Below are 57,671 nucleotides of genomic sequence, written 5' to 3' on the forward strand. Positions count from 1 at the left end.
AATAACACCGATATTAGAGAAATTATGCTTCCTAATATCGGTGCTTACATCCTTTATTTATTCAACTTTGATATTACCATCAATCGTATAAAATTCTAAAACATTGTCGCTTTTCCCAACTTTACCATTAGTAAATGTTTTATTTTTAACTACGCTATCACCCGTTCCCGGATTTAGCTTTAGTATAGTGTCTTCAGGTTTACTATCATACTTAAAACGAATATCTCCTTGTTTAGTAGAAGCTTTTGCATCTACTTTTGATGGCATGTTTTTAAATTCAATGTCACCATGATCGTTTAAAAATATGGATTGTTTAATTTGACTCTTGTCGATTTGTAGCGTACCAATAACAACTTTAATATTGCTATTTTTAATGTTACTTTTACTAATATAAGTAGAACTATTATTTGTCTTTGAATCTAGTGCGTCAAGATTTGAGTTTTTAATAACTACTTCACCGTTAATGCTTTGAATACTTGTGTTCTCTAAATCAACATCACTGATTCTAACACTTCCTGCTCCAGATGATAGATTTAAACGTTTAATCATTTTATCAGGCATTTCAATCGTTAACGTTTTCTTATTCTCATGAAAAGGATTCATATCAATTGCATATCCTCTTGTCTTAGACCTTTTATCACTAATCTTCAACGTCTTATCTACTATATTAATTAATATATCATTGTCACCATCATATTTAACTCTAAATTGATTCCCCCGTTTTATACGAAGTTCTGTACTATCCAAATTTATAGATACATTGTCAAAAGCATCGTCTTTGAATGTTTTATCATATTGTTTAGTACCATATTTGTTTTTATCATAGCTGAACCAAATAATGGTTGCTGCTGTAAAAAAGACAACAAACACTAAAAGCCCAATAAAAAAGAATTTCTTCATTTTCTAACGCTTCCTTTGACAGTTTTAATATACCAAAGTAAATATTTTAAGATTAAACGATAAATGTATTCTAAAATCTTAAATATGACAATGATAAATACTAATCCTAATCCTGAATATGATATGGCAAAAAATACATTACTAATTGAGTCCACAATTCCTCTGGATATTGCTGATGCTAATAAAATAATTGGACAAAACAGCAGCAAAAGTGATATTAAAAATAATGCTAATACAAATAATCCAACTATAGATACTGGTATAAGGATGACAAAAATAGATAGAATGCCTAAACTTAATGAAGCAGCAACAGCTCTTGAAATATTTTCAAATGTTGGTTTAGATTCAGCATAATCAATAACACTTCTAGCTTTTGTTTCAGCTGCAACATCTTGTGGGTCTTTTAACTTCTTTAAAATTTCCCCTTCATCAACGCCATTAAGTTCTTGCTCATAAAAATAACGTTCATATTCATACATTTTTTGATCTCTTAAATGCCTAGGTAGCGCATCAAGTGCTGTTTCTAATTCATTTAAATAAGTAATCTTGTTCATATAGGTCACTCATCCCAATAAAATTATTCATTCGTTTTTTATAACTTTAAGACCTAAAGCTATTTACTAAAAAATTCAATACGTTTAATTTCTAAATCTTGATAAAGTAAGTTTAATTTTAAATGGTTATCTCTATCAATATACTTTACCGATGAGAAATCATTGCCAACTTTTGTTCTTTTATATCCGAATCCAAGATTTTCAATCGCGTTATTTATCGGCGAACCAATTCCCCCATCAAAATTAGTATGTATCTTTTCATCTCTTACTAATATTATCCCCTTAACGATGTTATCCTTTTCTCTCACTTTAACGGTAAGATCAGGGTGAGCTTTACTGTTATAAAATTTAAAACGATCAAACTTAATTTTTTTATTTACTTCATAGCCTTTTTTATCAAACTTCTCATTTAATTTAATATCGTTTATTTCAAGATTAGACAAATCCACAGTTTTCGTATGACGATATTGATATAAACCAATTAATACACCAAAAGAACAGATTAAAAATAATATAAACACAACCCAGCGATTTTGAATACGCACTGATGTCACCCTTTCTTTGTACTTATTTAAATATAGCATAAGGTGCTTCCCGTTTCATCCTTAACAAAAATTAACAAAGAATTTGCAATTAATTTATTTCATTACCTTTTATTACTATAAATTGGTATAATGTTGTAAATGCTAAAGGAGGTTTTTACAATGACAAATTTAGAAACTTATTTCAAAAATAGCCAACCCTTAAATGAATACATTGATGGAATGAAGACAAATCAAGATACCGTTCTCAGTATCTATCAATCATTTGAGTTACCAGAAGATGATTCACGCATCAAAAAAATAAAAGAGATGAATTATTCTAAAGTATTAGTAATTACTGAAGACTGGTGTGGAGATGCAATGATGAATCTCCCAATTCTAAAACACATCAGTGAAGCATTAAATTTAGAAGTACGCGTGTTCCATAGAGATGATGATACAAAACTGATCGATCAATATTTAACAAATGGTAAATCACGTGCAATTCCTATCTTCGTATTCTTGAATGATCAATTCGAACAAGAAACAGTTTGGGGACCAAGAGCAAATGAAGTCCAAAAATTTGTAACTGATGTTCGTGCTGATAAATTACCGAGCAAAGATCATCCAGACTATGCAGATTTAGAAAAAGAAACACACTTAGTTATATCAAACCGCTATAAAACTGACGCTTCATTTTGGAAAGCAGTTTATAATTCCATCCTAAATAAATTAGAAAATAAATAAATTTACAATAAGACAAACTTTGAGGTTGGGAAAATTTAAAATTCCCAACCTCAAAATTATTTTTATTAAATGTCTTTTTTAGCGACATATAAGATATTCAAAATGAAGAATATCACTATAGAACCTAATGAAATTACCCATTGCCAATTGCTAAAATCAAAGTTAGAGCTAATCATTTTATCAGTTAAGTAAGCAAAAGGGATATAATCAAAAGCATCTAAAACTTTTTCACCGTATCTTGGGATAAATGTAATAAAAGGTTTAATAAACGGTACAATGAGTACTAAAAATACACCTAATGAAAATATCATTGCTGTTTTTTGTGATGCAAGTGTGATTAAGAATAAAAACAAGCCAAAGAATAGTAAAAAGATTAGGAAGAACCATAAATTATCTACATATTTAGAAAACGCCAAATTTTTTCCATTACTAGATGCCTGCACAACAATCAAAATCACATAATGAATTAATGCAAATAATATTGAAATTAAAATAATTGAAATTGTTTTCGAAATAATGTATCCAACGCGTGTTTTAACTTTACTCATATATAGTTGAATTGTACCTTGTGAAAAATCACGCGTAATTGTCTTAACAACAAACATTAATCCAATTATTAACAATAACCATTTTGCTGCAGCAAATACAGATCCATAGACAATAATATGTTTCGGGTTATCCATCGAATTTGCCATAAGTATACTTTGAGTTGCAATCAAACTAGATACGACTAGTATCGCTAAATATGTTAAAGGACTTTTAAATATACTATAAAAATCATACTTAACTAAATTTAAAATTCTCATTATTTATCACCTCTTTGATTTATATTGAAGTACGTATCACGCAATGAACTTTTACGTGTTTCAATATATTTCGGATAAATATCTAATTCAGATAATGCTTTTAGTATAACTTGATAATTTTTTTGTGCATTGATCATTAAATGTCCGTCTGCTTTGTCGACATTTTGTAATTGGAAATGCTCTGCAAGATATTTTTCAGTTCTATCAAAGTCTTTATGATCAACAGTAACTATCGTTGTGTCAGATGCAACACCTTCCTCCATGTTTACATCTTGAACAAAATGTCCGTCTCTTAAAAATACAGCTCTATCACAAATTAATTCAATATCTTCTAACTTATGACTTGATATTAGAATTCTCATATCAAGTTCATTTACTAAAGACTTAATTGTAGTCAGCACATCAATTGAGCCATCTGGATCCATACCATTTGTAGGCTCATCCAAGATTAAAAATTTAGGTTTATTCATTAAAGATACTGCAATTGCTAACTTTTGCTTCATCCCCATTGAATATTTCTTAACTTTCTTTTTAATATAAGGTCTCATACCAAATGCATCTATAATTTTGTCTGTGTATGCTTTATCAAAACCCTTACCTAATACTTGTGCAAATAATTTCAAGTTATACAATCCTGATTTATTATCATATAATTTAGGATGCTCAATTAAAAAACCGATATTATCTGCATTATCAATATCTACTTTTCCATCAAATTTAATAATATTACCATTCATTACTTTCATAACGGTTGTTTTACCAACACCGTTTTTTCCTATTAATCCGACAATTCTACTATCGCCAAAGTCAAAATCAATATCATTTAAAACGACATTTGAGCCGTATTTTTTTGTAATATGTTCTAATTTCATCGACTGCCTCCTTTAAATTTTCTAGTATTTATTTTATTGAGCTGTTTAAAATAATTAACAATAAGTATAACAATGCTTATAATTAGAAAACCAATATTTAAAATATATGAATATAAATCTGGGAATGATGATTGACTTAGAACAAAATAATTCACCAATACTATTGCAATTGAAAATAAAAATGGAACTAAAATGATAATAGTAAACACGTATATACCATATGGCACTTTGACTCTACGCAATTCTGTAAATTGACTAAATGCAATTGGTATAGACAAGAAGTTAGATATGACAAATGCATATGCAGTTGAAAAATAGATTGAATTTGGTTCAATCACATCTGCTTCATAAGCATATAAACTAATAACAAGCGTTCCAATTAATGTTAAAACAATGCATGTAATATAGTTGGCATTAAGCAATTGTTTTTTTGACACTGGTAAACTCATATAAAAATAATATGAATCATTACCACCTAATCTACGATTGAGTCTAAATAAGTGACCAGCATCTAAAATCCAAATAATCAATATTGTTGGACTTATAAAAGATTGCAATAAGTAAAAGAACTTTGTTGAGTCAAGCATTATATAAAAAGGATATAAGGTTAATAATAGAACATAGATGATAAGTGTATATCGTCGTAATTTAAAATTCCTAATTAACAATGCCTTCATTTAAAAACCTTCTTCCATCAATTTGATGTTTTCATGATATTTAGGTTTTCTCTTTTCAAGATAAACCATTAAGTTCTCAATAGAAGGTGTAGTGATATTCACTTTATGACCTAAAATTTCTTTAAATACTTGCGCATGTTCTGTTAATCCTATAAATCCCGTACGCTTATGTTCTTCATAAATAAGTAGAGATGCTAATTCATCATCAAGGTCCTCAATAGCACCACTCACAACTTGATATCTTTGTAACAGTTGTTCTTTTGAACCATTTAAGATAACTTCACCGTCACTTAAGTGAATGATATAATCAGCTATTTTTTCTAAATCTGAGATAATGTGTGTCGACATGAATATTGTTTTATTTTCATCAATTAATTCTTGCTGAATTATCTCCAATAGCTCATTTCTAGCTAAGGGATCGAGACCTGAAGTAGGCTCATCAAAAATATACAATTCAGCATGATGTGAAAATGCAACTGCTAGTGATAATTTCATTTTCATCCCAGTCGAAAATGTTTTTATTGATTTATTGATTGGTAAATCGAACTTTTCAAGATAAAATTCAAATACTTGATGGTCCCATTTACGATAAAAAGGGGCAATCATTTTTTCAAGTTGCTTCGTAGTCCATCTCTCATTAAAATAATTTTCAGAGTAAACAAACCCAATTCTATTCTTTAACTCTATCGGATTGAGAGCCATATCCTCTTCTAATACTCTAATAACACCAGTTTGTGGTTGATACAAATCCATAATTAACCTTATTATTGTGGTTTTACCAGCGCCATTTCTACCAATAAAACCAGTGACGAATCCTTGAGGAACTTTGAAAGAGATATTCTTTAAATTAAACTGATCACTTGAATAATTAACATTACTTAATTCTATGGCATTCATGATGATTCCTCCTCATAAATGAACGTTAAAATATCCTGCAGTTCCTCAAGTGACATTTCGATGGCTTGCGCTTCATTAACCAATTCTTTAACCAAATTTTCAATGGTAAAAAATTGTTTCTCTTTTAAAATAGAACTATCTTGCTCCTTAACAAAGGTCCCTTTTCCTCTAATTGTTGTAACAAAACCGTCTTTCTCTAAATCTTCATAAGCACGTTTGGTAGTAATCAAACTTACTTGAAGATCTTTGGCAAGTTCTCTCATTGACGGCAAATGCTCTCCAGGAGCAACATGTCCCTTTAAAATATTTTGTTTTACTTGTTGCTTAATCTGTTCATAAATCGGAAAATCACTATTGTTTTTTAAAATTATTTTCATCAACGTCCCCCTATCAACTTCTGTATATATACAATATACACAATATACACAGTTTTGTAAATATGCATGTCTCATTATCAACCAGTCTTCAGAAATAACACTGAGTATTGTATTACTAGCAGTTGAATAAAATGAAATGACACTACCATTTAATCTTGCATTGTCTACTTCAATAAAAAAGACTGCTAAAACGAATGTCTTTAATCTCTACGTGACAACCGTAGCGTCAACATAAACAATCGTTTTAAACAGTCAATTCTATTTACTATTTTTACGTCGATCATTACTTCTACTTATAAAAGCACAAATCATAAACATAATCGCTGCTAATAATAATTTTATACCTTGGCTTTCATGATTAGTTGCTTGTAAATAATAACCAATAATAAATAAAATAATTGCAAGTACTACAAATATTTTTGTTAGATGTTTCAATTTATTTCACCTCAACATCGACATTATAACAAATATAAATTTTTTTAATAAGTTATTGAATTTCAAAAGTTCAAGGTACTAATCACTTTCAACTAAAATAGCGCAACAAAACCATTCAATCAAAATGATTATTGATTGCGATATATTGTGTTCAATGATATTATTTAAGTGTATCCACAGAATTATACTACACAACCCCAAGTCTGGTACCAGCAGACTTGGGGTTATTTATGTGTGTAGGATCATTTTTTATTTTTCCATTTCAGTTCTAACCAAAGTCGAAAAATAATTAGTAAGCCACCTGTAATAAGTGTCATCATCCCTTCTTGCCACCACATCATTACACTACACCTCCGTTCGACTAAAGTATCATACTGAAGGATGACCTACACCTATTCTAACATAAAAACAGAACATATGTTCGTATTTTGGCAGCAGATTTTACATATTATTCGTTAATTCACCAACAACACTTTATCTTTGGTATAATTGAAGATAATATATAGGCATACAATTTTTTTAAAGAGAGGTTAAGCAATAATGAATCCTTTAGCCCAAAGCTTAAATGAACAACTTCAACAGTCAAATGCAACTGCCTTTACAATGTTATCTGACTTAGGTCAAAATATGTTTTATCCAAAAGGCATTTTATCTCAATCTGCTGAAGCAAAGAGTACAACATATAATGCAACTATAGGTATGGCGACAAACAAAGACGGAAAAATGTTTGCATCATCTTTAGATGCAATGTTTAATGATTTAACTCCAGATGAAATATTCCCTTATGCGCCACCACAAGGCATCGAAGAATTACGTGATTTATGGCAACAAAAAATGTTGCGTGACAATCCAGAGCTATCAATCGACAACATGTCACTACCAATTGTTACGAATGCATTAACACATGGTTTATCTTTAGTTGGCGATTTATTTGTAAATCAAGGTGACACTATCTTGTTACCAGAGCATAATTGGGGTAATTACAAACTTGTTTTCAATACGAGAAATGGTGCAAACCTTCAAACATATCCTATCTTTGATAAAGACGGGCATTATACTACTGATTCACTTGTAGAAGCTTTACAATCATACAATAAAGATAAAGTCATTATGATTTTAAATTATCCTAATAATCCGACAGGTTACACACCTACGCATAAAGAAGTGACTACCATCGTCGATGCAATTAAAGCATTAGCTGATAAAGGTACAAAAGTTATAGCTGTTGTGGATGACGCATACTATGGTTTATTCTATGAAGATGTGTATACTCAATCATTATTTACTGCATTATCTAATTTAAATTCAAATGCAATATTACCTGTTCGTTTAGATGGTGCAACAAAAGAATTTTTCGCATGGGGATTCCGTGTTGGGTTTATGACATTTGGAACGTCTGATCAAACAACTAAAGAAGTATTAGAAGCCAAAGTAAAAGGTCTTATACGAAGTAACATTTCTAGTGGACCTCTTCCAACACAAAGCGCTGTTAAGCATGTATTAAAAAATAATAAACAATTCGATAAAGAAATCGAACAAAATATTCAAACATTAAAAGAACGCTATGAAGTCACTAAGGAAGTTGTCTATGCTGATCAATATCATTCACATTGGCAAGCCTATGACTTTAACTCTGGATACTTTATGGCAATAAAAGTTCATGATGTTGACCCTGAAGAACTTCGTAAACATTTAATTGAAAAATATTCAATTGGTGTTATTGCACTTAATGCAACAGATATTCGTATTGCGTTTAGCTGTGTAGAAAAAGAAGATATCCCACATGTATTTGATTCAATTGCTAAAGCGATTGATGACTTAAGATAATTAATTTCAACCAATAATCTGATGAGTATGACTCGGATTATTGGTTTTTTATTTTTAAAATTATTCCTTCTTTCAAAGTATCATAAGATATATTTTATTCAGCAACTTGTCAAACACTATACCTAATTAGTTTTATACATCTCTCCTAACAAAATCAAAAAATCGGACAGATGAAAAGTAAAAAACTTTTTCTATCAGTCCGATTTATTATAGAACCAATTTATATAACTTTTGGCAAATCACTTCAAACATTCAAGCATCACATCTCTACAAATGTAAAAGGCACCCCACGATTGTGAGATGCCTTATTATAAAATTAAAGATTAGAATTTAAGTTCAATATCTACCTTTTTAATGTCAGTTGCTTTAAATACTCTTTCATCTTTATACTCAGTTTTTAAGTCTACATATTTTGACGAACCATTTTTAAAATACACTTTATACACTGCGCGTTCAGCAAGTCCTATGTCATGTTTAGTTATCCCTTGATCATTTGCCATTGCTGATTTAAGTTTTATACTTAAATCATTAATTGTAATTTTGCTTGCATTATAGAACACAAATTCATTTGAAACTATGTTTTCAAATTTATTTATTGTTACTGGGAATTTCACATTATTAGATTTATTTATTTTTTTTTGATTTAGTGTATTGTTTTACATCAATATCAATCTTTTTAATATCTTTGGCACTAAATAAATTAGGTGTAAAGATGTCTGATTTTAAATTCACTACTTGTTTCTTTCCATTTTTGAAATATACTGTATATTTTGCTTGTTTCGCAAATTTTAAGTCAAGATCACTGATGCCTCTTTCACTTTTTAATACAGATTTCACTTTGTCATTTAAATATTTGTAACTAATTAATTGTTTATTCGAAATTTTAAGTTTTGATAAAATTGGTGTTGATGTGCCATTTACTGCAATTGTATATGGTACATAGCTATCCGCTTTCGCTTTAGTTCCTGTTTTAACATCAATATCTATCTTTTTAATATCTTGAACATAAAGCAGATTCAGTTGGCTAATATTTGAATTTATGTTAATCACTTTTTTCGTTCCATTTTTAAAATGTACTGTGTAAGTTGCTTTTTTTGCATATTTTAATTCACGTTCCCCGATACCTCTATCATGCTTCAATACTGATTTAACTTTTTTAGAGATATCTTTGTAGCCTACACGTGGGTCACCTGTAAATTTTAAATCTGATAAAATTGGTGTTGATGTGCCATTTACTGCAATTGTGTATGGTACATATCTGTCTGCTTTCGCTTTAGTTCCTGTTTTAACAGTAATTTCAATTCTCTTAACATCTTTCGCATGAACTAAGTTTGCTGTGTAATTTTTTGAATTCAACTGTAAGATTCTTTTACCACCATTTTTAAAATAAACAGTATAATAAGCTTTCTTAGCATATTTTAAATCTTGTTCACTAATACCTCTATCATGCTTCAGTACTGATTTTATTTGACTAGTTAAATTTTTGTAATTTGTCCAAGGTTTATTTGAAAATGAAAGATTCGATAAAATGTTTGTAGATGTACCATTTAAATTAATTGAATATGGAACTTGATAGTTTCTTTTAGCTTTATTTTCGATATGTTTTTTTGTATCTACGTTAATATTGATACTTTTAATATCACTTGAATTTATTAAATTCGCTGTGTAAATACCTGATTTCAAATCGATAACTTTCTTCGTTCCATTTTTAAAATTAACTGTATATTTCGCTTGCTTCGATAATCTTAAATCAACATCGGTAATACCTCTATTTGATTCTAAAACTGATTTAACTTTATCCTCTAAATCTTTGTAACTAATATTTTGATTCTTATTAAATGTTAAGTTTGATAAAATATTTTGGCTTGTACCGTTCACAGTGATTGTGTATGGAACTTGGTAATTTGCTTTATCTTTCTTTTTATCTTCAACTTGCTTTTTAGTATCTACGTTAATATTAATAGCTTTAATTTCACTTGTATTAATTAAATCAGCTGTGTAAATACCTGCTTTCAAATCGATAACTTTCTTTGTTCCATTTTTAAAGTAAACAGTATATTTCGCTTGCTTCGATAGTCTTAAATCTATATCACTAATACCTCTGTCTGATTTTAAAACTGATTTAACTCTATCCTCTAAATCTTTATAACTAATATTTTGATTCTTATTAAATGTTAAGCTTGATAAAATATTTTGGCTTGTACCGTTCACAGTGATTGCATATGGAACATGGACTTTAGAATATCCATGGTGTAACGAACTTGATGATTTATCTAATGGCTTAGCTGCGGCAGACGCTTCATTATTATTAAAGTTTGCACCTGTTGATGCTAAAACACCTAATGCTAAAGTTGTTGTAATCAATGACTTAAATTTCATAAATTATCTCTCCTTTTTTGTGTAATTCGTATTTGCAACTTAATTATAGCCAGACTTTCTCTATTTTTTGAATTAACTGAATATTAATAATAAATTATCTTTAACAATAATTTTTTAACACTGTTAAAAGTTCTTTTAATTTTGATTAACTAATTAATTTACAATACCTAAAATGTTGTTTGGTTTTGTTTATACCAAGCTTCAAACTTAAATGTCATAACAACATTCATTTCTTAATTCCTATTAGATTTGTCGATTATATTTACAGCATCTTTATACTCAAAAAACATTTACTTAAAAATATAAATTCGATTTAATAATTAATTTAAATTTAGTTAATCAATTTTGCATCTATTTTGTTGTAAGCTATATAAAAGGAGTGATAATGATGGTGAAAAAAACAAAATCCAATTCACTAAAAAAAGTTGCAACACTTGCATTAGCAAATTTATTATTAGTTGGTGCACTTACTGACAATAGTGCCAAAGCCGAATCTAAGAAAGATGATACTGATTTGAAGTTAGTTAGTCATAACGTTTATATGTTATCGACCGTTTTGTATCCAAACTGGGGGCAATATAAACGCGCTGATTTAATCGGACAATCTTCTTATATTAAAAATAATGATGTCGTAATATTCAATGAAGCATTTGATAATGGTGCATCAGACAAATTATTAAGTAATGTGAAAAAAGAATATCCTTATCAAACACCTGTACTCGGCCGTTCTCAATCAGGGTGGGACAAAACTGAAGGTAGCTACTCATCAACTGTTGCAGAAGATGGTGGCGTAGCGATTGTAAGTAAATATCCTATTAAAGAAAAAATCCAGCATGTTTTCAAAAGCGGTTGTGGATTCGATAATGATAGCAACAAAGGCTTTGTTTATACAAAAATAGAGAAAAATGGTAAGAACGTTCACGTTATCGGTACACATACACAATCTGAAGATTCACGTTGTGGTGCTGGACATGATCGAAAAATTAGAGCTGAACAAATGAAAGAAATCAGTGATTTTGTTAAAAAGAAAAATATCCCTAAAGATGAAACGGTATATATAGGTGGCGACCTTAATGTCAATAAAGGCACTCCAGAGTTCAAAGATATGCTTAAAAACTTGAATGTAAATGATGTTCTATATGCAGGTCATAATAGCACATGGGACCCTCAATCAAATTCAATTGCGAAATATAATTACCCTAATGGTAAACCAGAACATTTAGACTATATATTTACAGATAAAGATCATAAACAACCAAAACAATTAGTCAATGAAGTTGTGACTGAAAAACCTAAGCCATGGGATGTATATGCGTTCCCATATTACTACGTTTACAATGATTTTTCAGATCATTACCCAATCAAAGCCTATAGTAAATAGTGCTCAACTAACTAATAACTTGCTTCGTTCTAAAAGGACGAAGCGAGTTATATTGTTAAAATTTGAATTGACTTACATTTTAATAAAATCATCTTAACAACTTTAATTTTTCATTAATACAAGTCTTTACTCTACACTCAAACAAGATTCATACACTGCACGTCATAATAAATCTATCTATTCAAATATAAATAAAAGTTACCTACTACATTCTATGTAGCAGGCAACTTTTATTACTTATTTCTTTTCATTATCATTAAGTACTTTTACAAACTTCACATTATGTGTCTTCCAATCAACTTCATATAATGCTGATAATTTTTCTTCTTTTTTATCTACATGGTTTTCACCAGACCAATAGCCCCAGAAACCATGGCGATTCCAATCTATTTTAAACTCATCCATTGATCTTTTATAATGAACAACAAATTGTGATTTACCTTTGTCTTTTTTATCATGTGACATAACAGCTAAAAATTCTGGATTAAACCCTTCAGACACAGTTACAGGCATTTTGTCTTTAGGTGTGAAATTATCTTTCGCCCATAAATTTCCATTTCGTGTTAAAGAAAAAATTTCACTTTTAGTTCTATTATCACTATCATTAGTTAATTGTCTCGTATGGTCATGTCCCATATTATTTATCAAATGTGCTTCTACTTTCCAACCTACACCTTTATGTGACGTAGATTGATCAAGTAATGTACGATATGATGGTTGTTGATAACTAATCGTCTCTGAATAATTACTCTCTTTTGTAATATTTCCAGTTAAGCCTCCACGATTAATCGAAAAATCTCCACCTGTTTTATAACCATACGTATATTTAACTTCTCTTGATTCATCCTGATTTTTTGGTGCAAAGTCAGTCACATTTGTATTGTTGTTGTCATCAACATTTTGAATTGAAACTGAATAAGATCCAGGCCATCTTAATGTACTATTCCAATAACCATTTGGGTCTAAAATTCTCAAACCACTACCAATTGTACCTTTTGCTTTAATAAATACTGTTTCTTTATCATAATTAGGTTCAGTTAAGAAATTAAATTGTAAGCTTTGAGTAATATTTTTTTGACTATCACTTGTTGTAGCTGTACGTGTATACATTTTAGTATCACCATCAAGATTCTTCTCAGAAACTTGTTTGATTTCAGAATTAATCTTTGCAAATGAAGTAGCTGGTAATACAGTGAAAGTAGTCGATAGTGCTAACGTACAAATTGTGATATTTTTACATAGTTGTTTAATCATTAGTAATCCGCCCTTTCAATATTATCCTTCTTTATAAGGTTTATTGTCATCAGAATATTTATCAACGACTTTAACTGTTTTATTTTTCCAATCAACTTCATAAGTGACAATTAATCTTTGACCATCTTTATTTTTTTCTAAAATTGGAGGTGCATAATGTATTCCAGGTCTGTTTTTCAAAATATCTTGATTTCGTGTGTATGTTACTTCAAATTGCGTTTTCTCATTTGACTTTTCATTAGATAAATAAGTTAAAAATTCTGGATTAAAGCCACTTCTTACTAATGCTGGGTATCTATATTTTGAAGCAAAGCTTAGTTCAGGGTTTTCTACAGTAGCAATTCTCGTATTTCTATAGAATAATAATTCATCATTTCTATTTTTCACTTCTCCACCATACTTCAAGTCATTCGCAATAACTGACCAGTGTACATGCCAGTTATTATTTTTACCGCTGGCAATTGTGTCATAATTTTGCTGATTATAACTAATCGTTTTGGAGTAGCTATTTGATGAAGTTCGTCCAATACCTTTTGTTGAATCGAATTTACCACCTGAGCTATATGAAAATGTACTGTCTACTTTTGCAGTTGAAATTTTATTTTTCGGCAATTGGTCTAATATTTCAGTTTTACGATTTCTTTTTACTTGAAAATCTACATGGTACTCACTTGGATACTTTAACCAATTTGAATTTTTTTCTTCTTTATGAGATTCAAACTTTAAATTTGAATGAATTGAGCCTTGTTTTTTAACAAGTAATACATTCTTGTCATAAGTTGGATCATCGATAAAGTCGAATTGTAAATTTTGGAGTATATTTGTTTTCTCATCATATACTGTTTCAGTTCGTTTTGTGATTTTACCGTTTTTCCCAATATCATCCGGTGCTGTTGAATTTTTATCTTTATTAGTAACATTACGTTTGTCTTTTTGTTGAGACTTATCAACATGTTCTTTCTTATTTTGGTCTTGAGAGTCTTTATGAGCTGAATTTGCTTGAGTCGTTGCTGCTGATAACAATAAAATTGCACATGATAATGATGACGCTATTAAAACACGTTTTTTATTTTTCATTGTTATAACCTTCTTTCGTATGATTGATATTTGTTGATATGTATCGACATGTGAATAATATCACAAAAACAGAGAATATATATTTAACTATTTATTAAATGATTTTGTTAATATTATTAAATACTTTATCCTCTTTAAAAATAATGTGTGTACAAAGTCATTAATTTAGCAAATATTTTTATTTAGTAGTTAATAACCATCGATTTGAAATTTATATATAATTATTAGCTAAATAATATCCTGCATCTTTCTCATACAATTTACTATAAAATTAAGCATATCCGATATCAGCGTTAATAAGATCGTTGATACTAGACAGTTAATTTCATAGAACGAAATCAAATAACACACTACTTTCTGCATTTTAAATTATGTTTAAGAATAAAAATTATGTTTATATAAATATATATACTACTTTGAAAGGTGTGAGCTTAATGACAACTTTTAGTGAAAAAGAAAAAATTCAATTACTAGCAGATATTGTTGAACTACAAACTGAAAATAATAATGAAATAGACGTTTGTAATTATTTAACAGATTTATTCGACAAGTACGATATTAAATCTGAAATTTTGAAAGTTAATGAACACCGCGCCAATATCGTTGCAGAAATCGGTAACGGCTCACCTATACTCGCATTGAGTGGTCATATGGATGTTGTTGATGCAGGAAATCAAGATAATTGGTCATATCCCCCTTTTCAACTGACAGAAAAAGATGGCAAATTATATGGCCGAGGCACTACAGATATGAAAGGCGGTTTAATGGCTTTGGTCGTATCTCTAATCGAATTAAAAGAACAAAATGAATTGCCTCATGGAACGATTAGATTACTGGCTACTGCTGGCGAAGAGAAAGAACAAGAAGGTGCCAAATTATTAGCTGATAAAGGCTATTTAGACGATGTCGATGGCTTAATTATTGCTGAACCAACTGGATCTGGAATTTATTATGCACATAAGGGGTCTATGTCATGTAAAGTAACTGCAACTGGTAAAGCTGTCCATAGCTCAGTTCCATTTATTGGTGACAATGCAATTGATACACTGCTTGAATTTTATAATCTATTTAAAGAAAAATATTCAGAGCTTAAACAACAAGATACTAAACATGAATTAGATGTTGCGCCTATGTTCAAATCATTGATTGGAAAAGAAATTTCTGAAGAGGATGCAAATTATGCATCTGGTCTTACAGCTGTATGTTCGATTATAAATGGCGGCAAACAATTTAACTCTGTACCAGATGAAGCTTCACTTGAATTTAACGTAAGACCAGTTCCTGAGTATGATAACGACTTTATAGAATCGTTTTTCCAAAATATCATTAATGATGTGGATAGCAATAAGCTTTCACTCGATATTCCAAGCAATCACCGACCTGTAACAAGCGATAAAAATAGCAAATTAATTACTACGATTAAAGATGTAGCTTCTAGTTATGTAGAACAAGACGAAATATTTGTTTCAGCGCTTGTAGGCGCAACAGATGCCTCTAGTTTCTTAGGAGATAATAAGGACAATGTTGATTTAGCCATTTTTGGACCAGGTAATCCATTAATGGCACATCAAATCGATGAATATATTGAAAAAGATATGTATCTGAAATATATTGATATTTTTAAAGAGGCTTCCATTCAATATTTAAAAGAAAAATAAGAACGATGCTGTCAGCTGCCCTATTCGCGTGCTGGCAGTTTTTTATTGCGAATTTTAAGTTGATAGAAATAGCGATGAATATTGTTTGAATGTAAATATTCAAATATCAACAAGCACATTTTCATTGATTAAGTGATGTAAAACTGAAATTATTGTGCTGATTTGTCATACATATATTGACTAATGGTCATATAAAAAGATAGCTTCTAATAGTTACATAAAACTCGTAAAAACCTTCTCGTAAAAGGAATGGGACATAAATCCCTAGAAAACAGCAGCTCAACGAGCTGTAAATTATCAAATACATTTGAAAAAAGCTGATTTCTATCAAATAATTTATAGAAATCAGCTTTTTTACATTGTCTAAGAACTTAATGTCTCTGTCTCTTTGGAACTTTATATTTCATAAGTACTATTTTATTGTTTAACCTTTTTTTTAAATAAGGTATAAATCTACAATATCCAAATAAGCCCCATCGATTCTTATAATAGTCAAAATAATTATATTCATGTATTACTCTTATTGTATTTGGTAAAATTTCATTCAATTTTTTTAAATCATTGTAACCATATTTAAAAACAGGTTGTGAGGATAACTTTGATACCGATTGATGTCTCTTTGTATTATTCGCAATTGTTTTTGAGCAAAATTCAATCGCAAATGTCAAATTATGATCTCCCATCTTTTTGATAATAGTGTCCAATAATTGAGTCATTACACTCTCATCAAAATACATCAATACACCTTCAATAATAAACAATATATCTGACTTACTATTAAAAAATTTATAATTTTTGACATCATCAATCCAACTGTAATCTAGCATAGATTTAGATATCATCTTATAACTATTACTTTCTTTAAAAAATGTTTTTCGTATTTCTATTGATTCTGGTACATCTAAATCTATCCATGATATTTTTTCTTTATTAAATCTTTGAAACCTTGTATCTAAGCCACAACCTATATTGACCACGATTAAATCTTTATTATCCTTGATAAGCCTCTTAGTAACACAATCTATTATCACAGTACGTATACTAATTCCAATTTGAGACATGTCATCACATGTAACATTTTTGTACATATCATCTAAACCATCAAATATTTTTTTTGATAGTGCGTCTTTTATTATTGGTTTTTCGTTTTCGTACTCTTTTGCTCGAGCTATCAAAGGAATTAACATTGATTCGGGAATTCCAACCAGTTGCTTCATTTAATCACTCCTTAAAAACATTAGTACCAATGCATAAGAAAATTTTTACAACTTATTTCTATTATTTTTTATTTAAAATTTCTTTTTTTAATTTACTTCTCAAATGTTCTAATGTAATAGGATCTGTGAACCAATAATCTTCTGCTTTATATGAAATTACATGTCCTTTTTTTACAGCTTCAATATTCTGCCATGTATGTGTTTTTTCAAAATCAAATTTTCCGTACGAAGGTTTACTTAAAAATATATAATCACCAGCATATTTACTAATATTTTCTTTTGAAATGGAAGCATAGCCTTTTTTATCTTCTTGTAATTTATCTTTATATTGCTTTGTCATTGGCATACCGAATGCATCATGAACAATATCCAAACCACGACCCCATGTAGAGTTATATATGTATATTTGCTTTTCATCTGGTTCAAACACAGATGCTGTTGCTTGACCAATTTTACTTTGAATTTCTTTTTTATCTTTTCTAGTTTTATCGTCCCACTCTTCAATCCATTTTTTAGCTTTATCTTCATTATTAGTCAACTTGCCTATTTCTTTTAATATTTCTTTATGATTGTATTTATTGTATGTATATGGGATTGTTGGCGCTATTTTTTGGTATTTTTTTATATTTTTATCCATAGCATCTACAACAATTAAATCTGGTTTTGCTTTAGCAACTCTTTCAACATCATTTTCTCCAATATAATCAACCCCTTTTAAATAAGGTTTTAAAATTGAAGAATCTTTAGTTATATCTGAAACAGCAATTGGTTTGATTCCTAACTTTATAAAATCACCAACATAAAATCCAGTTAATACAGCAACTCTTTTAGGTTTCTCTGGTACTTTCAGTGTTTCACCATTTTCAATTTTATAGTCTGTAGTCTTTGTCGAGTTACTTGTTTTATCGACAGATGCTGAACACGCAGTCAAAATAAATAAATTACATAATAAAATTCCAATTAATCTTTTCATAATATCATCCTTTTGTTTTTCAATTGATATTCATTTTCAATTATAAAATATTAAAAGAATTAGTCAACGCCTGTTAGTAATACACATCAGTAACATTTCTATTTTCATTTATGATATTATCTAATTATTAATTTATAATATAAAGGAGTATGAAATTAAAATGAACAAAGTCCACAAACCTTTATATTTTTATTTAATGCTTTTCTTCTCTACAACTATCATAGGTGCACTTTTATTGTATTTACCTTTTACTGGTAAAAAGCCAATATCTTTTTTAGATGCCCTATTTATAGCTTCAAGTGCATTTACAGTTACTGGCTTGTCCCCAGTTGATATAGGATCACAGTTTAATATACTTGGTGAGATAGTAATACTATTATTAATTCAAATAGGTGGTCTGGGTATCGTGACCGTAACCCTATTGACACTAGTATTTTTAAATAGAAAGATATCAATGAAAAATAGATTCTTGATTATGGTTACATGGAATATTGACGAACCTGGTGGTGTTATTAAGCTAATTAAACACTTGGCTATTTATAGTTTAGTCACTGAATTAATTGGTATGATTTGTTTGTGTTTATCTTTTATACCAAAATTTGGTATAGGCAAAGGTTTATTTTTAAGCTTATTCACATCAGTATCAGCTTTTAATAATGCTGGATTTGCCCTTTTTAAGAATAACTTAATAGATTATTCTAGTGATCCAATTGTCATTATTACAATCTCAATACTCATAATATTTGGAGGTATTGGACATTTTGTCGTGATAGACTTTATTAATTGTAAAAAATTGAGTAAATTATCTTTACATTCTAAATTAGTCTTAACTACAACTAGTATCCTAATAATTATAGGAGCTATTACATTCTTTTTATTAGAACAGTTTAATACTATGCAACATATGGGACTAGTTGAAAAAATCGGAAATTCTTTTTTCCAATCAGTAACAACACGAACAGCGGGTTTTAACAGTATAGATATAGCAAGCATTAACAAATCTACCGCATTAATGTTAATGCTACTTATGTTTATTGGTGGTGCCCCTCTCAGTGCAGCTGGAGGAATTAAAATAACTACTTTTGCAGTTGCGTTTATTTTTGTACTAAATTATATACGTAAAGAAAATAATGTTTCAGTATTCAATAAAGAAATATCTGACAAACATATAAAACTATCTATTGTTACCATTAATATCTCATTTCTATTTATCAGCATCATTACTTTTATATTATCGATAATTAATCCGAACATATCATTAATCAAGTTATTATTCGAAGTGGTTTCTGCATTCGGAACAGTAGGGTTAAGTATGAACCTTACCACAGAATATCATGGTATTACTAAAATAATTATTATATTCGTTATGCTTTGCGGTAAAGTAGGACTATTAACTTTATTAAGAACATTTATACCACCAAAAAGTCCTAAAAATTACCGCTACACTAAAGGACAAATTTATCTATAAAATAACTATCCATCTTTAATAAGAAATGAACTAGTGTTTTAATCTATTACATTAAAAAAACTACCTAAACAGGTAGTTTTTTATTTATTTTAGGCCGATTAAATGTCTTATGTCTTTAATTAAGTAAAATGCACAAGTACACCTTTAAAAAGATTTACTCAAAACTAAACTATACCTAGTTAACCGCTTGTGATTAAGAAATTTTAAATGTGGTTTCTTTTAATTATGTCAACCACCCATAAGGATTTTAATCAAGCACTCATTCATTCCTGCACTCGCAATATGCATTACTTATAGAAGTGGATGCACTCTCATATTATGGCAATACCATAACTCCCGCACCATAATGATTTAAATACCATTATGAATCTCAATTACAAATTAGCACATAAAAAAGACGCCTCCCATAAGTCTAGTCACCAAATGGAAAACGTCTCGTAATTAAAATATATTTGCGTGCATTCTAATTTGTACTTAGAATACATCATACTCGTTCATAATGTAATTTTCTAATTAGTCAAAACTATATACAGTTTTACATCATTCCCGGCATTATGCACTAATAAAAACTTACTTTAATACACGCTTTAAAGATTATTAAATCAGCGTTTTAATTTTTAGACAACGCTATTATTTTTAGTTTTTCAATTCTATTATGTCATAATTATGTCACTCAAAAACTGTTTTCCAACATTGATTTATTGTTGGAAAATCTCGAAAATCTAGTCTATTTCTCCAACAATCGAAGAATTATGCCCTTTTTTCTCCCTTTAAATAAGTCATAATACGAGGCATACATGCAACATTTACAATAAAATATGTTCCTACATCGTATTATACGAATGCTCACACTTATAGTTGTTTAGTAAACCCAGATGTATTGCTAACATACCCATTATCACTATATAGTTTATGTGCAGATAGTCTTTCATTTCTATTACCACTATTTAGTGTTATTGCTTTACAATTCAACCGTTTAGAAAATTCTTCAGAATCAGCTAATAATCTCTTTCCATAACCTTTTTTCCTAAATTCAGAATGTATAACAAACGCAAGGATTCTCATATACTCTGCATTTTTTTCGTAAAACATCATTTTACACATACCACTTAAACCAATTATTTTATTTTCTTTTATCAAAAGCAGTAGGAAGTAATCATCATGATTCGTTATTTTCTTTAGTCTCTTTTTTAAATCATTCTCATTTGTTGGATAACCTAGATCATCATATAATTTACATAGTTGATTTAATTTTTCAAAATCACTGTTATTAAACAATCTTGTAATTATGCTCATATAACCCACCCTAAAAATATTATGTACCTATTGTTACATACAATAGATACGCAAAATCATTTCTCACTGCAAATCAGGACGTTTCTCAGCGTAAACAAATCATTTCTATTCTTTTGAAAAATATCTGCATATCTTCACAGTAATTTTATAACAGATTAATAAAATTAAAAAAAACATAACAACAAGTATTATAATAAATATTATAATAGCTATCGTATTAAATAGTTTAGAATATGCAAACTGAAAAATAAAAATCACAATTAAAATACTAAGTAATGTAAATGGTAATAGCATCATCAGATCTTTAACATTATTTCTTTGTTCTTGCTCCCAATCGCTAATAGCCCTAAAACTACTTTTTTTATCTATAGGCGATGTAAAAATACCATATATTGAAGGTGCTATACCTCCTAAAATAGCAGTTCCCAAAGTTGTCATTACTGAAATTACTGCGAAAGTATCATCCGAAAGCAATAAATTCAAACTAATGCATTGTTTATTACCCATCGAATTTATTGACCAAATAGCTAGAGAAATAAACAACCCAAAATTTAAAATAAATGATATAGTAATAGCAATTGTTTACAAAACACGAAATTTTTCATTTTTATTTATATTATCCATTTTTCTCCCTTTTTCTTAAATCATTTTATTATATATTACAATAATCAATCTGAAATGTTGATGTAATTTGAAAAAAATATCATACTTTTACTCCTGAAAACCTCCCTAAATCATCAATATGAAAATCAGTATTAGGATATTGCGTTTACAACTCTTTTAAATCTCACTCATTCTTCTCATCGTCTTAACCGATACTATCAATAAATACTGGCAACACCATAAAATATATACCCAATTTATAAAAACCTAATTGACTCATAATCTTCTAACGGTATATCATCCACAATCACAGTATGATTAGGATTATCGTTAGATACATCTTTCACTGCCTTATCTAACCCCTCATCACCTCCGTCCCATTCACCAATATTAATGAATATAGGTACATTACCGTTTATATCATGCTTATCTGTAAATAATTTATGATATTTACCCAACATATCACGAGCTTTTAAACGATCACTAGGTTTTATTGGTACCTCTATCAGTTCAACATGTTCATTATAGACTAATTGTACTTTGCCACTTTGTGGATTTTCTTTATATTCTCCACGCTTGACTACAACTTCTTTCGTTTCTGTTTCATCACCGACTGCCGCATTCGTTAGCACATGTAATAACTCTTTTGCGGTTAATACATTCTCATCTATAATCTTATCTTTTTGTTCTTGTATATATTGCTTGATGTGCGGCTTTTTCAATAACCTACACGCTGTCACATGTGCGCTATTTGCGTTATATCCTGCTTTTATGGCACTTTGTGTTACATTCAGTGTTCTAATATACTCATTCACAAAACGTGCTTGCTTTGCAGTTAACTCACTCATTTTATCACCCCCACAATTTTATCTAATATGGTTTCATACCATAATATTACAGATTGTTCTGAACAATCTAAGGCACTACTAATATCTTGATAACTAAGTCCTTGTATAAGGGAGTCAAAAATATAAAACTCTTTATCGGTCGCTAATCTGTCAACAATCATTTCTATGTGATTCTTTATAATATGATCATTGACATTATCGTCTGTCATCAATTCGTCAGAATCTTCATCACCTATTAAAAAGAAATCATCAGTATTTATTTCATCATCGCCCCGTTAACTAGCTTTGAAGTCTTTAGCACACTTGCATATACCGGCTGTCGTGCTGGCGAGATACTAGCATTGAAGTGGTCTGATATTGATTTTGAAAACAACACGATTAGTATTACTAAAACATATTACAATCCAAATAATAACAAGAAGAAATATCAGATACTTCCCCCTAAAACTGAAAGTTCTATCGGTAAGATTTCCGTTGACCCAAATGTAATAAAGGTGTTGCGTGATTATAAGATAAACGTTCAAAATAATTGGAAAAACGAATTATATAATGATAACCATTGTAATGAAAAAACTATCAATGTGGATACAAACCATTATGTCACGTACCAGCATACTCAAAAATATCTCTACGCACTCATTCAGATACACACATTGCGCATTGCTCATAGAATCAGGTGTACACATTAAAGAAATACAAGAACGATTACGGCATAAAGATATCAATACCACTATGAATATCTATGCTAAAATCACAAATTCATACAAAAAAGACGCCTCCCATAAGTTTAGTCACCAAATGGAAGACGTCTCGTAATTAAAATATATTTGCGTGCATTCTAATTTATACTTAGAATGAATCATACTCGTGCATAATGTAATTTTCTAGTTAGTCAAAACTATAAACAGTTTTACATCATTCCTGGCATGCCACCCATGTTAGGTTGGTCATTATTTTTTTCTGGAATTGATGCTACAACCGCTTCAGTCGTTAAGAACATTGCTGCAACACTTGCAGCATGTTGTAATGCTGAGCGTGTTACTTTAGTTGGATCAACGATACCTTCTTCTAACATATTAACCCACTCGTTTGTAGCAGCGTTAAAACCAACACCCGGCTCTGCGTTTTTCAAACGTTCTACAATAACAGAACCTTCTAATCCTGCATTTTCAGCAATTTGACGAACTGGTGCAGTTAATGCTTTAAGTACAATATTTACACCTGTTTCAATGTCACCTTCAGCTTCAATTTCACTTACTTTTTGGTAAACATTTACTAATGCAGTACCACCACCTGCAACAATACCTTCTTCAACTGCTGCACGTGTAGAATTTAATGCATCTTCAATACGTAATTTACGTTCTTTAAGCTCTGTTTCACTTGCTGCACCTACTTTGATAACTGCAACACCACCTGCTAATTTAGCTAAGCGCTCTTGTAATTTTTCACGATCAAAGTCAGATTCAGTTTCTTCAATTTGAGATTTCAATTGGCTAACACGTGCATCAATGCTGTTTTCGTCACCGTCACCATCAACAACAGTGGTATTATCTTTAGTTACTTCTACTTTACTTGCAGTACCTAACATATCAATTGATGCATCTTTTAAATCTAAGCCTAAATCATCAGTAATCACTTGCGCACCAGTTAAAATAGCTAAATCTTCAAGCATCGCTTTTCTACGATCACCAAAACCAGGTGCTTTTACTGCAACAGCTGTAAATGTGCCACGCATACGGTTTAGCACGATATTTGTTAATGCATCGCCTTCAACTTCATCAGCTACAATTAAGATTGGACGATTAGATTGAACCACTTGTTCTAATAAAGGTAAGATATCTTGGAAAGACGAGATTTTCTTATCTGTTACTAAAATGTATGGGCGTTCTAATTCAGCAACCATTTTATCTGAATCAGTAACCATATACGGTGATTGATAACCACGATCAAATTGCATACCTTCAACCACTTCTAGTTCAGTGTTTAGTCCATTTGATTCTTCAATTGTAATGACACCATCGTTACCTACTTTTTCCATAGCTTCAGAAATATAACGTCCAATTTCTTCATCTGCTGCTGAAATCGCACCTACTTGCGCAATTTCATTTTTATTTTCAACTTTTTGAGAATTTTCATGTAACGCTTCAACAGCAACTTTAACTGCTTTGTCGATACCTTGTCGTAAACCAACTGGGTTCGCACCACTTGTAACATTTTTCAAGCCTTCTTGAATCATTGCTTGAGCTAATACTGTTGCAGTTGTCGTACCGTCACCAGCAATTTCATTTGTCTTATTTGCGACTTCTTGAACTAGTTTAGCCCCCATATTTTCATATGGATCTTCTAATTCGATTTCTTTAGCAATCGTCACACCATCATTCGTAATTAAAGGTGCTGTAAACTCTTTATCTAATACAACATTACGTCCTTTAGGACCAATCGTTACTTTAACTGCATTTGCAAGTTGGTCAACACCACGTAACATTGCTTGACGTGCATCTTCAGAGAATTTCAATTGTTTAACCATAAATGATAAACCTCCATTTGTTTAGTTGTGTTTCATTTTCGTTCTATTTAATTTATTTATGAATTAAGTTCTGTATTATTCAATAACTGCTAAAATATCTTCTTCATTTAATACCAGATATGTTTCATTATCTCGTTTAACTTCTGTACCAGCATATTGTTGGAACACGACACGGTCCCCTTCTTTCACTTCAGGAGTCACTCTTGTACCATCATTTAATAGGCGTCCAGTTCCTACTGCAACGATAACGCCTTCGTTTGATTTTTCTTTAGCACTATCAGTTAAAACAATACCACTTTTAGTTGTTTGTTCTTGTTCTTTTTTCTCAATAATCACACGATTTCCAATTGGTTTTAGCATGATTGTTCCTCCTTAAAAAACCTAAAGTTTAGCACTTAACATTAAAGAGTGCTAACATACATTTATAATAATCAAATTTGGTCAAAATTTCAAGTCATAACCTTTTAATTAAGTTTTGTAACTTCAAGTTATTTACGATAAAATAAATTATAAACAAATATTTGGAGGAAAATTATGACAAGATTATGGGCATCATTGCTAACTGTTATTATTTATATATTGTCTCAATTTTTACCGCTTCTCATTGTAAAAAAATTACCATTTGTACAATATAGTGGCATAGAACTGACTAAAGCAGTCATTTACATACAACTTGTTCTATTTTTAATCGCCGCCACGACGATTATTTTAATTAATTTAAAAATTAAAAATCCAACAAAATTAGAATTAGAAGTTAAAGAACCTAAAAAATATATCATTCCATGGGCATTGCTTGGATTTGCATTGGTAATGATTTATCAAATGGTAGTGAGCATTGTATTAACGCAAATTTATGGTGGACAACAAGTAAGTCCTAATACAGAAAAGCTAATTATTATTGCTCGAAAAATACCTATATTTATCTTCTTTGTATCTATTATTGGTCCTTTATTAGAAGAATATGTATTCAGAAAAGTAATCTTTGGAGAATTATTTAATGCGATTAAAGGTAATCGTATCGTGGCATTTATTATTGCTACAACAGTAAGTTCATTAATATTTGCATTAGCACATAATGATTTCAAATTTATTCCAGTTTATTTTGGTATGGGTGTCATTTTTTCATTAGCATATGTTTGGACAAAACGGCTTGCTGTTCCAATTATTATCCATATGTTACAAAACGGATTTGTCGTTATATTCCAATTACTTAATCCTGAGGCTTTGAAAAAAGCCACGGAACAAGCGAATTTTATATATCACATTTTTATTCCATAATAAAAAAAACGAATCACACACGGATTATCGTCGCTGTGATTCGTTTTTATTTTTCTTTTTATTTCGCTTTACAAATAAGAATAGCATGATTGAAAATACCACCATCATAGAACATACAATTGCTAGCCAACTTTTACTATATGCAGTTGACGCACTTTTCTTATTATCTTCTTGTTTTTTAACTACTGTAAAATCGTCTTTTTCATGCGGTTCAAATGAGCGTTGTTTTGAATCCGGCTTATCTTCGGGCTTTTTCAAATCTGGCATTGATCCAATTTCACCAGTAATTAATGCGAGTACTTGTTCATCTAAATTACGATAGTACCTTTCTGATTTCAATGGATTGAAATATTGGAATCTAAAGTAATTCGATTGCTGTTGTAATCCATTTAAATATGCATTTCCGCTGAAATTTTGTTTTCGAATAATATTATAAATGTCTTCATCAGTAACTTCTCCATAATCTTTGCCCAACTTATTAATTTGATTTAAAATATACGGATTATACTTGTAAGCCCCATTTGCCAAGGCTAAAAATCGTTGGGATACAAAATCATTACCAGTAGGATTTTGTGAGTTTCCTTGATTCCCATTTGGTTGCCATTGACCTTGATTAGATCCATCTGAAGCATTTGGGTTCCATGTCCCCCCATTTTTCGAGCCACCAGAATGATTGGAATCCCCAGGTTGATCGGGATCTGGTGACGGGTTAGGATTTGGCTTATTAGGGTCTGGTTTTGGATTCGGATTTGGCTTTGGTTTATCTGGATCTGGTTTTGGATCCGGATTTGGCTTTGGTTTATCTGGGTCTGGTTTTGGATCTGGATTTGGTTTCGGGTTATCTGGATCTGGTTTTGGATCCGGATTTGGCTTTGGTTTATCTGGGTCTGGTTTTGGATCCGGTTTTGGTTTCGGGTTATCTGGATCTGGTTTAGGATTCGGACTTGAGTTTTGGTTATTTGGGTCTGGTTTTGAATCTGTACTTGGGTTTTGGTTGTTTGAGTCTGGCTTCACATTATTCGAATCAGGATTAGCATCACGACTATTCGAACCTGTTCCTTCATTACCCGTTTGATTTGATTCGTGAGGTGTCCCAGTCTCATTATTATTCATTTCACTATTTACTGATGGTGAAGTTATATTATGATTCAAATTAGTAGTTGGTTTTTCTCCATTTAAGTTATCCTTTGCTTCAACTGTGTGCGTTGCAAGCCCTAAACTACTACTACTTAAAATTAAAATACTTGTTGAAAGTAACATTTTCTTAAACCAATGATATGACATTTCACGAGACACCTCCCTTTTTCATGTAAGTATTAATCTAAGTATAATAAATATGCGTTGAAAATGCATTTATATTTGGAATTTGAAAATGAATATTAATATTCTTGAAATTTTCGTAAATATTGCTTTACAAGTACGAGTATAAATTTTATACTTAGTCTATTAAGTATTCTTTACTAAAGAAGGAGCAATAATTATGGGCTTATTTAAAAAAGATAAAAAAGCAATGACTTTTGACAATGCAATGGAAGAAAGACGTTCAATATATAATTTGAAAGATTCGATATCAATTAGCGATGACGAATTAGAATCAATGATTGCACATGCAGTTAAACATGTTCCTTCATCATTTAATTCTCAATCAACTAGAATTGTTCTCTTGTTAAATGACAACAATAATAAATTTTGGGATAACACAAAAGCAATTTTAAAAGAAGTCATGGGAGAGAATCGTGATTTCGAGCCAACTGAACAAAAAATTGATAACTTCAAACATTCATACGGTACAATTTTGTTTTATGAAGATCAAGATGTTGTAAGTGGTTTACAAGAACAAATGCCAAACTACTATGATAATTTTGCAATATGGTCAACTCAAACAAATGCCATGCATCAATTTGCAATTTGGACTGCATTAGCTACTAAAGGCATAGGTGCTTCATTACAACACTATAATCCACTTGTTGATGAGATGACTTCAAATGAATTTAATATTCCTAAAAGTTGGAAACTTATTGCTCAAATGCCATTTGGTGATATTCGTGAAGCTGCTGGCGAAAAAACATTTAATCCAGTGGAAGATCGTTTCGTAATAAAAAAATAATCAATATATTGTTAGGAATGGGACAGAAATGATAAAGAATCATTAGTTATTCATTATGTAGTAGTTCTTACACATTAGCCGCTGCTAATGTGCACTTAAGAATAGGAATACATGAGTAAAACTCATGTATAAGAAATACTAATTTCTAAAGAAAAAGTATTTCTTTATGTTAGAGCCCACCCCAACTTGCATTGTCTGTAGAAATTGGTGTTCCAATTTCTCTATGTTGGGGCCCCATCAACTACTGTCAATATAACTTTGTAGAGCCTAGGACTTTGATTTTATGTCTTGTGCTCGTTTTTTGCGTTTCAACATAACTTTTAGTAAGTTATATATAAGATCTATCAAGGATGTGATGTTATGAAAGTCCAAATTTATCAATTACCGATTGTTTTTGGAGATAGTTCTAAAAATGAAACTCAAATAACGCAATGGTTCGAAAAAAATATGAATGCTGAAGTAGATGTAGTCGTTTTACCTGAAATGTGGAATAATGGCTATGATTTAGAGCATTTAAATGAAAAAGCAGATAATAATCTAGGACAAAGTTTTTCATTTATTAAACATTTAGCTGAAAAATATAAAGTCGATATCGTAGCTGGGTCAGTTTCTAACATTAGAAACAATCAAATATTTAATACAGCTTTTAGTGTGAATAAAAGTGGCCAGCTGATTAATGAATACGACAAAGTTCATTTAGTTCCTATGTTAAGAGAGCATGAATTTTTAACCGCTGGCGAATACGTAGCTGAACCCTTTCAATTGTCTGACGGTACTTATGTGACCCAACTTATCTGTTATGATTTACGTTTTCCAGAATTATTAAGATATCCTGCTCGTAGTGGTGCTAAAATTGCATTTTATGTGGCGCAATGGCCTATGTCACGTCTTCAACATTGGCATTCATTACTAAAGGCACGTGCAATTGAAAATAATATGTTTGTCATTGGAACTAATAGCACTGGATTCGATGGTAACACAGAATATGCTGGTCATTCGATAGTTATAAACCCAAATGGAGATTTAGTTGGAGAATTAAATGAATCCGCAGATATTTTGACTGTAGATTTAAACTTAAATGAAGTAGAACAGCAACGCGAAAATATACCTGTATTTAAAAGTATTAAATTAGATTTGTATAAATAAGAAGCGCCCGAAATAATATTTAACACATGTCATGACTAAACATAGATTTATGAGAGATTTTTCATAAGTCTATGTTTATTTTTTTATAATAGATAACTCAGTAAGAACCCATTTCGCCCTTTGCAAATGAATGATTTTCTTAATTAAATTGATTAATTTTTTGACCTTTTCCAACATTAGACTTATTCATATATTTTAACGGCGGGTCTCATAATGATGATTAACTCATCCCTTCTTCATTACAAAAAAGGCCGCGAGCTTGGGAGGGGCTCACGACCATACTTATTATTAAGGGAATGTTTTACAGTTATTTTTTCAATCTATTTTTGGGGATGTTATTAATTATGAAAAAAATTTTATTTATCAAATAATGATAAATCGATGTTGTTTACGATAGCTTACATGCTAGAAATAATTATCTGTAATGATAATTAAGAAAAATACATAGCACTGAGTCCAAGGAAACTAACTCTACTAGCAAATGTTACTCACTTGCTAATTTTACATGGTTATTAAGTTGGGATGGCTTAATAACTCATACTTTTAGTACTATACGAAGATAACAAATTTACAATGAAAGTAATTAATTATTCATCTTATTTTTTAGTGAATTTGTTCACTGTGTCGATAATCCATTTTACTAAGTCACCGATTGTTGAAATGATATCTTGTGCCATTGAAATCACTCCTTCCTTAATTAAGATAAAAATTCTTAAAATTAAACAACTCATCAACTATTTTCCATCACATCTCTGTGATCTAGTTATATTAAAACATGCTAAAAGCATTTATTTTCCAATTTTTCTTAACTAGTCGTTTTTTATTCTTAACTGTAAATTTTTTTATGTTAAAATATTAAATACAAATTACATTTAACAGTTAAGTATTTATTTCCTACAGTTAGGCAATATAATGATAAAAGATTGTACTAAATCGTATAATGACAGTGAGGAGAGTGGTGTAAAATTGAATTATTTTGATAATAAAATTGACCAGTTTGCCACGTATCTTCAAAAGAGAAATAACTTAGATCATATTCAATTTTTGCAAGTACGATTAGGGATGCAGGTCTTAGCTAAAAATATAGGTAAATTAATTGTTATGTATACTATTGCCTATATTTTAAACATTTTTCTGTTTACGTTAATTACGAATTTAACATTTTATTTAATAAGAAGACATGCACATGGTGCACATGCACCTTCTTCTTTTTGGTGTTATGTAGAAAGTATTATACTATTTATACTTTTACCTTTAGTAATAGTAAATTTTCATATTAACTTTTTAATTATGATTATTTTAACAGTTATTTCTTTAGGTGTAATCTCAGTATATGCTCCTGCAGCAACTAAAAAGAAGCCCATTCCTGTGCGACTTATTAAACGAAAAAAATATTATGCGATTATTGTTAGTTTAACCCTTTTCATTATCACACTTATCATCAAAGAGCCATTTGCCCAATTCATTCAATTAGGCATCATAATAGAAGCTATTACATTATTACCTATTTTCTTTATTAAGGAGGACTTAAAATGAATACATTATTTAACTTATTTTTTGATTTTATTACTGGGATTTTAAAAAACATTGGTAACATCGCAGCTTATAGTACTTGTGACTTCATAATGGATGAAGTTGAAGTACCAAAAGAATTAACACAATTACACGAATAATTTAAATAGAGAGTGTGATAGTAGGTGGAATTATTAAATAGTTATAATTTTGTTTTATTCGTATTAACTCAAATGATATTAATGTTTACAATACCAGCTATAATTAGTGGTATTAAGTACAGTAAACTTGATTATTTTTTCATCATAGTAATTTCGACATTATCGTTATTTCTATTTAAAATGTTTGATAGCGCGTCCTTAATCATATTAACTTCATTTATTATTATAATGTATTTTGTCAAAATCAAATGGTATTCTATTTTGTTGATTATGACTTCGCAGATTATTCTATACTGTGCTAACTACATGTATATAGTTATATATGCATATATCACCAAAATTTCTGATAGTATATTTGTAATATTCCCTAGCTTTTTTGTAGTTTATGTGACTATTAGTATACTATTCTCATATATAATAAATAGAGTTCTCAAAAAAATTAGCACACCATATCTAATACTAAACAAAGGATTTTTAATAGTTATTTCGACTATCTTACTGCTTACTTTTTCATTATTTTTCTTTTATTCACAAATAAACTCGGATGAAGCTAAAGTAATAAGGCAGTATTCTTTTATTTTTATTGGTATCACTATATTTTTAAGTATATTAACATTTGTTATTTCTCAATTTCTCCTTAAAGAGATGAAATATAAACGTAATCAAGAAGAAATTGAAACCTATTATGAATATACATTGAAGATTGAAGCTATCAACAACGAAATGCGCAAGTTCCGTCATGATTATGTCAATATCTTAACGACACTTTCAGAATACATTCGAGAAGATGACATGCCTGGCCTACGTGATTATTTCAATAAAAATATTGTACCTATGAAAGACAATTTACAAATGAATGCTATAAAATTAAATGGTATCGAGAATCTTAAAGTACGTGAAATTAAAGGCTTAATTACTGCGAAAATTTTACGTGCACAAGAAATGAATATTCCGATTAGTATCGAAATACCCGATGAAGTAAGTAGCATTAACTTGAATATGATCGATTTAAGTCGCAGTATTGGTATTATTCTTGATAATGCAATTGAGGCATCAACTGAAATTGATGACCCTATCATTCGCGTTGCATTTATTGAAAGTGAAAATTCAGTAACGTTTATTGTTATGAATAAATGCGCTGATGATATACCACGCATTCATGAATTGTTCCAAGAAAGTTTTTCTACTAAAGGTGAAGGTCGTGGTTTAGGTCTATCAACTTTAAAAGAAATTGCTGATAATGCAGACAATGTCTTATTAGATACAATTATCGAAAATGGTTTCTTTATTCAAAAAGTTGAAATTATTAACAACTAGCCATAAGGATGTGAATGTATGAAAATTTTCATTTGCGAAGACGATCCAAAACAAAGAGAAAACATGGTTACCATTATTAAAAATTATATAATGATAGAAGAAAAGCCTATGGAAATTGCCCTCGCAACTGATAATCCTTATGAGGTGCTTGAGCAAGCTAAAAATATGAATGACATAGGCTGTTACTTTTTAGATATTCAACTTTCAACTGATATTAATGGTATCAAATTAGGCAGTGAAATTCGTAAGCATGACCCAGTTGGTAACATTATTTTCGTTACGAGTCACAGTGAACTTACCTATTTAACATTTGTCTACAAAGTTGCAGCGATGGATTTTATTTTTAAAGATGATCCAGCTGAATTAAGAACTCGAATTATAGACTGTTTAGAAACTGCACATACACGCTTACAATTGTTGTCTAAAGATAATAGCGTTGAAACGATTGAATTAAAACGTGGCAGTAATTCAGTGTATGTTCAATATGATGATATTATGTTTTTTGAATCATCAACAAAATCTCACAGACTCATTGCCCATTTAGATAACCGTCAAATTGAATTTTATGGTAATTTAAAAGAACTGAGTCAATTAGATGATCGTTTCTTTAGATGTCATAATAGCTTTGTCGTCAATCGCCATAATATTGAATCTATAGATTCGAAAGAGCGAATTGTCTATTTTAAAAATAAAGAACACTGCTATGCATCGGTGAGAAACGTTAAAAAAAATATAATAAGATAATAAAGTCAGTTAACGGCGTATTCAATTGTAAATCTTGTTGGATTTTAACAAGATAACTAGCAAATGCACTGTATAGCTGGCTTTTTAATTTTATTAACAAAATTAAATATGACGCGTGAATTAAAAAATGATGTAACGTCTCTTTGTATACCTATTCCTATTACTACATAATTTATCAATTTCTATTTCACTCTACAATCCTATGGCGCAATTTTTAACAAAATATACTAAATTTGAAATTGACAGTTTCCATAAATAAAATGCTATAATTTCCTACTCCGTGAATCTTATTTTGTTTTAAAAAACAGTGTAGCACAAGATTCAACTTGTTTCCTACACTGTTTTATAAATGAATTATTTAAAATGCTTGTTCAACCTCTTGTAATGTTGGCAAACTATTAATAGCACCATACTTCGTTGTCACTATTGCAGCAACGCGATTGCTAAACGCTAAAATTTCCTCACCTTCATTTTCAAATAACTGAGTTAAATTTAACACATCGGTTGCTAAAATCCTGCTAATAACTGCACCAATAAATGCATCCCCTGCCCCAGTTGTATCAACAGGTTTTACCTTATAGCCACTATGATAATGATTAATACCATTTTTCAAATATACGGCAGCACCATCTGCTCCCTTCGTATAAATGACTACAGTAACATTACCTGTAAATAATGATTGAATGGCTTCATTTTCATCATGAATACCTGTAATAAATTCTAATTCTTCATCTGAAACTTTTACAATATGCGCCAATGGCAAAAAGGTATGAATAGTTTGTCTTAAATCTTCAGCGTTATCCCATAATGGCAATCTTACATTAGGATCAAATACGACAGTACCATTTGCATTTAATGTTTTGGTAATCAATTGATAATGTGCATCTCTCATCGGACTATCGACCAAATCAACAGAACAAAAATGTACTACATCATTTTCATTCACATCAATATCATTCACAAAACTTGGTTCAAATAACATATCAGCAGAGGGCTTACGATAAAAAGAAAAATCTCGCTCGCCCGCTTCAGTCAAACTCACAAAAGCTAACGCAGTGTTTGCTTCATTCGTGCGATACACTTTTGATACATCTACACCAATACTTGATATCGTTTCAATAATGCTATCTCCAAATGCATCATTACCTAATTGTGTAATCATATACGCTTGTTGTCCTAACTTTTGAACTGTACAAGCTACATTGCATGGCGCGCCACCAATTTGCTTCGTAAATGTTTGAACATCTTTTAAATTCGCATTTGTAACATTTGGAATAAAATCAATTAACGCTTCTCCTATTGAAAATAGACGTCTCATTTATGTTCATCCTTTAAATCATATTTAGTAAATTGTAAATATACTTGCCCTGATTCTGTTGATGTTTTAATACCTAGTGCGTCTTCTGTCGGGAAAATTCGAGATGTCAAAACACGTTCTCCATCATTACAGAAAATTTCTATACTAGATGTATCAACAAAAATTTGTAATTGCTTTAATGGCGTGTCTAATATCGTACTACGCGTCGTACCTTCAACATTTGTCGGCAATAAACCACTGTCGCTGCGATCTAATGTTATTTTATTTTCACGCTTGTTATAAGCAATTAATGTTGAAGAAGTCTTAGATGTACGTAATTCAAAGTACACTTCGGTAGCATCATTATCCAAAATATCTATGATTAATTCATACTGTTTACCTTCATACGGATGTAATTTTCGAGTAAATTTATTTGCGTAGCCTAATGCTGTCTCTTTATTGTGACGTAATTTTTCCAACGCTGGATATGGACGTTGCTTAAGTTGACCATTTTCTACATTTAATACACGAGGAATTGTTAAGCAATGGGCCCATCCTTCATTATCAGTAGGATATTCGATTTCCGGTAACCCCATCCATCCAATTAGTACTCGTCGGCCTTTTTCATCTAAAAATGTTTGAGGTGCATAGAAATCAAAACCATTATCAAGCTCGACAAAATTTTCATGTTCATATGTTAACTTTTCAATATCAAACTTTCCAAGTATATAACCACTTTGATAAATATTTTTGAACTGATCGCCTTTTGGTTCAATACCTTGTGGACAAATAAGTATGACATCTTGATTATCTACATTAAAGTAATCTGGGCATTCCCACATATATCCAAAATCATCCAACTCTGTATTTATTTCACCTAAATAATGCCAATTAATTATATCTTCAGTATTATAAAGTAATAATCGACCTTGCTGATCATTATTTTGTGCACCAATGATTGCATAATATTTCTCATCATATTTAAAAACTTTAGGATCTCTAAAATGACTCGTATATCCTTCTGGTTGTTGGCTAATTACTGGCTTTGGAAACTTTTCAACTGAACCGTCTTCTTTCAATCGTGCGATCATCTGACTCGCATGTCGTTGCCAATGATTATCTCGATGATTTCCTGTGTACATATAATATAAATGCCCGTTATATTCAAAAGCGCTACCGCTATATACACCATGGCTGTCATATTTAGTATCTGGATTTAAAATTGGCCCTTCAGCTTTAAAGTTTATTAAGTCATCACTCGTGTAGTTATACCAATACTTTAAGCCATGTACTGCGCCTAATGGGAACCATTGATGTGAAACATAATACTTCCCTTTATAAAAAATAAGTCCGTTGGGGTCATTTAATAAGCCTGTTTCTGGTTGTATATGAAATTGTTGACGAAATTTTGATTGATCAACTTGTTGTTTTAATGTTTTAAAATACTCAGTATCAACGTCCTCGATTCGTTGATAACGTTCTTCTCTAGTCCATTCGGTCATAATATTTACCCAGTCCTCCTTTTATAATTTATGCTGTTAACAATTTATATTCTATTATAGCAAATTTTACCTACGTTCTTTAACTTTTAACCTATCCATTTATAGTTATATGGTATCGGTTCCACATTTATTTTAAAAAATACAGCGTCTAAATATTAACATCTACTGTGACGCTATATGGCATATCTTGCTTTTTAAGCATCTGTTGTATCTCTTCCATCGCGCATTGGCCAGCTTCAAAATAATTATAATGAATTGTTTTTATCGATGGAGACACTAATTGTGTCATTGGGTCACCACCAAAACCATATATTTGATGTGGTTTCATAACATCTTTTTTATCAGAATAATATTTATAGGCAGCTAATGCAATCGTATCAGTTGCTCCAACAACCGCATCTACTTGCTCCACATTTTCCAAAACATTTGCAACATCTTTTTGTGCTTCCACATAAGTAAAATTTGTTTCATGTATATTAGGTTTAATTTGGTATTTAGCTAACTGGTCAAGTAAACCACGTTTTCTATGTATACCAACTGCAATATCTTTTTCACTTACACTAAACACTTCAACTTGTTGATATCCCTGTTGACCAATCCATTCGCCTATAATTTGACCTGCTTTATAATCATCATGCACAATACTATGAAGTTGTTCATGTTGTTGACCAACAATAACGATTGGTACATTCATTTTATTAATGACTTCAATATGTCTCTCTGTTATGTCTGTAGCCATTAAAACAATACCATCTACTTTACTGCGTGCTAATGTTTCAAGCGCTTGTATTTCTGCTTCGATATTTAAACCTGTGTAATTTAAAATTAATTGTGATTCATATTTTTGGCATTGTTTTGCCAATCCTTTGATTGTTTCATCTACTGCATATGAATTCATTCTAGGTATAATGGCACCAATAAGGTGTGTTTGTCTCGCTCTTAAACTTTGAGCAAATTGATTCGGTTGATAGTCATGTTCTGCTATAATTCTTGTTAATTTTTCACTTGTTTTTTTACTGACAGATCCATTATTTAAAAATCTAGATACTGTACTTTTTGAAACGCCTGCCAATTTGGCAATATCAGATATATTTTTCATACTTATTCACCTATCATTATTTGTGACACTTAGCCTTATTTTAGCATATGTGTAACCGCTTTAAATAATATTTCTGCTTCTTTCATAAAAAGATTTCAAAATAAAACTTTTGTATAACAAAATGTCCCAACATCAACCTTTAGTTAAATGTCAGGACAATGAATATTCTATGTAAATATATTCTAATATCGAATATGTTTATTGAATCTATTTAGCTCACCTTCAAAGTAAGCATGTTCACCGTGAACAATCTTGTCTAATCCTATATTCGTTTCTTGTTCCGTAACAGATAATGGTGTAATTAATTTAATTACTTTCGCAATAATAAACGTCATGACTATACTAAAAATTACAACTGCTGTTACACATAATATTTGTACAAGTATAATATGTATGTCACCAGTATAAATAAAGCCATTCTCAATGTCAGGATTGGCTTTTTTACTTTGGAAAACTGCTGTTAAAACAGCACCAATAATACCACCAACACCATGAATACCAAATGCATCTAATGCATCATGATATTTTAGTTTTACCTTGATGTAATTAATGACAATATAACAACAGATACCTCCTATTAAAGCCATTATTGTTGCACTAAGATATGTTACATATCCTGCTGCAGGAGTAATGACAACTAATCCTGCTAATGCACCGAGTAAAAGTCCAAGTAAACTTGTCGTCTTTTTAAAAATATATTCTAAAATTAACCAACCTATAGCACCTGCACTGGCTGAAATGACAGTATTTGTAAATGCAAGCATCGCAATATTATCAAATGTAAAAGCACTACCTACATTAAATCCATACCAACCAATCCACACGAATATACCGCCAATCAACGTAATGATAAGATTATGTGGTGTTGATTCAGAATGTTTGTTTCCTTTTCCAATCATAATAGCTAATACTAAACCAGAAACACCTGATGTAATATGAACAACCGTACCTCCAGCGAAATCTAATACACCGAGTTTGTTAATCCAACCGCCGCCCCAAACCCAATGTGCTACTGGACTGTATACAAGAGCAGTCCATATTACTACGAATAATAAATAAGGAATAAACTTCATTTTCTCAGCGATTGAACCAGATAAAATAGAAATTGCAATCGTACAAAACATCATTTGAAATAACATAAACAAAGCGAAAGGAATATGTGGGCTAATATCTTCTTGAGTCGCAAAACCTACATGATTAAGAAAAGTATATTCCCAATTTCCGAACCATAAATTCCCATTCCCAAAACTAATTGTAAAACCAACTGTTATCCATACAAATGTAACAAGCACAATTGCTGCCATACTTTGCATGACAGTATTAAGCGCATTTTTAGATTGAACTAACCCACCATAAAATAAACTTAATCCTGGTGTCATTAACCAAACTAATAATGTACACAAAAACATAAATATCGTATCGTTAAGATTCATACTTACCACTCCCTTTTTTTCATAATAATCTGACAATTTATAAAAAGCAAAAATGCGTTAAGTTTTATTACATCTTTTGGAATAAAATGTGCCACACTATATAAAAATGATTTCATGAACTAAAAAAAAAAAGACTACTTACTCACTTTTAAATTAGCGGAAGTAGCCATAGAATCTAATATCTATTTTATTGTTAAAATGATAACGTTAAACTTTTTGAATTGTAATTGTCCATGAAGCATTATCAATTTGTTCATAGTTTGTTACAGGATAACCATTTTCTGCAGCCCAATTTGGAATGGCTTCCGTCGCTTGCGTGCAATCAAAATCAATTTTTAATTCATCTCCAGATTGCAATGTTGCCATTTTCTTTTGCGCTTCAATTAACGGAAATGGACATACCATTCCTACTGTACCTAATTCGTGTATCATAATTATTTCTCCTTTTCCAATCACTTTTATTTGATCAACATCATTTGCATAATAATCTTCTATACTATTTGCGTTTGCTGTTTAACCTTTGCAGATTGTTGGTGTACTTTTTTCATTGGACGAACAAAGATAAAATGACTCATTGTCCATACACCAACTATCATCGATGCTAGCGCAATCCATCCTTGCCAAGTCATCGTTGCCGTTTCAACCAAACCGTTACCGATAGAACAACCACCAGCAACTGACGCACCAAATCCCATACATATGCCACCAATGGCACTGTTTCGTATTGTAATCTTGTCTGGCAATCGCCATTTAAATTCTCTTGATCCTCTAGCTGCAATATATGAACCAATGAAAATTCCTAGAACTAAAAAGACACCCCAATCAATAAATTTAGTTTCACCTGTAATCAAAAAGTGTACTAAATTTGCTGAAGGCGTTGTTATACCTAAACCGTCATTTCTTCCAGTTGATGCACTCATTGGCCAAGCTAAGAGTGCGATAAGTCCAATTACAATTGCTGCAATAAATGGATGGTATCGTTTTTCGAAAAGGTAATATCTAATACCTGTATAACGTTGCTTTAGTTTTGGAACAGCAACTCGAACTTTCTTATTATTGAGTGTTCTTACAACTAGAAAAATGGTGATTATAGTTAATATAACGACTAATCCCCAAAACGGAATGCCAGTTGTTTGAGACATATCACTATTTACATTCGTTGGTTGATTAATTTTATCCATTACTGGCTTTAAAATCCCTGTTTTAGTGATTGCTGCAGTAACAGCATATAATACTAATGCAATCCAACTACCAATTAGCCCTTCACCAGCGCGATACCAAGTACCTGTTGCACATCCTCCAGCCAATACTATTCCAATTCCAAAAATAAAAGAACCTATAATTGTTCCCAATATTGGAAAACTATGTGCAGGAATTTGTAAAATATCTGTTGCCGTCAAAATCAATAATCCTATACTTTGAATAGTAATAGCGATTAATAATGCATAGAACATCTTATTATTCTTTTGCACATACATATCTCGAAAGCCACCTGTTAAACAAAATCTTGTTCTTTGCATGACAAAACCTAAGAGTCCCCCGACAATTAAGCCACTAAAAATCATCCACATAATCCTAACCTCTCATTTCCGATAAGTTTAGTATGTATTATAGGTGATGATTTTCTTGTTTTCAACCTTATACACAATATTTTTGATATTTATATTATATTCATATAAGGAAGGCGATTAATTACGATTCATCATTATATCTCTACGTGTTAATTTATTAACCTATACTATATTTATCAACACAACAGTTTTTCCTTTCATTTTCAAACATAACAGAAAAAGCCTGAGACATACTTAGTCCCAGACTGTTCTATAATTAATTAAAGATATAACAAGGTTAATCATTCAAAGCTAACATCACATTTATTCACTGTAATTTTTCATAAAGAATAATAATGACTGTAATTCTATACCTAAGTCAATTTGATGTACTTGCACATCTGAAGGCGTATTAATTCTACCAGGAGTGAAGTTTAAAATACCTTTCACACCAGCTTGGACGAGTTCATCTGCAACTTTCTGTGCAACTCTTTCTGGTGTAGTTAGAATCACAACATCTATTTCTTCCTTCTTCAATGTTGTTATTAATTCATCGTTATCTTTAACAATAACGTTCCCTATTTTCTGGCCAATAACATCTTCTTTTACGTCAAACGCTTCTGTAATCGTCATATCGTCATGTATTGAAAAGTTATATGTGAGCAAAGCTTTCCCTAGGTTCCCAACTCCGACAATTGCGATTTTGATCATGTCACTCTCGCTTAGTTCAGATTTAAAGAAATCCAATAAACTATCTATATTATATCCGTACCCTTTTTTACCTAATTCGCCAAAATATGAAAAGTCACGACGAATTGTTGCCGAGTCAATTTGTAACGCATCGCTAATCGCTTTTGAATTTACACGATCTATACCTTTAGATTTTAATGAACTGACAAATCTATAATATAACGGCAAACGTTTTAAAGTTGCTCGAGGAATTTTAACTTGGTCACTCATTCGCTATTTCCTCCTTCGTGTTTGAATGAATTATATCTATGTATTCAAACGAGTTAGAGCGTAATTGTTAGATTATTAAAAAACAAATAATTGATTACAATGAATACCTAAATATTATACATTATTGAATTTTAAAAATAAATATCTTAGTTTCAAGACGGCGTTTTATACTGTAAAATGGTTATTAATGTAATAATTACGACTTGTTTCATAAGTTAATAAAATTTGAGAAAGACGAAAGGTGAAGATCGAATGATACTTTTACAACTCAATCATATATCAAAATCGTTCGATGGTGAAGATATATTTACTGATGTTGATTTTGAAGTAAAAACTGGTGAACGAATTGGTATCGTAGGAAGAAATGGCGCCGGTAAATCAACATTGATGAAAATTATAGCTGGCGTAGAAAACTATGATTCTGGAAATGTGTCAAAAATTAAAAACTTAAAACTAGGTTATTTAACTCAACAAATGACTTTAAATTCTAATGCAACAGTTTTTGAAGAAATGTCAAAACCATTTGAACATATTAAACGAATGGAAAGCTTAATCAAAGAAGAAACAGATTGGTTATCAAAACATGCAAATGATTACGATAGTGATACATATAAAACACATATGTCCCGTTATGAATCTTTATCGAATCAATTTGAACAATTAGAAGGATATCAATATGAAAGTAAAATTAAAACAGTACTTTACGGGTTAAATTTTAGTGAAGAAGATTTCAATAAACCTATCAATGATTTTAGCGGTGGCCAAAAAACACGTTTATCTTTAGCTCAAATGCTATTAAACGAACCTGATTTATTACTTTTAGATGAACCTACTAACCACTTAGATTTAGAAACGACAAAGTGGCTTGAAGATTATCTACGTTATTTTAAAGGTGCAATCGTCATCATCAGCCATGATCGTTACTTTTTAGATAAAATAGTTACTCAAATTTATGATGTGGCTTTAGGTGATGTCAAACGCTATGTTGGTAATTACGAGGAATTTATACAGCAACGGGATTTATATTATCAAAAACGAATGCAAGAATATGAAAGTCAACAAGCAGAAATAAAACGATTAGAAACTTTTGTTGAGAAAAATATTACCCGTGCTTCAACAAGTGGAATGGCAAAAAGTAGACGTAAGATTTTAGAAAAAATGGAACGCATTGATAAACCAATGTTAGATGCCAAAAGTGCAAATATTCAATTTGGCTTTGACCGGAATACAGGTAATGACGTCATGCATGTAAAAAATTTAGAAATCGGTTATCAAACTGCAATTACCAAACCTATGAGTATAGAGGTCTCTAAAGGCGATCATATAGCAATCATTGGGCCAAATGGTATTGGAAAATCGACCTTAATTAAAACTATTGCTAATCAACAAAAAGCGCTTAATGGCGATATTACTTTCGGCGCAAATTTACAAATTGGTTATTATGATCAAAAGCAAGCAGAATTTAAATCTAGTAAAACGATTTTAGATTATGTGTGGGATCAATATCCGTTAATGAATGAAAAAGATATTCGAGCAGTTCTTGGACGTTTCTTATTTGTACAAGACGATGTTAAAAAGATAATTAATGATTTATCTGGTGGTGAAAAAGCACGTTTACAACTAGCACTACTTATGTTGCAACGTGACAATGTACTTATTTTAGATGAACCTACCAACCACCTCGATATAGATTCAAAAGAAATGTTAGAGCAAGCACTCCAACATTTTGAAGGAACAATACTATTTGTTTCCCATGATCGTTACTTTATTAACCAATTAGCAAACAAGGTATTTGATTTAACAATTGATGGCGGAAAGATGTATTTAGGAGATTATCAATATTACATTGAAAAAGTTGAGGAAGCGGAAGCGTTGAAAGCGCACCAAGAAGAACAGTCAGTTAACGTACAAGCACATAAAAAGTCTATGGAACAATCGTCGTATCATAACCAAAAAGAACAAAGACGTGAACAACGCAAACTTGAACGACAAATATCCGAGTGTGAAAATGAAATAGAAACTTTAGAGACTACTATCTTACAAATAGACGAGCAATTTACCCAACCAGAAGTGTATAACAATCCACAAAAAGCAAACGAATTAGCTATCCAAAAACAAGATAGCGAACAAAAATTAGAACACGCTATGTCTAAATGGGAAGAATTACAACAAAAACTATAAAAATATACATAACTCTAACTGTAAAATCGCTATAGTTAGAGTTATTTTTTTACAAATTTTAATTTTTTTTATTCACAATAAAAACGCTGATATTATAGCTATCCACAGACTTATCCTAGTTACCCACAAGTAAATTAACACTAATCAATCATTTATTTTCTGTTTTCCCACCTGATATCCACAATAAATGACGTTATCAACACCTTTTATCCACAAGTTATTCACTCTTTGTTGATAAGTACGCATGTTCTCTATTGACATTGTTTTTATCAAAATTCATTGTTAAGACATTTTCTTTATGAAATAATAATAATATTGAAGTATATTTTTATTATTATTAAAAATAAATAAGGGGATACTTATGAGCACAAATCAAACATTTTTAATATTTGTTATAGCAATTATTCTACTTACATCTGTAATAGGAATTGTTGGACGATACATGAGTCGTCAACGTCTATTAAAATCTATGGAAACATTATGGCAAACGATTTCTCCATTAGAAGCTTTTATCAGACCGAACTCACATTTCGACTATGAGTATAAGCTCTACAAGGAAAAATTTGAATCACATTCATTAGTTGATGATAAAACTTGGTCCGACTTAAATATGAATGCAATCTTTCATAAGATGAATTATAATTTAACAGCTATTGGTGAAATGAAGCTATATGCCTGTTTACGTGGAATGCTTTCAATTACGAACAAATCATTACTTAGTTTATTTAATGATAATGCTGAATTTAGAAAAAACGTAACATATCATTTAGCTTTGATTGGTAAAACTGTTTATCCAACATTTCCAGACCAAATCACACCGGTAAAACGTCAAAATATATTGTTTCTATGCCCGTTTTTACCAGTTATCTCATTTGCAGTTATATTTATTAATTCACAAGTTGGTATTTTATTATTTCTTATGAGTTGCCTATTTAATATCATTTTATCAGCAACTTTAAAGCGTACATATGAGGATGACTTAAAATCTATCTTTTATGCATCCAATGTTTTAAAACAAGGCTATACTATCTCAAAAATTAAACATGCTCCACAACCTGAAGTCAATTTTAAGCAATTTAGAACAGCACGTCATTTAACGAGTGTTTTAGCTGAAGTTAATGATGAAGATATCGGAGCTATGGTAATTAAACTAGTTAAACTTATTTTCATGCTTGATTATGTTTTATTTCATTCAATTCAAAAAAGCTATACAACACATATGAATGAGCTTAAAAATTGTTTCGATTACATAGCTGAATTAGATAATCATTATGCATTAGCAATGTATCGTAGAACGCTAGAATGTTATACTGAACCACAAATTGATGATTCAAATGATGGCATAGTATTCTCTGAGTTAACACATCCACTCATAGCAGATGCAGTAGCCAATGATTTCTCACTATCACAAAATATACTGTTAACTGGGTCTAATGCTTCGGGTAAATCAACATTTATGAAATCCATAGCAATAAACATTATTCTTGCATCGGCTATACAAACAGTTACCGCAAGCAAATTTGTATATCAACCTGGAATTGTGTTCACGTCAATGGCAAATGCCGATGATGTGTTATCAGGCGATAGTTATTTTATGGCTGAATTAAAATCTATTAAGCGTATTGTTGAAATTCCAGATAATCAAAAAATATACTGCTTTATAGATGAAATTTTTAAAGGTACCAACACAACTGAACGAATTGCCGCTTCAGAATCAGTACTATCATTTTTACATGAAAAATCTAACTTTAGAGTTATTGCAGCAACACATGATATTGAGTTAGCTGAACTCTTAAAACAACGTTATGAAAATTACCATTTCAATGAGGTAATAGAAAATAATAACATACATTTTGATTACAAAATTAAGCCTGGCAAAGCAAATACACGTAATGCCATCGAATTATTAAAAATCACTTCATTTCCAGCAAAAATATATGAACGAGCAAAAGATAATGTCCCGAAAATTTAGCATTTAACTTTAAACATAAAAACGTCAGCTATCACATGACAGAAGACTATGAACAGTTTCAATAATGTTCATAGTAATCATGTTAATAACTGACGTTTATTTTATTCTGCAGAATACTCTTCTAAATCTATATTGCTGTGCCCATTTAATGCTAAATCAGCAAATCGACCTTGCTGATACAAATAGTGGCCGGCAACGCCTATCATTGCAGCATTATCTGTGCATAATTTAGGACTTGGGATAGTTAATTGAATGTCATTGACTTTGCATTGATCCGCTAAAGATTGACGTAATCCTTTATTACTCGCCACGCCACCAGCAACAATTAATCGCTGAACACCATATTCTTTACAAGCTTGAATAGCTTTAAACGTGAGCACCTCTACAACACTGTTTTGAAAGCTCGTTGCTACGTTAGCTTCAATGATTGGAATATTTTTTTGTCGTTGATTGTGAAGTTGATTGATTACGGCACTTTTCAACCCACTAAAACTAAAATCATAACTATCTTTATCCAACCAAACACGAGGGAATGAATAAGTATCTTCACCTTCAGCAGCCAACCGATCAACTTGTGGACCACCTGGATAATTTAAACCAATTGTTCGTGCCACTTTATCATAAGCCTCACCTACTGCGTCATCTCGTGTTTCACCAATGACTTCAAATGATAAATGATCCTTCATATAAACTAATTCAGTATGTCCACCTGAAACAATAAGTGCAATTAGCGGGAATGTTAATGGCTCTTCTATGTGATTAGCATATATATGTCCTGCAATATGATGAACAGGAATAAGTGGCTTATCGTAAGCAAATGCCAATGCTTTGGCTGCATTAACACCTATTAGTAACGCACCAATTAGTCCAGGGCCTTCTGTAACCGCTATGGCATCAATATCTTCTATTGATACATCGGCATCCCCTAGAGCCTCGTTTATTGTTGCTGTTATACCTTCAACGTGATGTCTACTTGCCACTTCGGGAACGACACCGCCAAATCGTTTATGACTTTCAATCTGACTTAAAACTGTATTTGATAAAATATCTCTGCCATTTTTTATAACACTAACGCTTGTTTCATCACAACTTGTTTCAACAGCTAGTATTAATATATCTTTAGTCATTTAAATTCACCCACATAACCATTGCGTCCTCACCTTCACCATAATAATTTTTACGTTTACCACCATATTGAAATCCTAAATTTTCATATACATGTTGTGCCACTTTATTATTAACTCTTACTTCTAAACTCATCACATCACAAGTGTGACTTGCATAGTTTATTCCGTATTTTAAAAGCATTTGACCTAAACCATAGCCTCTATAATTATCATCGATTGCAACTGTTGTAATTTGAGCTTGATCGATAACAATCCATAAACCTAAATAACCAATAATTTGTTGTTCAAATTCTAAGACAAAATATTTCGCAAAGTTATTTTGCTCTATTTCATGATAAAATGCGTCAATTGTCCAAGAACTGTCATTGAAACTCCGACGCTCAAGATCAAAGACTTGTGGCACATCTTCTTTAGTCATCTCTCTAATGTTTAATTGTTCTTTTGACTGTTGATCCAATTTCGTTCCGCCTCAGCTAATTTATGGTATTTAGGAGTAAATGTATGTACGTCTGAAGGTTTATCTAGCAATTGATACATGACTGATGCATTTGGTAGCTGCGCAATCACTTCACCTTGTAATTCATCTTGTAATTTTACAGTATCTTTCCCAATATAAATAAATGGTTGGTTTAAATCTTCTAAAAAAGCTCGCAATGCCTCTATCGACATATATTGATCTTCTAAAATAGTCACTAATTGACCATTTTGCCACTGGAATATGCCTGTATAAACTGCTTGTCGTCTTGCATCAAACACAGGAACCAATAATTTATCAGTATGATCGATTGTTGCTGCCAATGCCTTTAATGATGAAACACCATATAATTTAACATCTAACGCATACGCTAATGTTTTAGCAACAGTAACACCGATACGTAAGCCAGTATATGAACCAGGACCTTCAGCAACAATAATCGCATCTAATTGCTGTTTAGCTATTTTGCTCTGCTCAAATAGCTGACTAATCGCAGGCATTAATTGCACTGAATGATTTTGTTTAGAATCCGTAGTTATTTCAGCTAAAACTTCATCGTTTTGCATCAATGCTACTGATAATGGTTGATTCGATGTATCAATGAGCAGCGAATTCATGGATAATTGCCTCCTTAATTTGTTCATAATGTTCTCCTTGCGCGAACAACTCAATTTGTCTTGTATTTTCAGATATTGTTGAAATGTTAATAGATAAATGCGTCGCTGGAAGTAAATCTTTTATAAATTGACTCCATTCAATAACAGTAATTGCCTGATCTTCGAAAAATTCATCAAATCCTAAATCTTCATCAGAATCTTCTAAGCGATAACAATCCATATGATGCAATTTTAAATTTTTACCCCTATATGATTTAATGATGTTAAATGTCGGGGAATTAATCGTACGTCTTACACCAAGAGCTTTTCCTATAAATTGCGTTAACGTTGTTTTACCTGCTCCTAAATCTCCGTTAAGTAAAATCAAATCACCACTTTTCAATTGCTCAACTAAAAATATAGCAAATTGATTCATTTCATCTAAATTATTTATCTTTATCAATGTTGATTCTCCTATATTATGCTTTTCATTCATAAAAATGATTATCCATTGTTCAATCGTATCTAACTTTATATTTAACCTTTATATTGTAACAAATTTCAACTTAAATTTCTTATCTTTGAAACAGATTATCTATTCAAAGTTAATTGTAAGAAAATTTAAAATATTTGTTGACATACTAAAGCAGATATAGTAAATTAAATTTATCAAATTTTTAGACAATTCTAACTATTAAAGTGATATATACCATTCACGGAAGGAGTATAATAAAATGCTTAATCAATATACTGAACATCAACCGACAACTTCAAATATTATTATTTTATTATACTCTTTAGGACTCGAACGTTAGTAAATATTTACTAAACGCTTTAAGTCCTATTTCTGTTTGAATGGGACTTGTAAACGTCCCAATAATATTGGGACGTTTTTTTATGTTTTATCTTTCAATTACTTATTTTTATTACTATAAAACATGATTAATCATTAAAATTTACGGGGGAATTTACTATGCGAAGCGACATGATCAAAAAAGGAGATCACCAAGCACCAGCAAGAAGTCTTTTACATGCCACGGGCGCGCTAAAAAGTCCAACTGATATGAACAAACCATTTGTAGCTATTTGTAACTCTTATATTGATATTGTTCCTGGACATGTTCACTTGAGAGAGCTTGCAGATATAGCTAAAGAAGCAATTAGAGAAGCCGGTGCCATTCCATTTGAATTCAATACAATTGGTGTTGATGATGGAATAGCTATGGGACATATCGGAATGCGATATTCTCTACCATCACGTGAAATTATTGCAGATGCAGCTGAAACTGTAATTAACGCTCATTGGTTTGACGGCGTATTTTACATTCCTAATTGTGACAAGATTACACCCGGTATGATTTTAGCAGCCATGAGGACAAACGTACCAGCTATCTTTTGCTCTGGTGGACCAATGAAAGCTGGCTTATCTGCACATGGAAAAGCATTAACACTTTCATCAATGTTTGAAGCAGTCGGCGCATTTAAAGAAGGATCGATTTCTAAAGAAGAATTTTTAGATATGGAACAAAATGCCTGCCCTACTTGTGGTTCATGTGCTGGGATGTTTACTGCAAATTCAATGAACTGTTTGATGGAAGTTTTAGGTCTAGCATTACCATACAACGGTACTGCACTTGCAGTCAGTGATCAGCGACGAGAAATGATTCGCCAAGCAGCTTTTAAATTAGTTGAAAATATTAAAAATGATTTAAAACCACGTGATATCGTTACTCGCGAAGCAATTGATGATGCATTTGCACTTGATATGGCTATGGGTGGTTCAACAAACACGGTACTGCATACGTTAGCCATTGCCAATGAAGCTGGTATTGATTATGACTTAGAGCGCATTAATGCTATTGCCAAACGCACGCCATATTTATCAAAAATAGCACCTAGTTCATCGTATTCAATGCATGATGTGCATGAAGCTGGTGGCGTCCCAGCAATTATTAATGAATTGATGAAGAAAGATGGCACGTTACACCCAGATAGAATCACAGTTACTGGCAAAACGTTACGTGAAAATAACGAAGGCAAAGAAATTAAGAACTTTGATGTCATTCACCCTCTTGATGCACCATATGATGCACAAGGCGGTTTATCTATCTTATTTGGTAATATCGCCCCTAAAGGCGCAGTTATTAAAGTTGGCGGCGTTGATCCATCTATCAAAACATTTACTGGGAAAGCAATTTGTTTCAATTCGCATGATGAAGCTGTTGAAGCAATAGACAATCGTACCGTTCGTGCAGGCCACGTCGTTGTCATTAGATATGAAGGACCTAAAGGTGGACCAGGTATGCCTGAAATGTTAGCACCTACTTCCTCTATTGTTGGTCGCGGCTTAGGTAAAGATGTTGCATTAATTACTGATGGGCGTTTTTCCGGTGCCACAAGAGGTATTGCAGTTGGTCATATTTCCCCTGAAGCTGCATCTGGTGGACCAATTGCCTTAATTGAAGATGGTGATGAGATTACTATTGATTTAACAAATCGTACATTAAACGTAAACCAGCCTGAAGATGTTCTAGCGCGTCGCCGAGAATCTTTAACACCATTTAAAGCGAAAGTAAAAACAGGTTATCTAGCTCGTTATACTGCCCTAGTAACTAGCGCAAATACAGGTGGCGTCATGCAAGTCCCTGAGAATTTAATTTAATTTATTTTTATATTGGAGATGGTTAAAATGTCTAAAACTCAACATGAAGTAAACCAAAATATTGACCCTTTAAAAATGGCTGAATCACTTGAACCTGAACAACTAAATGAAAAAACTTTAAATGATATGCGTTCAGGATCAGAAGTGCTAGTAGAAGCTCTACTTAAAGAAAATGTGGATTATTTATTCGGTTATCCTGGTGGTGCCGTACTACCTTTATATGACACGTTTTATGATGGTAAAATCAAACATATTTTAGCAAGACACGAACAAGGTGCTGTTCATGCTGCAGAAGGTTATGCACGTGTATCTGGTAAAACTGGCGTCGTTGTAGTTACAAGCGGTCCAGGTGCAACTAATGTAATGACAGGTATTACGGATGCACATTGCGACTCTTTACCTCTAGTTGTATTCACTGGACAAGTTGCTACACCAGGCATTGGTAAAGATGCATTCCAAGAAGCGGATATTCTATCTATGACTTCACCAATTACAAAACAAAATTATCAAGTGAAACGTGTTGAAGATATCCCTAAAATCGTACACGAAGCTTTCCATGTAGCTAATTCTGGACGCAAAGGTCCTGTAGTGATTGATTTTCCAAAAGATATGGGTGTTTTAGCTACAAATGTGGATTTATGCGACGAAATCAATATTCCAGGTTATGAAGTTGTTACAGAACCAGAAAATAAAGACATTGACACTTTCATCTCACTTTTAAAAGAAGCGAAAAAGCCTGTCGTATTAGCCGGCGCAGGTATTAATCAATCAAAATCAAATCAATTATTAACACAGTTTGTTAATAAACATCAAATCCCAACAGTTACTACTTTACTAGGTCTAGGTGCTGTACCTTATGAGGATACACTATTTTTAGGTATGGGAGGAATGCATGGTTCTTATGCTAGTAACATGGCATTAACTGAGTGTGATTTACTCATTAATTTAGGTAGCCGCTTCGATGATAGATTAGCAAGCAAACCTGATGCCTTTGCACCTAACGCCAAAATTGTACATGTAGATATTGATCCTTCAGAAATCAATAAAGTTATTCATGTAGATTTAGGTATTATTGCAGACTGTAAAAGATTTTTAGAATGTTTAAATGATAAAAATGTTGAGACTATAGAACACAGTGACTGGGTTAAACATTGTCAAAATAATAAGCAGAAACACCCATTTAAACTTGGTGAAGAAGATCAAGTATTTTGTAAGCCACAACAAACAATCGAATATATCGGCAAAATTACAAATGGTGAAGCAATTGTTACTACAGACGTGGGACAACATCAAATGTGGGCAGCTCAATTTTATCCATTTAAAAATCACGGACAATGGGTTACAAGCGGTGGTTTAGGAACAATGGGATTCGGTATTCCTTCGTCAATTGGTGCCAAATTAGCTAATCCTGATAAAACAGTCGTATGTTTCGTCGGTGACGGTGGTTTCCAAATGACAAACCAAGAAATGGCACTTTTACCCGAATATGGTTTAGATGTCAAAATCGTACTAATCAATAATGGAACATTAGGTATGGTTAAACAATGGCAAGATAAGTTCTTTAATCAACGCTTCTCACACTCAGTATTTAATGGTCAACCTGATTTTATGAAAATGGCAGAAGCATATGGCGTCAAAGGTTTCTTAATCGATAAGCCAGAACAACTGGAAGAACAATTAGATGCAGCGTTTGCTTATCAAGGACCAGCTTTAATTGAGGTTCGTATTTCCCCTACTGAAGCTGTAACCCCAATGGTTCCGAGTGGCAAATCAAATCATGAAATGGAGGGCTTATAATGACAAGAATTCTTAAATTACAAGTTGCGGATCAAGTCAGCACGCTAAATCGAATTACAAGTGCTTTTGTTCGCCTACAATATAATATCGATACATTACATGTTACACATTCTGAACAACCTGGGATTTCTAACATGGAAATTCAAGTCGATATTCAAGATGATACATCACTTCATATATTAATTAAAAAATTAAAACAACAAATTAATGTTTTAACGGTTGAATGCTACGACCTTGTTGATAACGAAGCTTAATTTTAAGACAAAGGCAATGATGCGCTAATTAGTTATAGATATATCATAGGCTGCTAGTTAACATCTGCCACTATTACAAAGTTATATTTCAGAATTTTCGAAACACAAAATATTTAATTATTTGGAGGAATTTATTATGACAACAGTTTATTATGATCAAGATGTAAAAACGGACGCTTTACAAGGCAAAAAAATTGCAGTAGTAGGTTATGGATCACAAGGTCACGCGCATGCACAAAACTTAAAAGACAATGGATATGATGTAGTCATCGGCATTCGCCCAGGTCGTTCTTTTGACAAAGCTAAAGAAGATGGATTTGATGTGTTCCCTGTTGCAGAAGCAGTTAAGCAAGCTGATGTAATTATGGTGCTATTACCTGATGAAATTCAAGGTGATGTATACAAAAACGAAATTGAACCAAATTTAGAAAAACATAATGCGCTTGCATTTGCTCATGGCTTTAACATTCATTTTGGTGTTATTCAACCACCAGCTGATGTTGATGTATTTTTAGTAGCTCCTAAAGGACCGGGTCATTTAGTTAGACGTACATTTGTTGAAGGTTCTGCTGTACCATCACTATTTGGTATTCAACAAGGCGCTTCAGGTCAAGCACGTAATATTGCTTTAAGTTATGCAAAAGGTATTGGTGCAACTCGTGCAGGTGTTATTGAAACAACATTTAAAGAAGAAACTGAGACAGATTTATTTGGTGAACAAGCAGTACTTTGCGGTGGTGTATCGAAATTAATTCAAAGTGGCTTTGAAACATTAGTAGAAGCGGGTTATCAACCAGAATTAGCTTATTTTGAAGTATTACATGAAATGAAATTAATCGTTGATTTGATGTATGAAGGCGGTATGGAAAATGTACGTTACTCAATTTCAAATACTGCTGAATTTGGTGACTATGTTTCAGGACCACGTGTTATCACACCAGATGTTAAAGAAAATATGAAAGCTGTATTAACTGATATCCAAAATGGTAACTTCAGTAATCGCTTTATCGAAGACAATAAAAATGGATTCAAAGAATTTTATAAATTACGCGAAGAACAACATGGTCATCAAATTGAAAAAGTTGGTCGTGAATTACGCGAAATGATGCCTTTTATTAAATCTAAAAGCATTGAAAAATAAGATAGACCTACAATGAGGAGTTGTTAAATATGAGTAGTCATATTCAAATTTTTGATACGACACTAAGAGACGGTGAACAAACACCAGGAGTGAATTTTACTTTTGATGAACGCTTGCGTATTGCATTGCAATTAGAAAAATGGGGTGTAGATGTTATTGAAGCTGGATTTCCTGCTTCAAGTACAGGTAGCTTTAAATCTGTTCAAGCAATTGCACAAACATTAACAACAACGGCTGTATGTGGTTTAGCTAGATGTAAAAAATCTGACATCGATGCTGTATATGAAGCAACAAAAGATGCAGCGAAGCCGGTCGTGCATGTTTTTATAGCAACATCACCTATTCATCTTGAACATAAACTTAAAATGTCTCAAGAAGACGTTTTAGCATCTATTAAAGAACATGTCACATACGCGAAACAATTATTTGACGTTGTTCAATTTTCACCTGAAGATGCAACGCGTACTGAATTACCATTCTTAGTGAAATGTGTACAAACTGCCGTTGACGCTGGAGCTACAGTTATTAATATTCCTGATACAGTCGGCTACAGTTACCATGATGAATATGCACATATTTTCAAAACCTTAACAGAATCTGTAACATCTTCAAATGAAATTATTTATAGTGCTCATTGCCATGACGATTTAGGAATGGCTGTTTCAAATAGTTTAGCTGCAATTGAAGGCGGTGCGAGACGAATTGAAGGCACTGTAAATGGTATTGGTGAACGAGCAGGTAATGCAGCACTTGAAGAAGTCGCGCTTGCACTATACGTTCGAAATGATCATTATGGTGCTCAAACTGCTCTTAATCTCGAAGAAACTAAAAAAACATCGGATTTAATTTCAAGATATGCAGGTATTCGAGTGCCTAGAAATAAAGCAATTGTTGGCCAAAATGCATTTAGTCATGAATCAGGTATTCACCAAGATGGCGTATTAAAACATCGTGAAACATATGAAATTATGACACCTCAACTTGTTGGTGTAAGCACGACTGAACTTCCATTAGGAAAATTATCTGGTAAACACGCCTTCTCAGAGAAGTTAAAAGCATTAGGTTATGACATTGATAAAGAAGCGCAAATAGATTTATTTAAACAATTCAAGGCCATTGCGGACAAAAAGAAATCTGTTTCAGATAGAGATATTCATGCGATTATTCAAGGTTCTGAGCATGAGCATCAAGCACTTTATAAATTGGAAACACTGCAACTACAATATGTCTCTAGCGGCCTTCAAAGTGCTGTTGTTGTTGTTAAAGATAAAGAGGGTCATATTTACCAGGATTCAAGTATTGGTACTGGTTCAATCGTAGCAATTTACAATGCAGTTGATCGTATTTTCCAGAAAGAAACAGAATTAATTGATTATCGTATTAATTCTGTCACTGAAGGTACTGATGCCCAAGCAGAAGTACATGTAAATTTATTGATTGAAGGTAAGACTGTCAATGGCTTTGGTATTGATCATGATATTTTACAAGCCTCTTGTAAAGCATACGTAGAAGCACATGCTAAATTTGCAGCTGAAAATGTTGAGAAGGTAGGTAATTAATTATGACTTATAACATTGTTGCCCTACCTGGTGATGGAATCGGTCCAGAAATTTTGAACGGATCTCTATCATTGCTTGAAATTATAAGTAATAAATATAACTTTAATTATCAAATAGAGCACCACGAATTTGGTGGTGCCTCTATTGATACATTCGGCGAGCCTTTAACTGAGAAAACCTTAAATGCGTGTAAAAGAGCAGATGCTATTTTACTGGGTGCAATCGGTGGACCTAAATGGACAGATCCTAACAATCGACCAGAACAAGGATTATTAAAATTGCGTAAATCCTTAAATTTATTTGTAAATATACGCCCCACTACCGTTGTCAAAGGCGCTAGTTCTTTATCACCTTTAAAGGAAGAACGCGTTGAAGGCACAGATTTAGTTATAGTCCGTGAATTGACAAGTGGTATTTATTTTGGAGAACCTAGACATTTTAATAATCACGAGGCCTTAGATTCTCTTACTTATACAAGAGAAGAAATAGAACGCATTGTTCACGTAGCATTTAAATTGGCCGCTTCAAGACGAGGAAAACTAACATCAGTTGATAAAGAAAATGTATTAGCTTCTAGTAAATTGTGGCGCAAAGTCGTAAATGAAGTAAGTCAATTATATCCAGAAGTAACAGTAAATCACTTATTTGTTGATGCTTGTAGTATGCATTTAATCACAAATCCAAAACAATTTGACGTCATCGTATGTGAAAACTTATTTGGCGATATTTTAAGTGATGAAGCTTCAGTGATTCCTGGTTCACTTGGTTTATCACCTTCTGCTAGTTTTAGTAACGATGGTCCAAGATTGTATGAGCCTATTCATGGATCAGCACCAGATATTGCAGGTAAAAACGTTGCCAATCCATTTGGAATGATTCTATCTTTAGCGATGTGTTTACGTGAAAGCTTAAATCAACCAGATGCTGCAGATGAATTAGAACAACATATTTATAGCATGATTGAACATGGGCAAACGACAGCAGATTTAGGCGGCAAATTGAATACTACTGATATTTTCGAAATTCTATCTCAAAAATTGAATCACTAAGGGGGAGATGTAAATGGGTCAAACATTATTTGACAAGGTGTGGAACAGACATGTGTTATACGGGAAATTGGGCGAACCGCAACTATTATACATTGATTTACACCTTATACATGAAGTTACTTCTCCTCAAGCATTTGAAGGACTTAGGCTTCAAAACAGAAAATTAAGACGCCCAGATTTAACATTTGCAACACTCGATCACAATGTTCCTACTATTGATATATTCAATATTAAAGATGAAATTGCAAACAAACAAATCACAACATTACAAAAAAACGCCATAGATTTTGGGGTGCATATTTTTGATATGGGTTCTGATGAACAAGGTATTGTTCACATGGTAGGACCTGAGACAGGACTTACACAGCCTGGCAAGACAATCGTTTGTGGTGACTCTCACACAGCAACACATGGAGCATTTGGTGCTATTGCATTTGGAATTGGAACAAGTGAAGTTGAACATGTTTTCGCAACTCAAACGCTATGGCAAACAAAACCCAAAAACTTAAAAATCGATATTAATGGTACCTTACCAACAGGCGTCTATGCTAAGGACATTATTCTGCATTTAATTAAAACGTATGGTGTTGACTTTGGTACAGGCTATGCTTTGGAATTTACTGGCGAAACAATTAAAAACCTTTCAATGGATGGTCGAATGACTATTTGTAACATGGCTATCGAAGGTGGTGCCAAATACGGCATAATCCAACCTGATGATATAACATTTGAATATGTTAAAGGGAGACCATTTGCCGATAACTTCGCTAAATCAGTTGATAAGTGGCGTGAGCTATATTCTGATGACGACGCGATATTTGATCGTGTAATTGAACTTGATGTTTCAACATTAGAACCACAAGTGACATGGGGAACTAATCCTGAAATGGGTGTTAATTTCAGTGAACCATTCCCTGAAATCAATGATATCAACGATCAACGTGCGTATGATTATATGGGGTTAGAACCAGGTCAAAAAGCTGAAGACATCGACTTAGGGTATGTTTTTCTCGGTTCATGTACAAATGCTAGACTATCAGATTTGATTGAAGCTAGTCATATTGTTAAAGGAAATAAAGTTCATCCAAATATTACAGCTATTGTCGTACCAGGTTCTCGTACAGTAAAAAAAGAAGCAGAAAAATTAGGTCTAGATACTATCTTTAAAAATGCAGGATTTGAATGGCGTGAACCAGGATGTTCAATGTGTTTAGGCATGAATCCTGACCAAGTACCTGAGGGCGTACATTGTGCATCTACAAGTAATCGAAACTTTGAAGGACGACAAGGCAAAGGTGCAAGAACACATTTAGTATCCCCTGCTATGGCAGCAGCAGCAGCTATTCATGGTAAATTTGTGGACGTAAGAAAGGTGGTTGTTTAAATGGCAGCAATCAAACCTATTACAACATATAAAGGTAAAATAGTCCCTCTCTTCAACGACAATATCGATACAGA

At 31.6% G+C, this 57,671-nt stretch carries 61 protein-coding genes and 2 pseudogenes (2 of these 63 only partly in view); 26 read left to right on the top strand and 37 right to left on the bottom strand.

What is annotated here, in order from left to right; genetic code table 11:
- Position 1 carries a 1-nt sliver of a C45 family autoproteolytic acyltransferase/hydrolase gene (locus tag JG553_RS07085; RefSeq protein ID WP_001188077.1) on the top strand. 1,040 nt of this gene lie to the left of the window's left edge, so a 1-nt sliver of its 1,041-nt coding sequence is all that appears in the window; its start codon lies off the left edge, out of view; its stop codon straddles the left edge of the window (only 1 of its three bases is visible, at position 1).
- A 56-nt stretch (positions 2-57) separates the two neighbouring features.
- Here the strand turns inward: JG553_RS07085 and JG553_RS07090 are convergent, their stop codons facing one another.
- Genes JG553_RS07090 through JG553_RS07100 form a run of 3 tightly spaced genes read right to left on the bottom strand, consistent with a single transcriptional unit; the run spans position 58 to position 2,038 of the window.
- Positions 58-900, bottom strand: coding sequence for a DUF4097 family beta strand repeat-containing protein (locus JG553_RS07090; RefSeq protein WP_000713072.1), 843 nt, complete (start codon positions 898-900; stop codon positions 58-60).
- Complete coding sequence (locus tag JG553_RS07095) at positions 897-1,454, bottom strand: HAAS signaling domain-containing protein (protein ID WP_001033971.1); 558 nt, start codon at positions 1,452-1,454, stop codon at positions 897-899. Before JG553_RS07095 ends, JG553_RS07090 begins: the two co-directional genes overlap by 4 nt.
- A 59-nt stretch (positions 1,455-1,513) precedes the next feature.
- Entirely contained in the window at positions 1,514-2,038 is a 525-nt protein-coding gene (locus JG553_RS07100) for a membrane protein (RefSeq protein ID WP_000966288.1), read from the bottom strand.
- 120 nt (positions 2,039-2,158) lie between these two features.
- On the opposite strand from JG553_RS07100, the gene JG553_RS07105 reads away from it, so the two are divergent.
- A complete protein-coding gene (locus JG553_RS07105; protein ID WP_000182842.1) occupies positions 2,159-2,722 on the top strand; it encodes a thioredoxin family protein in 564 nt (187 codons plus the stop codon).
- A gap of 65 nt (positions 2,723-2,787) precedes the next feature.
- Here JG553_RS07105 and pmtD read toward each other — a convergent pair whose 3' ends face one another.
- The 7 genes from pmtD to JG553_RS07140 all read right to left on the bottom strand — a co-directional run bounded on the left by pmtD (position 2,788) and on the right by JG553_RS07140 (position 7,127).
- Positions 2,788-3,528 carry a phenol-soluble modulin export ABC transporter permease subunit PmtD gene (pmtD, locus tag JG553_RS07110; RefSeq protein WP_001221651.1) on the bottom strand — a complete coding sequence of 247 codons (741 nt, stop codon included), beginning with the start codon at positions 3,526-3,528 and terminating at the stop codon, positions 2,788-2,790.
- Positions 3,528-4,400 carry a phenol-soluble modulin export ABC transporter ATP-binding protein PmtC gene (gene pmtC, locus JG553_RS07115; RefSeq protein WP_000763048.1) on the bottom strand — a complete coding sequence of 291 codons (873 nt, stop codon included), beginning with the start codon at positions 4,398-4,400 and terminating at the stop codon, positions 3,528-3,530. The genes pmtD and pmtC overlap by 1 nt, the downstream gene beginning before the upstream one ends.
- Complete coding sequence (gene pmtB, locus JG553_RS07120; protein WP_000645727.1) at positions 4,397-5,077, bottom strand: phenol-soluble modulin export ABC transporter permease subunit PmtB; 681 nt, start codon at positions 5,075-5,077, stop codon at positions 4,397-4,399. The genes pmtC and pmtB overlap by 4 nt, the downstream gene beginning before the upstream one ends.
- Complete coding sequence (pmtA, locus tag JG553_RS07125) at positions 5,078-5,974, bottom strand: phenol-soluble modulin export ABC transporter ATP-binding protein PmtA (RefSeq protein ID WP_000991302.1); 897 nt, start codon at positions 5,972-5,974, stop codon at positions 5,078-5,080.
- Positions 5,971-6,351 carry a PSM export ABC transporter transcriptional regulator PmtR gene (gene pmtR / locus JG553_RS07130; protein WP_000691584.1) on the bottom strand — a complete coding sequence of 127 codons (381 nt, stop codon included), beginning with the start codon at positions 6,349-6,351 and terminating at the stop codon, positions 5,971-5,973. The genes pmtA and pmtR overlap by 4 nt, the downstream gene beginning before the upstream one ends.
- 258 nt (positions 6,352-6,609) lie before the next feature.
- Complete coding sequence (locus JG553_RS07135; RefSeq protein WP_000681968.1) at positions 6,610-6,786, bottom strand: SE1626 family protein; 177 nt, start codon at positions 6,784-6,786, stop codon at positions 6,610-6,612.
- Positions 6,787-7,028: 242 nt separating this feature from the next.
- On the bottom strand, positions 7,029-7,127 hold the full coding sequence (locus tag JG553_RS07140; RefSeq protein ID WP_000990056.1) for a Trp-rich small protein: 99 nt from the start codon (positions 7,125-7,127) through the stop codon (positions 7,029-7,031).
- 199 nt (positions 7,128-7,326) lie between these two features.
- Here JG553_RS07140 and JG553_RS07145 point away from each other — a divergent pair, with 199 nt between their 5' ends.
- Positions 7,327-8,613, top strand: a complete 1,287-nt coding sequence (locus JG553_RS07145) for an aminotransferase class I/II-fold pyridoxal phosphate-dependent enzyme (protein ID WP_001068542.1) — start codon at positions 7,327-7,329, stop codon at positions 8,611-8,613.
- A gap of 323 nt (positions 8,614-8,936) precedes the next feature.
- Here JG553_RS07145 and JG553_RS13375 read toward each other — a convergent pair whose 3' ends face one another.
- From JG553_RS13375 to eap, 3 genes and pseudogenes are all read right to left on the bottom strand, one after another.
- Positions 8,937-9,227 carry an MAP domain-containing protein gene (locus tag JG553_RS13375; protein ID WP_000671712.1) on the bottom strand — a complete coding sequence of 97 codons (291 nt, stop codon included), beginning with the start codon at positions 9,225-9,227 and terminating at the stop codon, positions 8,937-8,939.
- Positions 9,228-9,237: 10 nt separating this feature from the next.
- Positions 9,238-9,540: an MAP domain-containing protein gene (locus JG553_RS13420; RefSeq protein WP_223200726.1), complete on the bottom strand. Its 303-nt coding sequence runs from the start codon at positions 9,538-9,540 to the stop codon at positions 9,238-9,240.
- Between the two features lie 24 nt (positions 9,541-9,564).
- Positions 9,565-10,992: pseudogene (eap, locus tag JG553_RS07155) on the bottom strand (extracellular adherence protein Eap/Map); the annotation flags it as partial.
- 388 nt (positions 10,993-11,380) lie between these two features.
- Here eap and sph point away from each other — a divergent pair.
- On the top strand, positions 11,381-12,373 hold the full coding sequence (gene sph, locus JG553_RS07160; protein ID WP_000239607.1) for a sphingomyelin phosphodiesterase: 993 nt from the start codon (positions 11,381-11,383) through the stop codon (positions 12,371-12,373).
- Positions 12,374-12,610: 237 nt separating this feature from the next.
- Here the strand turns inward: sph and lukG are convergent, their stop codons facing one another.
- Together lukG and lukH are read right to left on the bottom strand one after the other, a co-directional pair.
- Positions 12,611-13,627: a bi-component leukocidin LukGH subunit G gene (gene lukG, locus JG553_RS07165; RefSeq protein ID WP_000595324.1), complete on the bottom strand. Its 1,017-nt coding sequence runs from the start codon at positions 13,625-13,627 to the stop codon at positions 12,611-12,613.
- A gap of 21 nt (positions 13,628-13,648) precedes the next feature.
- The gene (gene lukH, locus JG553_RS07170) at positions 13,649-14,704 is read right to left on the bottom strand and encodes a bi-component leukocidin LukGH subunit H (protein WP_000791407.1); all 1,056 of its coding nucleotides are present in this window, start codon (positions 14,702-14,704) and stop codon (positions 13,649-13,651) included.
- A gap of 434 nt (positions 14,705-15,138) precedes the next feature.
- Between lukH and JG553_RS07175 the strand changes: the two genes are divergently transcribed.
- On the top strand, positions 15,139-16,362 hold the full coding sequence (locus JG553_RS07175) for an ArgE/DapE family deacylase (protein ID WP_000206638.1): 1,224 nt from the start codon (positions 15,139-15,141) through the stop codon (positions 16,360-16,362).
- A 371-nt stretch (positions 16,363-16,733) separates the two neighbouring features.
- Here JG553_RS07175 and JG553_RS07180 read toward each other — a convergent pair whose 3' ends face one another.
- Both JG553_RS07180 and JG553_RS07185 read right to left on the bottom strand, forming a co-directional pair.
- Entirely contained in the window at positions 16,734-17,579 is an 846-nt protein-coding gene (locus tag JG553_RS07180) for a class I SAM-dependent methyltransferase (RefSeq protein WP_000812008.1), read from the bottom strand.
- A gap of 61 nt (positions 17,580-17,640) precedes the next feature.
- Complete coding sequence (locus JG553_RS07185; RefSeq protein WP_000825510.1) at positions 17,641-18,552, bottom strand: iron-hydroxamate ABC transporter substrate-binding protein; 912 nt, start codon at positions 18,550-18,552, stop codon at positions 17,641-17,643.
- Between the two features lie 160 nt (positions 18,553-18,712).
- On the opposite strand from JG553_RS07185, the gene JG553_RS07190 reads away from it, so the two are divergent.
- Positions 18,713-20,020, top strand: coding sequence for a TrkH family potassium uptake protein (locus tag JG553_RS07190; RefSeq protein ID WP_001045079.1), 1,308 nt, complete (start codon positions 18,713-18,715; stop codon positions 20,018-20,020).
- 852 nt (positions 20,021-20,872) lie between these two features.
- On the opposite strand, the gene JG553_RS07195 is transcribed toward JG553_RS07190, so the two are convergent.
- The 4 genes from JG553_RS07195 to JG553_RS07210 form a co-directional block, all read right to left on the bottom strand.
- Positions 20,873-21,316 carry a GNAT family N-acetyltransferase gene (locus tag JG553_RS07195; RefSeq protein ID WP_000022887.1) on the bottom strand — a complete coding sequence of 148 codons (444 nt, stop codon included), beginning with the start codon at positions 21,314-21,316 and terminating at the stop codon, positions 20,873-20,875.
- A 105-nt stretch (positions 21,317-21,421) separates the two neighbouring features.
- The gene (locus JG553_RS07200; protein ID WP_011447041.1) at positions 21,422-21,859 is read right to left on the bottom strand and encodes a hypothetical protein; all 438 of its coding nucleotides are present in this window, start codon (positions 21,857-21,859) and stop codon (positions 21,422-21,424) included.
- A gap of 317 nt (positions 21,860-22,176) precedes the next feature.
- Positions 22,177-22,767 (bottom strand): terminase small subunit, encoded by a 591-nt coding sequence (locus tag JG553_RS07205; RefSeq protein ID WP_001293058.1) that lies wholly within the window; start codon positions 22,765-22,767, stop codon positions 22,177-22,179.
- Positions 22,764-22,976: a LuxR C-terminal-related transcriptional regulator gene (locus JG553_RS07210; RefSeq protein WP_000128898.1), complete on the bottom strand. Its 213-nt coding sequence runs from the start codon at positions 22,974-22,976 to the stop codon at positions 22,764-22,766. The genes JG553_RS07205 and JG553_RS07210 overlap by 4 nt, the downstream gene beginning before the upstream one ends.
- Positions 22,977-23,036: 60 nt before the next feature.
- On the opposite strand from JG553_RS07210, the pseudogene JG553_RS07215 reads away from it, so the two are divergent.
- Positions 23,037-23,583, top strand: a pseudogene (locus JG553_RS07215) (site-specific integrase); the annotation flags it as partial.
- A gap of 94 nt (positions 23,584-23,677) precedes the next feature.
- Here the strand turns inward: JG553_RS07215 and groL are convergent.
- Positions 23,678-25,294 (bottom strand): chaperonin GroEL, encoded by a 1,617-nt coding sequence (gene groL, locus JG553_RS07220; protein WP_000240645.1) that lies wholly within the window; start codon positions 25,292-25,294, stop codon positions 23,678-23,680.
- 75 nt (positions 25,295-25,369) lie between these two features.
- Positions 25,370-25,654 (bottom strand): co-chaperone GroES, encoded by a 285-nt coding sequence (gene groES / locus JG553_RS07225; protein ID WP_000917289.1) that lies wholly within the window; start codon positions 25,652-25,654, stop codon positions 25,370-25,372.
- Between the two features lie 174 nt (positions 25,655-25,828).
- Between groES and mroQ the strand changes: the two genes are divergently transcribed.
- On the top strand, positions 25,829-26,572 hold the full coding sequence (mroQ, locus tag JG553_RS07230; protein WP_000197635.1) for a CPBP family intramembrane glutamic endopeptidase MroQ: 744 nt from the start codon (positions 25,829-25,831) through the stop codon (positions 26,570-26,572).
- 24 nt (positions 26,573-26,596) lie between these two features.
- Here the strand turns inward: mroQ and JG553_RS07235 are convergent, their stop codons facing one another.
- Complete coding sequence (locus JG553_RS07235) at positions 26,597-27,856, bottom strand: SdrH family protein (protein ID WP_000120314.1); 1,260 nt, start codon at positions 27,854-27,856, stop codon at positions 26,597-26,599.
- 196 nt (positions 27,857-28,052) lie between these two features.
- On the opposite strand from JG553_RS07235, the gene JG553_RS07240 reads away from it, so the two are divergent.
- On the top strand, positions 28,053-28,679 hold the full coding sequence (locus tag JG553_RS07240) for a nitroreductase family protein (protein ID WP_000522384.1): 627 nt from the start codon (positions 28,053-28,055) through the stop codon (positions 28,677-28,679).
- 360 nt (positions 28,680-29,039) lie between these two features.
- On the top strand, positions 29,040-29,825 hold the full coding sequence (locus tag JG553_RS07245; protein WP_000867960.1) for a carbon-nitrogen family hydrolase: 786 nt from the start codon (positions 29,040-29,042) through the stop codon (positions 29,823-29,825).
- Positions 29,826-30,421: 596 nt separating this feature from the next.
- On the opposite strand, the gene hld is transcribed toward JG553_RS07245, so the two are convergent.
- The gene (gene hld / locus JG553_RS13425) at positions 30,422-30,502 is read right to left on the bottom strand and encodes a delta-hemolysin (protein WP_000046022.1); all 81 of its coding nucleotides are present in this window, start codon (positions 30,500-30,502) and stop codon (positions 30,422-30,424) included.
- Positions 30,503-30,791: 289 nt separating this feature from the next.
- On the opposite strand from hld, the gene agrB reads away from it, so the two are divergent.
- From agrB to JG553_RS07275, 5 genes are all read left to right on the top strand, one after another.
- Positions 30,792-31,361 (top strand): accessory gene regulator AgrB, encoded by a 570-nt coding sequence (gene agrB / locus JG553_RS07255; RefSeq protein ID WP_001105707.1) that lies wholly within the window; start codon positions 30,792-30,794, stop codon positions 31,359-31,361.
- Positions 31,358-31,498 carry a cyclic lactone autoinducer peptide AIP-I precursor gene (agrD, locus tag JG553_RS07260; RefSeq protein WP_001093929.1) on the top strand — a complete coding sequence of 47 codons (141 nt, stop codon included), beginning with the start codon at positions 31,358-31,360 and terminating at the stop codon, positions 31,496-31,498. The genes agrB and agrD overlap by 4 nt, the downstream gene beginning before the upstream one ends.
- Positions 31,499-31,522: 24 nt before the next feature.
- Entirely contained in the window at positions 31,523-32,815 is a 1,293-nt protein-coding gene (gene agrC / locus JG553_RS07265) for a quorum-sensing sensor histidine kinase AgrC (RefSeq protein WP_001554031.1), read from the top strand.
- 18 nt (positions 32,816-32,833) lie between these two features.
- On the top strand, positions 32,834-33,559 hold the full coding sequence (agrA, locus tag JG553_RS07270; protein WP_000688494.1) for a quorum-sensing response regulator AgrA: 726 nt from the start codon (positions 32,834-32,836) through the stop codon (positions 33,557-33,559).
- 63 nt (positions 33,560-33,622) lie between these two features.
- Complete coding sequence (locus JG553_RS07275; RefSeq protein WP_001790167.1) at positions 33,623-33,730, top strand: hypothetical protein; 108 nt, start codon at positions 33,623-33,625, stop codon at positions 33,728-33,730.
- Positions 33,731-33,917: 187 nt separating this feature from the next.
- Here the strand turns inward: JG553_RS07275 and JG553_RS07280 are convergent, their stop codons facing one another.
- From JG553_RS07280 to JG553_RS07310, 7 genes are all read right to left on the bottom strand, one after another.
- Positions 33,918-34,877, bottom strand: coding sequence for a carbohydrate kinase family protein (locus JG553_RS07280; protein ID WP_001253312.1), 960 nt, complete (start codon positions 34,875-34,877; stop codon positions 33,918-33,920).
- Positions 34,874-36,358, bottom strand: a complete 1,485-nt coding sequence (locus JG553_RS07285) for a sucrose-6-phosphate hydrolase (RefSeq protein ID WP_000141414.1) — start codon at positions 36,356-36,358, stop codon at positions 34,874-34,876. The genes JG553_RS07280 and JG553_RS07285 overlap by 4 nt, the downstream gene beginning before the upstream one ends.
- Positions 36,359-36,506: 148 nt before the next feature.
- Positions 36,507-37,457, bottom strand: a complete 951-nt coding sequence (locus JG553_RS07290; RefSeq protein ID WP_000790330.1) for a LacI family DNA-binding transcriptional regulator — start codon at positions 37,455-37,457, stop codon at positions 36,507-36,509.
- A gap of 182 nt (positions 37,458-37,639) precedes the next feature.
- A complete protein-coding gene (locus JG553_RS07295; RefSeq protein WP_001052270.1) occupies positions 37,640-38,890 on the bottom strand; it encodes an ammonium transporter in 1,251 nt (416 codons plus the stop codon).
- Positions 38,891-39,097: 207 nt separating this feature from the next.
- Positions 39,098-39,322 (bottom strand): sulfurtransferase TusA family protein, encoded by a 225-nt coding sequence (locus JG553_RS07300; protein ID WP_000581077.1) that lies wholly within the window; start codon positions 39,320-39,322, stop codon positions 39,098-39,100.
- A 59-nt stretch (positions 39,323-39,381) separates the two neighbouring features.
- Positions 39,382-40,461, bottom strand: coding sequence for a YeeE/YedE family protein (locus JG553_RS07305; protein ID WP_000266883.1), 1,080 nt, complete (start codon positions 40,459-40,461; stop codon positions 39,382-39,384).
- Positions 40,462-40,764: 303 nt separating this feature from the next.
- Positions 40,765-41,400 carry a redox-sensing transcriptional repressor Rex gene (locus tag JG553_RS07310; RefSeq protein WP_001283612.1) on the bottom strand — a complete coding sequence of 212 codons (636 nt, stop codon included), beginning with the start codon at positions 41,398-41,400 and terminating at the stop codon, positions 40,765-40,767.
- A 252-nt stretch (positions 41,401-41,652) separates the two neighbouring features.
- On the opposite strand from JG553_RS07310, the gene JG553_RS07315 reads away from it, so the two are divergent.
- A complete protein-coding gene (locus JG553_RS07315; RefSeq protein WP_000602073.1) occupies positions 41,653-43,581 on the top strand; it encodes an ABC-F family ATP-binding cassette domain-containing protein in 1,929 nt (642 codons plus the stop codon).
- Positions 43,582-43,725: 144 nt separating this feature from the next.
- Here JG553_RS07315 and JG553_RS07320 read toward each other — a convergent pair whose 3' ends face one another.
- Complete coding sequence (locus JG553_RS07320; protein WP_001790685.1) at positions 43,726-43,854, bottom strand: hypothetical protein; 129 nt, start codon at positions 43,852-43,854, stop codon at positions 43,726-43,728.
- Positions 43,855-43,942: 88 nt separating this feature from the next.
- Between JG553_RS07320 and JG553_RS07325 the strand changes: the two genes are divergently transcribed.
- Positions 43,943-45,553: a MutS family DNA mismatch repair protein gene (locus JG553_RS07325; protein WP_000106330.1), complete on the top strand. Its 1,611-nt coding sequence runs from the start codon at positions 43,943-43,945 to the stop codon at positions 45,551-45,553.
- A gap of 101 nt (positions 45,554-45,654) precedes the next feature.
- Here the strand turns inward: JG553_RS07325 and tsaD are convergent, their stop codons facing one another.
- Genes tsaD through tsaE form a run of 4 tightly spaced genes read right to left on the bottom strand, consistent with a single transcriptional unit; the run spans position 45,655 to position 48,214 of the window.
- On the bottom strand, positions 45,655-46,680 hold the full coding sequence (gene tsaD, locus JG553_RS07330) for a tRNA (adenosine(37)-N6)-threonylcarbamoyltransferase complex transferase subunit TsaD (protein ID WP_000159034.1): 1,026 nt from the start codon (positions 46,678-46,680) through the stop codon (positions 45,655-45,657).
- Complete coding sequence (gene rimI, locus JG553_RS07335; RefSeq protein WP_000372758.1) at positions 46,673-47,137, bottom strand: ribosomal protein S18-alanine N-acetyltransferase; 465 nt, start codon at positions 47,135-47,137, stop codon at positions 46,673-46,675. The genes tsaD and rimI overlap by 8 nt, the downstream gene beginning before the upstream one ends.
- The gene (tsaB, locus tag JG553_RS07340; protein WP_001086744.1) at positions 47,110-47,772 is read right to left on the bottom strand and encodes a tRNA (adenosine(37)-N6)-threonylcarbamoyltransferase complex dimerization subunit type 1 TsaB; all 663 of its coding nucleotides are present in this window, start codon (positions 47,770-47,772) and stop codon (positions 47,110-47,112) included. Before tsaB ends, rimI begins: the two co-directional genes overlap by 28 nt.
- Positions 47,753-48,214, bottom strand: a complete 462-nt coding sequence (tsaE, locus tag JG553_RS07345; RefSeq protein WP_000590798.1) for a tRNA (adenosine(37)-N6)-threonylcarbamoyltransferase complex ATPase subunit type 1 TsaE — start codon at positions 48,212-48,214, stop codon at positions 47,753-47,755. The genes tsaB and tsaE overlap by 20 nt, the downstream gene beginning before the upstream one ends.
- 37 nt (positions 48,215-48,251) lie before the next feature.
- On the opposite strand from tsaE, the gene JG553_RS07350 reads away from it, so the two are divergent.
- The 9 genes from JG553_RS07350 to leuD form a co-directional block, all read left to right on the top strand.
- Positions 48,252-48,407 carry a hypothetical protein gene (locus JG553_RS07350; protein ID WP_001789600.1) on the top strand — a complete coding sequence of 52 codons (156 nt, stop codon included), beginning with the start codon at positions 48,252-48,254 and terminating at the stop codon, positions 48,405-48,407.
- A gap of 317 nt (positions 48,408-48,724) precedes the next feature.
- Entirely contained in the window at positions 48,725-50,413 is a 1,689-nt protein-coding gene (gene ilvD, locus JG553_RS07355; protein ID WP_001255780.1) for a dihydroxy-acid dehydratase, read from the top strand.
- 27 nt (positions 50,414-50,440) lie between these two features.
- Entirely contained in the window at positions 50,441-52,210 is a 1,770-nt protein-coding gene (gene ilvB / locus JG553_RS07360) for a biosynthetic-type acetolactate synthase large subunit (RefSeq protein ID WP_000047820.1), read from the top strand.
- Positions 52,210-52,464 (top strand): ACT domain-containing protein, encoded by a 255-nt coding sequence (locus JG553_RS07365; protein WP_000196911.1) that lies wholly within the window; start codon positions 52,210-52,212, stop codon positions 52,462-52,464. Before ilvB ends, JG553_RS07365 begins: the two co-directional genes overlap by 1 nt.
- Before the next feature lie 136 nt (positions 52,465-52,600).
- A complete protein-coding gene (gene ilvC / locus JG553_RS07370) occupies positions 52,601-53,605 on the top strand; it encodes a ketol-acid reductoisomerase (protein WP_000214557.1) in 1,005 nt (334 codons plus the stop codon).
- Positions 53,606-53,634: 29 nt separating this feature from the next.
- On the top strand, positions 53,635-55,164 hold the full coding sequence (locus tag JG553_RS07375; protein WP_000094576.1) for a 2-isopropylmalate synthase: 1,530 nt from the start codon (positions 53,635-53,637) through the stop codon (positions 55,162-55,164).
- A 2-nt stretch (positions 55,165-55,166) separates the two neighbouring features.
- Complete coding sequence (leuB, locus tag JG553_RS07380) at positions 55,167-56,213, top strand: 3-isopropylmalate dehydrogenase (RefSeq protein ID WP_000221956.1); 1,047 nt, start codon at positions 55,167-55,169, stop codon at positions 56,211-56,213.
- A 13-nt stretch (positions 56,214-56,226) separates the two neighbouring features.
- Complete coding sequence (leuC, locus tag JG553_RS07385) at positions 56,227-57,597, top strand: 3-isopropylmalate dehydratase large subunit (protein WP_000531823.1); 1,371 nt, start codon at positions 56,227-56,229, stop codon at positions 57,595-57,597.
- Positions 57,598-57,671 carry the 5' portion of a 3-isopropylmalate dehydratase small subunit gene (gene leuD, locus JG553_RS07390; protein ID WP_000718955.1) on the top strand. 499 nt of this gene lie beyond the right edge of the window, so only the first 74 of its 573 coding nucleotides appear in the window; it begins with the start codon at positions 57,598-57,600; its stop codon lies beyond the right edge, outside the window.

This window comes from Staphylococcus sp. T93, assembly GCF_016743875.1.
Lineage (GTDB): Bacteria > Bacillota > Bacilli > Staphylococcales > Staphylococcaceae > Staphylococcus > Staphylococcus aureus.

Bases quoted from the DNA above. Each gene is read 5' to 3' on its own strand.
- JG553_RS07090 (WP_000713072.1), bottom strand. From the start codon at position 900: ATGAAGAAATTCTTTTTTATTGGGCTTTTAGTGTTTGTTGTCTTTTTT.
- JG553_RS07095 (WP_001033971.1), bottom strand. From the start codon at position 1,454: ATGAACAAGATTACTTATTTAAATGAATTAGAAACAGCACTTGATGCG.
- JG553_RS07100 (WP_000966288.1), bottom strand. From the start codon at position 2,038: ATGCTATATTTAAATAAGTACAAAGAAAGGGTGACATCAGTGCGTATT.
- JG553_RS07105 (WP_000182842.1), top strand. From the start codon at position 2,159: ATGACAAATTTAGAAACTTATTTCAAAAATAGCCAACCCTTAAATGAA.
- pmtD (WP_001221651.1), bottom strand. From the start codon at position 3,528: ATGAGAATTTTAAATTTAGTTAAGTATGATTTTTATAGTATATTTAAA.
- pmtC (WP_000763048.1), bottom strand. From the start codon at position 4,400: ATGAAATTAGAACATATTACAAAAAAATACGGCTCAAATGTCGTTTTA.
- pmtB (WP_000645727.1), bottom strand. From the start codon at position 5,077: ATGAAGGCATTGTTAATTAGGAATTTTAAATTACGACGATATACACTT.
- pmtA (WP_000991302.1), bottom strand. From the start codon at position 5,974: ATGAATGCCATAGAATTAAGTAATGTTAATTATTCAAGTGATCAGTTT.
- pmtR (WP_000691584.1), bottom strand. From the start codon at position 6,351: ATGAAAATAATTTTAAAAAACAATAGTGATTTTCCGATTTATGAACAG.
- JG553_RS07140 (WP_000990056.1), bottom strand. From the start codon at position 7,127: ATGATGTGGTGGCAAGAAGGGATGATGACACTTATTACAGGTGGCTTA.
- JG553_RS07145 (WP_001068542.1), top strand. From the start codon at position 7,327: ATGAATCCTTTAGCCCAAAGCTTAAATGAACAACTTCAACAGTCAAAT.
- sph (WP_000239607.1), top strand. From the start codon at position 11,381: ATGGTGAAAAAAACAAAATCCAATTCACTAAAAAAAGTTGCAACACTT.
- lukG (WP_000595324.1), bottom strand. From the start codon at position 13,627: ATGATTAAACAACTATGTAAAAATATCACAATTTGTACGTTAGCACTA.
- lukH (WP_000791407.1), bottom strand. From the start codon at position 14,704: ATGAAAAATAAAAAACGTGTTTTAATAGCGTCATCATTATCATGTGCA.
- JG553_RS07175 (WP_000206638.1), top strand. From the start codon at position 15,139: ATGACAACTTTTAGTGAAAAAGAAAAAATTCAATTACTAGCAGATATT.
- JG553_RS07180 (WP_000812008.1), bottom strand. From the start codon at position 17,579: ATGAAGCAACTGGTTGGAATTCCCGAATCAATGTTAATTCCTTTGATA.
- JG553_RS07185 (WP_000825510.1), bottom strand. From the start codon at position 18,552: ATGAAAAGATTAATTGGAATTTTATTATGTAATTTATTTATTTTGACT.
- JG553_RS07190 (WP_001045079.1), top strand. From the start codon at position 18,713: ATGAACAAAGTCCACAAACCTTTATATTTTTATTTAATGCTTTTCTTC.
- JG553_RS07195 (WP_000022887.1), bottom strand. From the start codon at position 21,316: ATGAGCATAATTACAAGATTGTTTAATAACAGTGATTTTGAAAAATTA.
- JG553_RS07205 (WP_001293058.1), bottom strand. From the start codon at position 22,767: ATGAGTGAGTTAACTGCAAAGCAAGCACGTTTTGTGAATGAGTATATT.
- JG553_RS07210 (WP_000128898.1), bottom strand. From the start codon at position 22,976: ATGACAGACGATAATGTCAATGATCATATTATAAAGAATCACATAGAA.
- groL (WP_000240645.1), bottom strand. From the start codon at position 25,294: ATGGTTAAACAATTGAAATTCTCTGAAGATGCACGTCAAGCAATGTTA.
- groES (WP_000917289.1), bottom strand. From the start codon at position 25,654: ATGCTAAAACCAATTGGAAATCGTGTGATTATTGAGAAAAAAGAACAA.
- mroQ (WP_000197635.1), top strand. From the start codon at position 25,829: ATGACAAGATTATGGGCATCATTGCTAACTGTTATTATTTATATATTG.
- JG553_RS07235 (WP_000120314.1), bottom strand. From the start codon at position 27,856: ATGTCATATCATTGGTTTAAGAAAATGTTACTTTCAACAAGTATTTTA.
- JG553_RS07240 (WP_000522384.1), top strand. From the start codon at position 28,053: ATGGGCTTATTTAAAAAAGATAAAAAAGCAATGACTTTTGACAATGCA.
- JG553_RS07245 (WP_000867960.1), top strand. From the start codon at position 29,040: ATGAAAGTCCAAATTTATCAATTACCGATTGTTTTTGGAGATAGTTCT.
- hld (WP_000046022.1), bottom strand. From the start codon at position 30,502: ATGGCACAAGATATCATTTCAACAATCGGTGACTTAGTAAAATGGATT.
- agrD (WP_001093929.1), top strand. From the start codon at position 31,358: ATGAATACATTATTTAACTTATTTTTTGATTTTATTACTGGGATTTTA.
- agrA (WP_000688494.1), top strand. From the start codon at position 32,834: ATGAAAATTTTCATTTGCGAAGACGATCCAAAACAAAGAGAAAACATG.
- JG553_RS07275 (WP_001790167.1), top strand. From the start codon at position 33,623: ATGCACTGTATAGCTGGCTTTTTAATTTTATTAACAAAATTAAATATG.
- JG553_RS07280 (WP_001253312.1), bottom strand. From the start codon at position 34,877: ATGAGACGTCTATTTTCAATAGGAGAAGCGTTAATTGATTTTATTCCA.
- JG553_RS07285 (WP_000141414.1), bottom strand. From the start codon at position 36,358: ATGACCGAATGGACTAGAGAAGAACGTTATCAACGAATCGAGGACGTT.
- JG553_RS07290 (WP_000790330.1), bottom strand. From the start codon at position 37,457: ATGAAAAATATATCTGATATTGCCAAATTGGCAGGCGTTTCAAAAAGT.
- JG553_RS07295 (WP_001052270.1), bottom strand. From the start codon at position 38,890: ATGAATCTTAACGATACGATATTTATGTTTTTGTGTACATTATTAGTT.
- JG553_RS07300 (WP_000581077.1), bottom strand. From the start codon at position 39,322: ATGATACACGAATTAGGTACAGTAGGAATGGTATGTCCATTTCCGTTA.
- JG553_RS07305 (WP_000266883.1), bottom strand. From the start codon at position 40,461: ATGTGGATGATTTTTAGTGGCTTAATTGTCGGGGGACTCTTAGGTTTT.
- JG553_RS07310 (WP_001283612.1), bottom strand. From the start codon at position 41,400: ATGAGTGACCAAGTTAAAATTCCTCGAGCAACTTTAAAACGTTTGCCG.
- JG553_RS07315 (WP_000602073.1), top strand. From the start codon at position 41,653: ATGATACTTTTACAACTCAATCATATATCAAAATCGTTCGATGGTGAA.
- JG553_RS07325 (WP_000106330.1), top strand. From the start codon at position 43,943: ATGAGCACAAATCAAACATTTTTAATATTTGTTATAGCAATTATTCTA.
- tsaD (WP_000159034.1), bottom strand. From the start codon at position 46,680: ATGACTAAAGATATATTAATACTAGCTGTTGAAACAAGTTGTGATGAA.
- tsaB (WP_001086744.1), bottom strand. From the start codon at position 47,772: ATGAATTCGCTGCTCATTGATACATCGAATCAACCATTATCAGTAGCA.
- JG553_RS07350 (WP_001789600.1), top strand. From the start codon at position 48,252: ATGATTATCCATTGTTCAATCGTATCTAACTTTATATTTAACCTTTAT.
- ilvD (WP_001255780.1), top strand. From the start codon at position 48,725: ATGCGAAGCGACATGATCAAAAAAGGAGATCACCAAGCACCAGCAAGA.
- ilvB (WP_000047820.1), top strand. From the start codon at position 50,441: ATGTCTAAAACTCAACATGAAGTAAACCAAAATATTGACCCTTTAAAA.
- JG553_RS07365 (WP_000196911.1), top strand. From the start codon at position 52,210: ATGACAAGAATTCTTAAATTACAAGTTGCGGATCAAGTCAGCACGCTA.
- ilvC (WP_000214557.1), top strand. From the start codon at position 52,601: ATGACAACAGTTTATTATGATCAAGATGTAAAAACGGACGCTTTACAA.
- JG553_RS07375 (WP_000094576.1), top strand. From the start codon at position 53,635: ATGAGTAGTCATATTCAAATTTTTGATACGACACTAAGAGACGGTGAA.
- leuB (WP_000221956.1), top strand. From the start codon at position 55,167: ATGACTTATAACATTGTTGCCCTACCTGGTGATGGAATCGGTCCAGAA.
- leuC (WP_000531823.1), top strand. From the start codon at position 56,227: ATGGGTCAAACATTATTTGACAAGGTGTGGAACAGACATGTGTTATAC.